General features: G+C 72.4%; 55 protein-coding genes and 1 riboswitch (2 of these 56 only partly in view). Of the genes, 24 read left to right on the top strand and 31 right to left on the bottom strand.

The window, feature by feature from the left end:
- The 3 genes in view from ABZ865_RS04035 to ABZ865_RS04025 are tightly spaced (at most 16 nt apart) and all read left to right on the top strand, a layout consistent with a single transcriptional unit that may run on beyond the window.
- Positions 1 to 950: the 3' portion of a MoxR family ATPase gene (locus tag ABZ865_RS04035; protein ID WP_361223364.1), read on the top strand. 91 nt of this gene lie to the left of the window's left edge; the window shows 950 of its 1,041 coding nt (coding positions 92-1,041); its start codon lies beyond the left edge, outside the window; it ends in the stop codon at positions 948 to 950.
- Positions 950 to 2,311 carry a DUF58 domain-containing protein gene (locus ABZ865_RS04030; protein WP_361223361.1) on the top strand — a complete coding sequence of 454 codons (1,362 nt, stop codon included), beginning with the start codon at positions 950 to 952 and terminating at the stop codon, positions 2,309 to 2,311. The genes ABZ865_RS04035 and ABZ865_RS04030 overlap by 1 nt, the downstream gene beginning before the upstream one ends.
- Positions 2,312 to 2,327: 16 nt before the next feature.
- Positions 2,328 to 4,715 (top strand): DUF3488 and transglutaminase-like domain-containing protein, encoded by a 2,388-nt coding sequence (locus tag ABZ865_RS04025; RefSeq protein WP_361223359.1) that lies wholly within the window; start codon positions 2,328 to 2,330, stop codon positions 4,713 to 4,715.
- Positions 4,716 to 4,787: 72 nt separating this feature from the next.
- Here the strand turns inward: ABZ865_RS04025 and ABZ865_RS04020 are convergent, their stop codons facing one another.
- The 3 genes from ABZ865_RS04020 to ABZ865_RS04010 all read right to left on the bottom strand — a co-directional run bounded on the left by ABZ865_RS04020 (position 4,788) and on the right by ABZ865_RS04010 (position 7,021).
- Positions 4,788 to 5,171, bottom strand: coding sequence for a DUF3040 domain-containing protein (locus ABZ865_RS04020; protein WP_361223356.1), 384 nt, complete (start codon positions 5,169 to 5,171; stop codon positions 4,788 to 4,790).
- Between the two features lie 277 nt (positions 5,172 to 5,448).
- The gene (locus tag ABZ865_RS04015; RefSeq protein ID WP_361223353.1) at positions 5,449 to 6,219 is read right to left on the bottom strand and encodes a methyltransferase; all 771 of its coding nucleotides are present in this window, start codon (positions 6,217 to 6,219) and stop codon (positions 5,449 to 5,451) included.
- 229 nt (positions 6,220 to 6,448) lie between these two features.
- On the bottom strand, positions 6,449 to 7,021 hold the full coding sequence (locus ABZ865_RS04010) for an SAV_6107 family HEPN domain-containing protein (protein WP_361223351.1): 573 nt from the start codon (positions 7,019 to 7,021) through the stop codon (positions 6,449 to 6,451).
- 162 nt (positions 7,022 to 7,183) lie between these two features.
- Here ABZ865_RS04010 and ABZ865_RS04005 point away from each other — a divergent pair, with 162 nt between their 5' ends.
- From ABZ865_RS04005 to ABZ865_RS03985, 5 genes are all read left to right on the top strand, one after another.
- Positions 7,184 to 8,062 carry an ATP-binding cassette domain-containing protein gene (locus tag ABZ865_RS04005; protein ID WP_361223348.1) on the top strand — a complete coding sequence of 293 codons (879 nt, stop codon included), beginning with the start codon at positions 7,184 to 7,186 and terminating at the stop codon, positions 8,060 to 8,062.
- Positions 8,034 to 10,118 (top strand): YhgE/Pip domain-containing protein, encoded by a 2,085-nt coding sequence (locus ABZ865_RS04000; RefSeq protein ID WP_361223345.1) that lies wholly within the window; start codon positions 8,034 to 8,036, stop codon positions 10,116 to 10,118. The genes ABZ865_RS04005 and ABZ865_RS04000 overlap by 29 nt, the downstream gene beginning before the upstream one ends.
- 59 nt (positions 10,119 to 10,177) lie before the next feature.
- Positions 10,178 to 10,807 (top strand): TetR/AcrR family transcriptional regulator, encoded by a 630-nt coding sequence (locus tag ABZ865_RS03995; RefSeq protein WP_361223343.1) that lies wholly within the window; start codon positions 10,178 to 10,180, stop codon positions 10,805 to 10,807.
- A 367-nt stretch (positions 10,808 to 11,174) separates the two neighbouring features.
- A complete protein-coding gene (locus tag ABZ865_RS03990) occupies positions 11,175 to 11,819 on the top strand; it encodes a DUF4126 domain-containing protein (protein WP_361223340.1) in 645 nt (214 codons plus the stop codon).
- Between the two features lie 46 nt (positions 11,820 to 11,865).
- A complete protein-coding gene (locus ABZ865_RS03985; protein WP_361223337.1) occupies positions 11,866 to 13,377 on the top strand; it encodes an NAD(P)/FAD-dependent oxidoreductase in 1,512 nt (503 codons plus the stop codon).
- 19 nt (positions 13,378 to 13,396) lie between these two features.
- Here ABZ865_RS03985 and ABZ865_RS03980 read toward each other — a convergent pair whose 3' ends face one another.
- The 6 genes from ABZ865_RS03980 to ABZ865_RS03955 form a co-directional block, all read right to left on the bottom strand.
- Positions 13,397 to 14,314: a hypothetical protein gene (locus tag ABZ865_RS03980; RefSeq protein WP_361223334.1), complete on the bottom strand. Its 918-nt coding sequence runs from the start codon at positions 14,312 to 14,314 to the stop codon at positions 13,397 to 13,399.
- Positions 14,315 to 14,370: 56 nt separating this feature from the next.
- Positions 14,371 to 15,294: a methylenetetrahydrofolate reductase [NAD(P)H] gene (metF, locus tag ABZ865_RS03975; protein ID WP_361223331.1), complete on the bottom strand. Its 924-nt coding sequence runs from the start codon at positions 15,292 to 15,294 to the stop codon at positions 14,371 to 14,373.
- A 120-nt stretch (positions 15,295 to 15,414) separates the two neighbouring features.
- Positions 15,415 to 16,062 (bottom strand): thiamine phosphate synthase, encoded by a 648-nt coding sequence (gene thiE / locus ABZ865_RS03970; RefSeq protein ID WP_361223328.1) that lies wholly within the window; start codon positions 16,060 to 16,062, stop codon positions 15,415 to 15,417.
- A 98-nt stretch (positions 16,063 to 16,160) separates the two neighbouring features.
- The gene (locus ABZ865_RS03965; RefSeq protein ID WP_073892950.1) at positions 16,161 to 16,526 is read right to left on the bottom strand and encodes an Rv2175c family DNA-binding protein; all 366 of its coding nucleotides are present in this window, start codon (positions 16,524 to 16,526) and stop codon (positions 16,161 to 16,163) included.
- 79 nt (positions 16,527 to 16,605) lie between these two features.
- Complete coding sequence (locus tag ABZ865_RS03960; protein WP_361223324.1) at positions 16,606 to 17,853, bottom strand: FAD-dependent oxidoreductase; 1,248 nt, start codon at positions 17,851 to 17,853, stop codon at positions 16,606 to 16,608.
- Between the two features lie 25 nt (positions 17,854 to 17,878).
- Positions 17,879 to 18,232, bottom strand: coding sequence for a hypothetical protein (locus ABZ865_RS03955; RefSeq protein ID WP_361223321.1), 354 nt, complete (start codon positions 18,230 to 18,232; stop codon positions 17,879 to 17,881).
- Between the two features lie 54 nt (positions 18,233 to 18,286).
- A riboswitch (TPP riboswitch) is annotated at positions 18,287 to 18,399 on the top strand.
- Here ABZ865_RS03955 and thiO point away from each other — a divergent pair.
- The 6 genes from thiO (at position 18,397) to ABZ865_RS03925 (ending at position 24,488) form a co-directional block, all read left to right on the top strand.
- Entirely contained in the window at positions 18,397 to 19,638 is a 1,242-nt protein-coding gene (gene thiO / locus ABZ865_RS03950) for a glycine oxidase ThiO (protein WP_361223318.1), read from the top strand. (Overlaps the previous riboswitch by 3 nt.)
- The gene (thiS, locus tag ABZ865_RS03945) at positions 19,635 to 19,847 is read left to right on the top strand and encodes a sulfur carrier protein ThiS (RefSeq protein WP_361223315.1); all 213 of its coding nucleotides are present in this window, start codon (positions 19,635 to 19,637) and stop codon (positions 19,845 to 19,847) included. The genes thiO and thiS overlap by 4 nt, the downstream gene beginning before the upstream one ends.
- 3 nt (positions 19,848 to 19,850) lie before the next feature.
- Entirely contained in the window at positions 19,851 to 20,645 is a 795-nt protein-coding gene (locus ABZ865_RS03940) for a thiazole synthase (protein WP_361223312.1), read from the top strand.
- A gap of 304 nt (positions 20,646 to 20,949) precedes the next feature.
- Positions 20,950 to 22,884 carry a Stk1 family PASTA domain-containing Ser/Thr kinase gene (pknB, locus tag ABZ865_RS03935; RefSeq protein ID WP_361223309.1) on the top strand — a complete coding sequence of 645 codons (1,935 nt, stop codon included), beginning with the start codon at positions 20,950 to 20,952 and terminating at the stop codon, positions 22,882 to 22,884.
- 113 nt (positions 22,885 to 22,997) lie between these two features.
- Positions 22,998 to 23,864 (top strand): deoxyribonuclease IV, encoded by an 867-nt coding sequence (locus ABZ865_RS03930; protein WP_361224372.1) that lies wholly within the window; start codon positions 22,998 to 23,000, stop codon positions 23,862 to 23,864.
- Between the two features lie 129 nt (positions 23,865 to 23,993).
- Positions 23,994 to 24,488 (top strand): DUF4396 domain-containing protein, encoded by a 495-nt coding sequence (locus ABZ865_RS03925; protein WP_361224369.1) that lies wholly within the window; start codon positions 23,994 to 23,996, stop codon positions 24,486 to 24,488.
- 18 nt (positions 24,489 to 24,506) lie between these two features.
- On the opposite strand, the gene ABZ865_RS03920 is transcribed toward ABZ865_RS03925, so the two are convergent.
- The gene (locus tag ABZ865_RS03920) at positions 24,507 to 25,139 is read right to left on the bottom strand and encodes a sulfite oxidase-like oxidoreductase (RefSeq protein WP_361223307.1); all 633 of its coding nucleotides are present in this window, start codon (positions 25,137 to 25,139) and stop codon (positions 24,507 to 24,509) included.
- Positions 25,140 to 25,316: 177 nt separating this feature from the next.
- Here ABZ865_RS03920 and bfr point away from each other — a divergent pair, with 177 nt between their 5' ends.
- Positions 25,317 to 25,796, top strand: a complete 480-nt coding sequence (gene bfr / locus ABZ865_RS03915; protein WP_361223304.1) for a bacterioferritin — start codon at positions 25,317 to 25,319, stop codon at positions 25,794 to 25,796.
- 48 nt (positions 25,797 to 25,844) lie between these two features.
- Here bfr and ABZ865_RS03910 read toward each other — a convergent pair whose 3' ends face one another.
- Both ABZ865_RS03910 and ABZ865_RS03905 read right to left on the bottom strand, forming a co-directional pair.
- Positions 25,845 to 26,087, bottom strand: coding sequence for a (2Fe-2S)-binding protein (locus tag ABZ865_RS03910; RefSeq protein ID WP_361223299.1), 243 nt, complete (start codon positions 26,085 to 26,087; stop codon positions 25,845 to 25,847).
- 159 nt (positions 26,088 to 26,246) lie between these two features.
- Positions 26,247 to 27,599: a class II 3-deoxy-7-phosphoheptulonate synthase gene (locus ABZ865_RS03905; protein WP_361223296.1), complete on the bottom strand. Its 1,353-nt coding sequence runs from the start codon at positions 27,597 to 27,599 to the stop codon at positions 26,247 to 26,249.
- Positions 27,600 to 27,659: 60 nt separating this feature from the next.
- On the opposite strand from ABZ865_RS03905, the gene ABZ865_RS03900 reads away from it, so the two are divergent.
- Together ABZ865_RS03900 and ABZ865_RS03895 are read left to right on the top strand one after the other, a co-directional pair.
- Positions 27,660 to 27,761 carry a trp operon leader peptide gene (locus tag ABZ865_RS03900; RefSeq protein ID WP_361223294.1) on the top strand — a complete coding sequence of 34 codons (102 nt, stop codon included), beginning with the start codon at positions 27,660 to 27,662 and terminating at the stop codon, positions 27,759 to 27,761.
- A 100-nt stretch (positions 27,762 to 27,861) separates the two neighbouring features.
- A complete protein-coding gene (locus tag ABZ865_RS03895; RefSeq protein ID WP_361223291.1) occupies positions 27,862 to 29,718 on the top strand; it encodes an anthranilate synthase family protein in 1,857 nt (618 codons plus the stop codon).
- Positions 29,719 to 29,768: 50 nt separating this feature from the next.
- On the opposite strand, the gene ABZ865_RS03890 is transcribed toward ABZ865_RS03895, so the two are convergent.
- The 4 genes from ABZ865_RS03890 to ABZ865_RS03875 all read right to left on the bottom strand — a co-directional run bounded on the left by ABZ865_RS03890 (position 29,769) and on the right by ABZ865_RS03875 (position 33,593).
- Positions 29,769 to 30,797 (bottom strand): 6-phosphofructokinase, encoded by a 1,029-nt coding sequence (locus tag ABZ865_RS03890; RefSeq protein ID WP_361223289.1) that lies wholly within the window; start codon positions 30,795 to 30,797, stop codon positions 29,769 to 29,771.
- A 123-nt stretch (positions 30,798 to 30,920) separates the two neighbouring features.
- Positions 30,921 to 31,598: a response regulator transcription factor gene (locus ABZ865_RS03885; protein ID WP_361223286.1), complete on the bottom strand. Its 678-nt coding sequence runs from the start codon at positions 31,596 to 31,598 to the stop codon at positions 30,921 to 30,923.
- Positions 31,595 to 32,827, bottom strand: a complete 1,233-nt coding sequence (locus ABZ865_RS03880; RefSeq protein ID WP_361223283.1) for a DUF5931 domain-containing protein — start codon at positions 32,825 to 32,827, stop codon at positions 31,595 to 31,597. Before ABZ865_RS03880 ends, ABZ865_RS03885 begins: the two co-directional genes overlap by 4 nt.
- Before the next feature lie 28 nt (positions 32,828 to 32,855).
- The gene (locus tag ABZ865_RS03875; RefSeq protein ID WP_361223280.1) at positions 32,856 to 33,593 is read right to left on the bottom strand and encodes a lysophospholipid acyltransferase family protein; all 738 of its coding nucleotides are present in this window, start codon (positions 33,591 to 33,593) and stop codon (positions 32,856 to 32,858) included.
- 149 nt (positions 33,594 to 33,742) lie between these two features.
- On the opposite strand from ABZ865_RS03875, the gene ABZ865_RS03870 reads away from it, so the two are divergent.
- The gene (locus ABZ865_RS03870) at positions 33,743 to 34,522 is read left to right on the top strand and encodes an alpha/beta fold hydrolase (protein WP_361223277.1); all 780 of its coding nucleotides are present in this window, start codon (positions 33,743 to 33,745) and stop codon (positions 34,520 to 34,522) included.
- Positions 34,515 to 35,090, top strand: a complete 576-nt coding sequence (locus ABZ865_RS03865) for a hypothetical protein (protein WP_361223274.1) — start codon at positions 34,515 to 34,517, stop codon at positions 35,088 to 35,090. The genes ABZ865_RS03870 and ABZ865_RS03865 overlap by 8 nt, the downstream gene beginning before the upstream one ends.
- 6 nt (positions 35,091 to 35,096) lie before the next feature.
- Here the strand turns inward: ABZ865_RS03865 and ABZ865_RS03860 are convergent, their stop codons facing one another.
- The 6 genes from ABZ865_RS03860 to ABZ865_RS03835 all read right to left on the bottom strand — a co-directional run bounded on the left by ABZ865_RS03860 (position 35,097) and on the right by ABZ865_RS03835 (position 40,074).
- The gene (locus ABZ865_RS03860) at positions 35,097 to 35,852 is read right to left on the bottom strand and encodes an endonuclease/exonuclease/phosphatase family protein (protein ID WP_361223272.1); all 756 of its coding nucleotides are present in this window, start codon (positions 35,850 to 35,852) and stop codon (positions 35,097 to 35,099) included.
- A 71-nt stretch (positions 35,853 to 35,923) separates the two neighbouring features.
- Positions 35,924 to 36,877 carry an ROK family glucokinase gene (locus tag ABZ865_RS03855; protein ID WP_361223268.1) on the bottom strand — a complete coding sequence of 318 codons (954 nt, stop codon included), beginning with the start codon at positions 36,875 to 36,877 and terminating at the stop codon, positions 35,924 to 35,926.
- A gap of 67 nt (positions 36,878 to 36,944) precedes the next feature.
- Entirely contained in the window at positions 36,945 to 37,439 is a 495-nt protein-coding gene (locus ABZ865_RS03850) for a DUF5304 domain-containing protein (protein WP_361223265.1), read from the bottom strand.
- A 56-nt stretch (positions 37,440 to 37,495) separates the two neighbouring features.
- On the bottom strand, positions 37,496 to 38,668 hold the full coding sequence (locus tag ABZ865_RS03845) for an ArsA-related P-loop ATPase (protein WP_361223263.1): 1,173 nt from the start codon (positions 38,666 to 38,668) through the stop codon (positions 37,496 to 37,498).
- Positions 38,669 to 38,741: 73 nt separating this feature from the next.
- Positions 38,742 to 39,185 carry an SRPBCC family protein gene (locus tag ABZ865_RS03840; protein ID WP_361223261.1) on the bottom strand — a complete coding sequence of 148 codons (444 nt, stop codon included), beginning with the start codon at positions 39,183 to 39,185 and terminating at the stop codon, positions 38,742 to 38,744.
- A gap of 91 nt (positions 39,186 to 39,276) precedes the next feature.
- Positions 39,277 to 40,074, bottom strand: coding sequence for a metallophosphoesterase (locus ABZ865_RS03835; RefSeq protein ID WP_361223258.1), 798 nt, complete (start codon positions 40,072 to 40,074; stop codon positions 39,277 to 39,279).
- 308 nt (positions 40,075 to 40,382) lie between these two features.
- Between ABZ865_RS03835 and ABZ865_RS03830 the strand changes: the two genes are divergently transcribed.
- Positions 40,383 to 42,179: an AMP-dependent synthetase/ligase gene (locus ABZ865_RS03830; protein WP_361223256.1), complete on the top strand. Its 1,797-nt coding sequence runs from the start codon at positions 40,383 to 40,385 to the stop codon at positions 42,177 to 42,179.
- Positions 42,180 to 42,196: 17 nt separating this feature from the next.
- Here ABZ865_RS03830 and ABZ865_RS03825 read toward each other — a convergent pair whose 3' ends face one another.
- Entirely contained in the window at positions 42,197 to 43,783 is a 1,587-nt protein-coding gene (locus tag ABZ865_RS03825; protein ID WP_361224366.1) for a GMC oxidoreductase, read from the bottom strand.
- Positions 43,784 to 43,898: 115 nt separating this feature from the next.
- On the bottom strand, positions 43,899 to 45,041 hold the full coding sequence (locus ABZ865_RS03820) for a glycosyltransferase family 4 protein (protein ID WP_361223253.1): 1,143 nt from the start codon (positions 45,039 to 45,041) through the stop codon (positions 43,899 to 43,901).
- 112 nt (positions 45,042 to 45,153) lie between these two features.
- On the opposite strand from ABZ865_RS03820, the gene ABZ865_RS03815 reads away from it, so the two are divergent.
- A complete protein-coding gene (locus ABZ865_RS03815) occupies positions 45,154 to 46,389 on the top strand; it encodes a glycosyltransferase 87 family protein (RefSeq protein WP_361223250.1) in 1,236 nt (411 codons plus the stop codon).
- Here ABZ865_RS03815 and ABZ865_RS03810 read toward each other — a convergent pair.
- Complete coding sequence (locus ABZ865_RS03810) at positions 46,350 to 47,672, bottom strand: MATE family efflux transporter (RefSeq protein ID WP_361223247.1); 1,323 nt, start codon at positions 47,670 to 47,672, stop codon at positions 46,350 to 46,352. The two genes, ABZ865_RS03815 and ABZ865_RS03810, sit on opposite strands and share 40 nt — an antisense overlap.
- Before the next feature lie 89 nt (positions 47,673 to 47,761).
- Here ABZ865_RS03810 and ABZ865_RS03805 point away from each other — a divergent pair, with 89 nt between their 5' ends.
- Positions 47,762 to 48,292, top strand: a complete 531-nt coding sequence (locus ABZ865_RS03805; protein ID WP_361223244.1) for a PadR family transcriptional regulator — start codon at positions 47,762 to 47,764, stop codon at positions 48,290 to 48,292.
- 33 nt (positions 48,293 to 48,325) lie between these two features.
- Here the strand turns inward: ABZ865_RS03805 and ABZ865_RS03800 are convergent, their stop codons facing one another.
- The 5 genes from ABZ865_RS03800 to ABZ865_RS03780 form a co-directional block, all read right to left on the bottom strand.
- A complete protein-coding gene (locus tag ABZ865_RS03800; RefSeq protein WP_361223242.1) occupies positions 48,326 to 49,528 on the bottom strand; it encodes a hypothetical protein in 1,203 nt (400 codons plus the stop codon).
- A 29-nt stretch (positions 49,529 to 49,557) separates the two neighbouring features.
- Positions 49,558 to 50,568, bottom strand: coding sequence for an NlpC/P60 family protein (locus tag ABZ865_RS03795; protein ID WP_361223239.1), 1,011 nt, complete (start codon positions 50,566 to 50,568; stop codon positions 49,558 to 49,560).
- A 247-nt stretch (positions 50,569 to 50,815) separates the two neighbouring features.
- Positions 50,816 to 51,847 (bottom strand): NlpC/P60 family protein, encoded by a 1,032-nt coding sequence (locus ABZ865_RS03790; protein WP_361223236.1) that lies wholly within the window; start codon positions 51,845 to 51,847, stop codon positions 50,816 to 50,818.
- A gap of 212 nt (positions 51,848 to 52,059) precedes the next feature.
- On the bottom strand, positions 52,060 to 53,403 hold the full coding sequence (locus ABZ865_RS03785) for an NYN domain-containing protein (RefSeq protein ID WP_361223233.1): 1,344 nt from the start codon (positions 53,401 to 53,403) through the stop codon (positions 52,060 to 52,062).
- Positions 53,404 to 53,440: 37 nt separating this feature from the next.
- Entirely contained in the window at positions 53,441 to 53,680 is a 240-nt protein-coding gene (locus tag ABZ865_RS03780) for a hypothetical protein (protein WP_100825765.1), read from the bottom strand.
- A gap of 152 nt (positions 53,681 to 53,832) precedes the next feature.
- Between ABZ865_RS03780 and ABZ865_RS03775 the strand changes: the two genes are divergently transcribed.
- Both ABZ865_RS03775 and ABZ865_RS03770 read left to right on the top strand, forming a co-directional pair.
- Positions 53,833 to 54,576, top strand: coding sequence for a rhomboid family intramembrane serine protease (locus tag ABZ865_RS03775; RefSeq protein WP_361223229.1), 744 nt, complete (start codon positions 53,833 to 53,835; stop codon positions 54,574 to 54,576).
- Positions 54,573 to 54,854 (top strand): Lrp/AsnC ligand binding domain-containing protein, encoded by a 282-nt coding sequence (locus ABZ865_RS03770; RefSeq protein ID WP_361223226.1) that lies wholly within the window; start codon positions 54,573 to 54,575, stop codon positions 54,852 to 54,854. The genes ABZ865_RS03775 and ABZ865_RS03770 overlap by 4 nt, the downstream gene beginning before the upstream one ends.
- Positions 54,855 to 54,914: 60 nt before the next feature.
- Here the strand turns inward: ABZ865_RS03770 and ABZ865_RS03765 are convergent, their stop codons facing one another.
- Positions 54,915 to 55,557: the 3' end of an aminotransferase class V-fold PLP-dependent enzyme gene (locus ABZ865_RS03765; RefSeq protein ID WP_361223223.1), read on the bottom strand. 719 nt of this gene lie beyond the right edge of the window; only the last 643 of its 1,362 coding nucleotides appear in the window; the start codon falls outside the window, past its right edge; it ends in the stop codon at positions 54,915 to 54,917.

Below are 55,557 nucleotides of genomic sequence, written 5' to 3'. Positions count from 1 at the left end.
AGCCCGAGGTCGTACGGCTTTCGCTGACCGTACTGCTCGCCGAGGGACATCTGTTGATCGAGGATGTCCCCGGCGTGGGCAAGACGATGCTCGCGAAGGCGCTGGCGCGGTCCATCGACTGCTCGGTGCGGCGCATCCAGTTCACGCCCGACCTGCTGCCCTCGGACATCACCGGGGTGTCCATCTGGGACCAGCAGCGCCGGGACTTCGAGTTCAAGCCGGGCGCCATCTTCGCGCAGATCGTGATCGGCGACGAGATCAACCGCGCCTCCCCCAAGACCCAGTCCGCGCTGCTGGAGTCCATGGAGGAACGGCAGGTCACCATCGACGGGAAGACCTACGAACTGCCGAGCCCCTTCATGGTGGTGGCCACGCAGAACCCGGTCGAGATGGAGGGCACATACCCACTGCCCGAGGCCCAGCGCGACCGCTTCATGGCCCGCGTCTCCGTCGGCTACCCGAGCATCGAGGCCGAGCTGCAGATGCTGGACGTGCACGGCGGGGTCTCACCGCTGGAGGACCTGCAGCCGGTGGCGCACGCGCACGAGATCGTGAAGCTGATCGAGGCGGTGCGCGGGGTGCACGTCTCCGAGCCGGTGCGCCGCTACGCGGTCGAGCTGGTCGCGGCCACCCGCACCCACCCCGACCTCAGACTCGGCGCCTCCCCGCGCGCGACGCTGCACCTGCTGCGCGCGGCCAAGGCGGCCGCCGCCCTGAGCGGCCGGGAGTACGCGCTGCCGGACGACGTCCAGGCGCTCGCCGTCGCCGTCCTCGCCCACCGGCTGCTGCCCACCGCCCAGGCCCAGCTCAACCGCCGCACCGCCGAGCAGGTCGTGCTGGAGATCCTGCAGCGCACCCCGGTGCCCGCGGCCCCGCAGCAGCAGAACGGCCTCGGCGGGCTCGGCCGGGGCGTGCCGGCCTATCCCCAGCAGCCCCCGCGGAGTCTGTGATGAGCGCCGGGGGGACGGGGCAGCCGGAGGCCGACCGCGGAGAGGCGGGCGGCGTCCGTACCGCCCTGGCGGGGCTCACCACCCGCGGCCGTTCCTTCCTGGCCGCCGGGATCGCCGCCGCCGTCTGCGCCTATGTGCTGGGCCAGAGCGACCTGCTGCGGGTCGGCCTGCTGCTCGCCGTGCTGCCCCTGCTCTGCGCGGCCGTGCTCTACCGCACCCGCTACCAGGTGGCCGGCAGCCGCCGGCTCTCCCCCGCGCGCGTGCCCGCCACCACCGAGGCCCGGGTGCACCTGCGGATGGACAACGTCTCCCGGCTGCCCACCGGTCTGCTGATGCTCCAGGACCGGGTGCCCTACGTCCTCGGCCCCCGGCCCCGCTTCGTGCTGGACCGGGTCGAGCCGGGCGGCCGCCGCGAGGTGTCCTACCGGGTCCGCTCGGACCTGCGCGGCCGCTATCCGCTCGGCCCGCTCCAGCTGCGGCTGAGCGACCCGTTCGGGATGTGCGAACTGACCCGGTCCTTCTCGACGTACGACACCCTCACGGTCATCCCGCGCGTCCAGCCGCTGGCCCCGGTCCGCTTCAGCGGCGAGGCCAGGGGGTACGGCGACGGGCGGCAGCGCTCGCTCGCGCTGGCCGGCGAGGACGACGTGATCCCGCGCGGCTACCGCTACGGCGACGACCTGCGCCGGGTGCACTGGCGGTCCACGGCCCGCTACGGCGAACTGATGGTGCGCCGCGAGGAACAGCCCCGGCGCTCGCGCTGCACCGTGCTGCTGGACACCCGGGGCATCGCCTACGAGGGCGCGGGCCCCGACTCGGCCTTCGAGTGGGCGGTCTCGGGCACCGCCTCGGTCCTGGTGCACATGCTCGAACGCGGCTTCTCGGTACGGCTGCTGACGGACAGTGGCAGCTCGGTGCCCGGCGAGGGCTTCGAGGGGTTCGCGGGCGCCGGCCAGGAGACCGCGGAGGCGGCCGGGCTGATGATGGACACCCTCGCGGTGATCGACCACTCCGACGGCACGGGCCTGTCCCGGGCCTACGACGCGCTGCGCGGCGGGAACGAGGGGCTGCTGATCGCCTTCCTGGGCGATCTCGACGAGGAGCAGGCGACGATGGCGGCCAAGATGTGCCGGCGCGGCGGCGGCGCGGTCGCCTTCGTGCTGGACCCCGACACCTGGGTGCGGGACACCACGGACGTACCGCGGGCGGGCGACCGGCACGAGGAGCGGCTGCGCATGCTGCGCGAGGCCGGCTGGACGGCGCTGAGCGTGCCGCGCGGCGCCTCGCTGGACGAACTGTGGCGGCAGGCGGACCGGGAGCGTTCGGGCCTGGCCGCGCTGAGCGGGGAGACGCCACGATGAACGGGGAGGCCCTGCGATGAGCGGGCGGGCACGACTGGCGCTGTGCGCCGCAGCGGCCACGCTGATGGCCTCGTGCGCCCTGCTGCCCCTGGTCGACCAGCCCACCTGGCTGATCCTGACCATGCTGCTGGTGACCGTCCAGACGGGCGTGGGCGCGGCGGCCCGGCGGGTGCCGCTGGCGCGGCCGCTGACCGTGGCGGCCCAGGTCCTGGTCACGCTGATGCTGCTGACCCTGGTCTTCGCCCGGGAGCAGGCCGTCGTCGGGCTGATCCCCGGCCCGGACGCGGTGCGGCACATCGCCGACCTGCTCCAGCAGGGCTCGGACGACGTCAACCGGTACGCGATACCGGCGCCCCTCACCGACGGCATCAAGCTGATGCTGATCGGCGGTGTCCTGGTCATCCATCTGCTGGTGGACACCCTCGCGGTGACCTTCCGCGGCGCGGCCCCGGCCGGACTGCCGCTGCTGGCGCTGTACTCGGTGGCCGCCGGGCTGTCCGACGGCGCCGCCGACTGGCTGTGGTTCCTGGTGGCGGCGGCCGGCTATCTGATGCTGCTGCTCGCCGAGGGCCGGGACCGGCTGGCGCAGTGGGGCAGGGTCTTCGGCGGCGCGCCCCGCACCCCGGGCGACCGGGAGGGCGGCGCGGTGGCCCCGGTGCGCACCGGACGCCGGATCGGCGCGGTCGCCCTCGGCGTCGCCCTGGTGGTGCCGCTCGCCCTGCCCGCGATGCAGGGCGGCCTGCTGGGCCCGGCCGGAACGGGCGTCGGCACGGGCAACGGCGGCGGAGGGACGATCTCCGCGGTCAACCCCCTGGTGTCGCTGCGCGACAGTCTGAACGTGGACACCGACCGGCAGGTGCTGTCCCTGAGGACCAGCACGACCGACCTGTCGGACATGTACGTGCGGATCGTCTCCCTGGACGACTTCGACGGCACCACCTGGAAGCCGTCCCAGCGGCACATCATCGGCGTGCCGGACGCCTTCCCGACGCCCATGGGCCTCGGCGCGGACGTCCGGCGCACCACGATCCGCACGACGATCACGGCGGCCGACTGGTACGCGCAGGACTGGCTGCCGATGCCCTACCCGCCGAGCGGCGTGAAGGTCGGCGGCAACTGGCGGTACGAGCCCGTCGGCATGACCCTCGTGGGCGACCACGGCCAGAACACGCGCGGCGAGCGCTACGAGGTGACCAGCCTGGACGTGCAGCCGAGCGCGCAGCAGCTGGCTTCCGCTCCGGAGCCGCCGGCCGCCCTGAAGCGCGAGTACACCAAGGTGCCGTCCAGGCTGCCGAAGGTGGTGGCCCGCACCGCCAGGGAGATCACCGAGGGCGCGACGAGCCACTACGACGAGGCGGTCAAGCTCCAGGACTGGTTCGCTGTCAACGGCGGCTTCCAGTACGACACCCAGGTCGAGGTCGGCCGCGGCCCGGACGCCATCGCGAAGTTCCTGGAGAAGAAGCAGGGCTTCTGCGTCCACTTCTCCTTCGCGATGGCCGCGATGGCCCGCACGCTGGGCATCCCGGCCCGGGTCGCGGTGGGCTTCGCGCCCGGCACCCCGCAGGCGGACGGTTCGGTGTCGGTGAGCCTCAGGGACGCCCACGCCTGGCCCGAGCTGTACTTCGAGGGCGTGGGCTGGACCCGCTTCGAGCCGACGCCGACCCGGGGCACCGTGCCGTCGTACACCCAGCCGGACACGCCCAGCAGCTCGCTGCCGGAGCAGGCGCTGCCGTCCCACGGATCGAGCACGGCGCCGTCGGCGGCGGCCTCGCCGAGCGACGACTGCACGGGCCGGATGCGCCGGATCGACGCGTGCGGCGACCCGTCCGCGGCGCCCGCGGCGCACAGCGGTGGCGGCGGCACGCCGGGCGGGCCGTGGGCACCGCTGATCGGGCTCGGGGTGCTGCTCGTGCTCGCGATCCCGCTGTCGCCGATGCTGTGGCGGGCCCGGGTACGGGCCGCGCGGCTGGGCGGGCACGCCCGGACCGAGGAGGGCGCGGCGGCGCACACGCTGGCGGCCTGGCAGGAGCTGACCGACAGCGCCTGGGACGTGGGCATCCTGCCGGACGAGTCGCAGACCCCACGCAAGGCGGCGGCACGGATCGTCCGCCTCGGTCATCTCGACCCGGCGGCCGGTGCCGCGGTGCACCGGGTGGCGGAGGCGCTGGAGCAGGCGCTGTACGCGCCCCGGCCGCGCCCGGTGGCGGGACTGGCGGACGACGTGCGCCGGGTGATCGCCGCGCTGAACGGCACGGTGGGCCGGCGGACCCGGCTGCGGGCGCTGCTCGCCCCGCGCTCCGCGGTACGGGTGCTGTGGGCGGCGTCGGCCCGGTGGGCGAACCTCAAGGCCCGTGCGACGGCGGCCCGGCCGACGCTGCGCAGGCCGTCGGGTCAGCGGGGCTGAGGAGAAGCAGCAAGAGAGAGCTGAGGGGTGACCACCGGCCGGTGGTCACCCCTCAGTACGTCTGCTGCTGTTTCAGCGGCCGTGTTCGTCGCGGCGGCGCTGCCAGCGCTGCTCGATCCGGTCCATCATCGAACGCTTCTGCCGCACCTGACGGCGCGGGACACCCGGGGGCTGCTCGCCCGGCTTGGGGGCCTTTCGCCAGCCCGTGACGGCGAGTACGGCACAGCCGAGCATGACGAGGAAGCCCACCACGCTGATCCAGATCTGCTGTGCGACCATTCCGGCCATGAGGAGCGCGATACCTACGAGGAAGCCCGCAGCCGCCTGGTAGACCCGCCGCCGGGTGTACGTCCGCAGCCCGTTTCCCTCAAGCGCTGACGCGAACTTCGGATCTTCGGCGTACAGCGCTCGCTCCATCTGCTCGAGCATGCGCTGCTCGTGCTCCGAGAGCGGCACGGAGTCCTCCTCATCGTGCAGTCGCCGGGGCGACCCGGGGGGTCCCTTCAGGATAGGCAGGGAATCGCCCCCGTGAAACCCGCCCCTCTACGCCAATTGGCCAACCGGAGTCCGTCATGGCCGGCCCGGCTCGCTGAGGCTTCCATTCCCCGGCGGCCGACCCGTCATGCCGGGCGGTGTACCTCGATCATACGGCGCAAACCGCTCGATCGGGGGGCTTGTGGCGTACTCCATCTGCCGCCAAGCCCCTGATCAGCGGCGGGTCTCGGGAGGCTGCTCAGGCCTCCGTGGCCCCCTGCGTCTCGCCGAGCACGTGGATCTGGGTGGCGACGGAGTGGAACGCCGGCAGCTCTGCCGCGGCGGCCTCCAGCTTCAGCAGGGCGTCGAGGGCACCGGGCTCGGTGTCCACCAGAACGCCGGGCACGAGGTCGGCGAAGACCCGCACGCCGTGGACGGCGCCGGCCTTGAGGCCCGCGCCCTCGACCAGCGCGGTGAGCTGCTCGGCGGTGAAGCGGTGCGGAACCGGGTCGCCGGCACCCCAGCGGCCGTCGGGGTCCTCCAGGGCCTGCTTGGCCTCCTTGAAGTGGCCGGCGAGGGCCCGGGCGAGCACCGCGCCGCCGAGTCCGGCCGCGAGCAGGCTGAGCACACCCTCGGACCGCAGCGCGGCGACCGCGTTGCGCACGCCCTCGGCCGGGTCGTCGACGTACTCCAGGACGCCGTGGCACAGCACCACGTCGTAGCCGCCGCGCTCGACGACGTCGAAGAGGCCGTGGGCGTCGCCCTGGACACCCTTGACCCGGTCGGCGACGTCGGCCTCGGCCGCCCGGCGCTCCAGCGCGAACAGCGCGTTCGGGCTGGGGTCGACGACGGTGACGCGGTGGCCGAGGCGGGCGACGGGCACGGCGAAGTTGCCGCTGCCGCCCCCGGTGTCGAGCACGTCCAGCGACTCCCGCCCCGTCGCCTTGACGCGGCGGTCGAGCGCGTCCTGGAGGACCTCCCAGACCACGGCGGTACGGAGGGAAGAACGGGGGCGCATCGGGTCCGACACGGCAGTTGACTCCTCGGCGCGGCACCGCCTGTTGCCCGGCGGCGCGAACGGGGTGCCTCCCCGGCCCGGAACCGGGAGGTGGGGAGGCTGCAGGCGTCTCCACCCTATTGCCTCCGCCGCCGTACCCGGCACCGCGGCGAGGTGCTGCCGAGTGCGTCTCGTACGGCGGACGGGGAGGCGGGAAGGGGACGGCGGGAGACGGGAAGGGGAGGCCGGGGAGCGGGACGGGTCAGCCCGCGTCCGGGAGTTCGTCGCGGGCTCGCGGACGGTCCGGCCCGACGGGATCGGCGGTGTCCTGGCGGGGCTGGGGCAGGACGGGCTGGAGCACCAGCATCCGCTCGACGATGCGGATGAACATCGCGACGTCGCGTATCAGGTCGTCGGCGTCCCGCTGCCCGGCCGCACCCTGGATGCCCGCCTCGGCACGGGCCCGGCGGGCGGCGCCGGAGGCGAACAGGGCGCTCCATTCGGTCAGCTCGGGCGCGATCTCGGGGAGCACCTCCCAGGCGCTGCGGATGCGGGCCCGGCGGCGGGGCGAGGGCTCGGGGCGGCCCCGCGCGGCGAGCACGGCGGCGGCGGTGCGCAGGGCGGCGAGGTGGGCCGTCGCGTAGCGCTCGTTGGGCGTTTCCAGGCCGGCGGCCTCGTCGAGTCCGGCGCGGGCCTGGGCGAGCAGGTCGAGTACGGCGGGCGGGGCCGTGGCCCGGCGGAGCACGGGGTGCACGTCGCTCGCCGGGCCGGTCAGTGAGGGGGCAGGGCCGGTGGCGCGGCGCCGGCGTGCGGCGGCTGCGGACGGGTTGGCCATGACGAACCTCCTGTCGTCTGGGTGACGGCACGAATGCCGTATGTGCCCATCGTGAGGTATGCCACTGACAATCCGTTCTGACCTGCTCTTTTGCCTCGATCGAAAGTTCGGGCATACTTTTGAACTGACCAGTCAGTTCAAAAAATGGGGGGGGGCGGGCACGTGCACGGCGCGGACCTGACGGCCGAGGGCCTCGGGCTCAAGGGGCCACGGGGGTGGGCCTTCAGCGGGATCGGCTTCGAGGCGAAGCCCGGCTCGTTGGTCGCGATCGAGGGACCGTCCGGCTCCGGCCGCACGTGTCTGCTGCTCGCGCTCACCGGACGGATGAAGCCCACGGCGGGAACGGCCGCCGTGGGCGGGTTCACGCTTCCCCGGCAGATGCCGGCCGTGCGCCGGGTCAGCGCCGTGGCCAACGTGCCCGGCGTCACCGACCTGGAGCCGGCCCTGACCGTCGGGGAGCACCTGCGCGAACGGGCCCTGCTGCAACGCCGGTTCGGCGACTCCCTGCGCGAGGCGCTGCGACCGCACGCGCACCGCGTGCACGAGGCCCGGCTGCGCGCCGACGCGGCCCTGGCCGCCGCCGGACTCGACCTGGAGACGCTCCCCAAGGGATCCCGCACGGCCGTGCGGGACCTGGACCGGCTGGAGGCGCTGCGTCTGTCCGTCGCCCTGGCCCTCGTCGGCCGGCCCCGGCTGCTCGCGGTCGACGACGCCGATCTGAAGCTCTCGGACGGCGAACGCGCCGAGGTCTGGGACCTGCTGCGGTCCCTCACGCGCGCGGGCACGACGGTGCTCGCCGTGTGCCGTACCGCCCCCGAGGACTGCGTCACCGTCCGCACCGGACCCGACGAACGGACCACCGACGAGGGCGACGGGATCGCCGACCGGCCCACCGACCCGACAGACGACCGGACCGCCGACCAGGCCGACCGGCCCACCGGCCAGCACCAAGAGAACGACCAGAGCGAACAGAACGACGACCAGGACCAACCCCAGAAGGAGGCGGAGGACGATGCGCTCGCCCCGGCTGGCCGCGCTTGAGCTGAAGCGGTTCGGGCGGGGCAGGCTGCCGCGCGCCGCCCTGGTCGCGCTGCTGGCGCTGCCCCTGCTCTACGGCGCCCTGTACCTGTGGTCCTTCTGGGACCCGTACGGCCGCCTGGACCGGATCCCGGTGGCCCTCGTGAACGAGGACAAGGGCGCCACGGCGGGCGGGAAGAAGGTCACCGCCGGCGACGACATCGTCGACGGGCTGCGCGACAGCCGCACCTTCGAGTGGCACGAGGTGAGCGACGCCGAGGCCCGCCGGGGCGTCGAGGACGGCACCTACTACCTGTCCCTGACGATGCCGGCCGACTTCAGCGCGCGCATCGCCTCCAGCTCGGGCGGCTCCCCACAGACCGGCGCGCTCCAGGTGCGCACGAACGACGCGAACAACTACATCGTCGGCCAGATCTCCCGGACGGTCTTCAACGAGGTCCGCTCGGCCGCGTCCACCAAGGCGTCCCGGACCTTCCTGGACCGGATCTTCGTCTCCTTCTCCTCCATCCACGACAAGACCGTCACGGCCGCCAAGGGGGCCGACCGCCTCAAGGGCGGCATCGGGAAGGCGGAGAAGGGCTCCAAGGACCTCGCCGAGGGACTGAAGGACGCCAAGAGCGGCAGCGGCAAGCTCTCCAAGGGCCTGACGAAGCTCCACACGGGCGCGGGCGACCTGGAGGACGGCTCACGGCAGGTCGCGGACGGCACGCAGGCGCTCGCCGACAACGTCAACGGCGTCTACGCGAAGGCCGGCCCGTTCCTGAAGGACAACGAGAAGACCATCGGGGACACCGCCCGCCTGGTCGCCGACTCGGCCAAGACGGTCCAGGACAACCTCGACGTCATGGTGAAGCTCGCGCCCGGCGCGGCCAGGACGGCCCACGCCTCCGCCACGGTCCTGACCGAGGTCTACAAGGCGCGCTGCGAGACCGCGGTGATCCCGGACCCGGTCTGCCCGGACCTGAAGCGGGCCAAGCAGGCGGCCGCCGACGTGGCCACGGTCGCCGACGACCTCAACACCCTGATCGCCGACCAGAACGGCGACCTGAAGACCCTGCGGGACAACCTCGGCACGCTCCAGAAGCAGGCCCGCGCCCTCGCCGCCCGCGCACCGCACCTCTACGAGGACGTGGACGACGCGGTCAAGAAGATCAACAAGCTGAACGGCGGCGCGGCCGAGGTGGCCGCGGGTGCCAAGAAGCTGCACGCCGGCATCGGCACCGCCGACTCCGGCGCGACCAGGCTGGACAAGGGCATCGGCACCGCCGAGTCCGGCGCCGGGACCCTGAACGGCGGCCTGTACAAGCTGGTCGGCGGTTCCGGGAAGCTGGCCGGCGGTCTGCACGACGGGGCGAAGAAGATCCCCGACTACGACAAGCAGGACCGCGACCGGCGCACCGGCGTCATGGCCGACCCGGTCCAGCTGGCCTCCCACGACCTGCACAAGGCGCCCAACTACGGCACCGGGTTCGCCCCTTACTTCATCCCGCTGTCCCTGTGGGTGGGCGCGATGGTCGCCTACATGCTGATCCCGCCGCTCAACCGGCGTGCCCTGGCGGCCGGTTCGTCCGCCTGGCGGATCGCGCTGGCCGGCTGGCTCCCGGTGGTCGCGGTGGGCGTGCTGCAGACGGTCGCCCTGATGTCCGTCCTGCACTGGGGCATCGGCCTGAACATGGCCCGCGCGGCGGGCACGATCGGCTTCCTGTTCCTGGTCACGGCGTGCTTCGCGGCGATCGTGCAGTGGCTGAACGCCCGCTTCGGCGCGGCCGGCCGGATCCTCGTCCTGGCGCTGCTGATGCTCCAGCTGACCTCGGCGGGCGGCACCTATCCCGTGCAGACCAGCCCGGGCTTCTTCAACGCGATCCACCCGTTCCTGCCGATGAGCCACATCGTGGACGCCCTGCGCCGGCTGATCACGGGCGGCGGGCTCGGACCCGTGTGGGGGGCCTGCGGCGTCCTGGCCGCGTACACCGCCCTCGCCCTCGCCCTCACCGCGCTCGCGGCCCGGCGCCGCCAGGTGTGGACGCTGGACCGGCTCCATCCCGAGCTGAGCCTGTGATGCCGGTTGTGATCCCCAAGGAGACCCCGCACGCGCGCGTACCTGTGAGAATCGGGTCCATGGAAAGCACCAGCGCCACGTCCGGCGGCAGCACCCGCCGCGAGGCCACCCGGCAGAAGCTCTACGAGGCGGCCGTCACCCTCATCGCCGAACAGGGCTTCTCCGCCACCACGGTGGACGAGATCGCGGAGCGGGCCGGGGTCGCGAAGGGCACGGTCTACTACAACTTCGCGAGCAAGTCGGTCCTCTTCGAGGAGTTGCTGCGGCACGGCGTGGGCCTGCTCACCGCGTCCCTGCGGGAGGCGGCCGAGCGGACCGCGGCCCAGGGCGGCAGCAAGGTGGACGCCCTGGACGCGATGGTCCGCGCGGGCCTGGTCTTCATCGACCGCTACCCCGCCTTCACCCAGCTGTACGTGGCCGAGCTGTGGCGCACCAACCGCGCCTGGCAGTCCACGCTGATGGTGGTCCGGCAGGAGGCCGTCGCCGTCGTGGAGGGGGTGCTGCGCGACGGCGTCGAGGCCGGCGAGTTCAGCGAGGAGATCGACATCCAGCTGACGGCGGCCGCGCTGGTCGGCATGGTGCTGGTGGCCGCCCTGGACTGGAAGTCGTTCCAGCCGGAGCGCTCCCTGGACGACGTCCACGCGGCCCTGTCCCGGCTGCTCCAGGGACGCGTGAGCGGCAAGGGCTGAACAGGGGCGGACAGCAGGGCACGAAGAAGGCGCCGGTCCGCTCGCACCGGCGCCTTCCCGCTCCCCCGTACTTCCTCCCGTACTCCCCGTACGGTTCCCCCGGTGGTCCCCCGTGGTGGTCCGCCCCGGGTCCCCCGCCTCGCTTCCGCCGACGGATCGGCGGAAGGAGCGGCCGGCGGGCGGGCGCCGTTCCGCCGCCCCGTGTCGGCGGTGCCGGGCCGCGCCCCCTTGCCGTGTCTCCACTCTCCCGTTCCCGCAGCTCCGGGCCCATCCGCGCGGGTACTCATCTCGCCGCCTAGGTACGGATACTCAGGCGCCCGCGCGCGTGCCCACGACGCGGGCCCGCCGCCTGGCTACGATCGCCTCCGTGTCCGTACTCCCCCTGGCCGGGGGTCTGGGGGTGTCCCCCAGAAGGCACAGCACCAGCGGCTGGGCCAGCGGCGTCAACGCCTACGCGGTGGTGCTGCTGCTCGGCCTCTTCGGCGCGACGGGGGTGAGTGACGACGTGCCGCAGACGTTGCAGCGCCCCGAGGTGCTGATCGCGGCGGGCGTGCTCTTCCTGTGCGAGGCGGTCGCCGACAAGATCCCGTACGTCGACTCGGTGTGGGACTCCGTGCACACGGTGGTCCGGCCGCTCGCGGGCGCCTGGGTCGGGGCACTGCTCGCCGGGCAGAGCGGGTCTCTGTCGGACGTGGCGGCCGGGCTGATCGGCGGTTCGACGGCACTGGCCAGCCATACCGTCAAGGCCGGTACGCGGATGGCGGTCAACACCTCGCCGGAGCCGTTCAGCAACTTCGTGCTGAGCACCGCCGAGGATCTCGGGGTGGCCGGGATCGTCTCGTTCGCGATGTTCCACCCGGAGGCGGCGGCGGTCATCGCGGCCGTGCTGCTGGTCTCCGGGCTGGTGGTGCTGCTGTTCCTGGTCTCCCGCATCCGGCGCTTTCTGCGGCGGCGGGCACAGCGCCGGGAGGAGCGGCGGCTGGCCTCGCGGCTGTCCGGACCACCGGGCTGACCGCCCGCCGACCGGATTGTCGGTGCCGGTCGATAAAGTCGCAGGCATGGCACGGATTGCGGTGATCGGCGCCGGGATGGGCGCGATGGCGGCCGCTGCCCGGCTGGCCGTCGCGGGCCACCGGGTGGCGGTGTACGAGCGTACGGAGACGTACGGCGGTGCGGTGCGCCGCTTCGAGCGGGACGGGTTCGCCTTCGACACCGGCCCGGGGCTGCTGCCGCTGCCCGCCGTCTACCGCGATCTGTTCATCAAGACCGGCAAGGAGTCCCTGGAGGACACGGTCGAGCTGGTCCAGGTCGACCCGGCCGCCCGGCACGTCTTCGCGGACGGCACCGAGGTGTCGCTGCCGAACGCCTCGCGCGCGGGTGTCGTCGCCGCCCTGGACGAGGCCCTGGGCGCGGGGGCGGGGCAGCGCTGGGGCGACGTCCTGGTGCGGGCCCGCGAGGCCTGGGACCGCACCCGCCGTCCCCTGCTGGAAGAGCCTCTGTGGCCGAACTGGCAGGTGCTGGCGGAGCGGGAGCCGTATCCGGCCGTCCCGCACAAGCGGCTGCTGCGCACGCGCCGGGCGAGCACGCTGTCCGAGGTCGGCCACTGGGAGCTGCATGACGAGCGGCTGACGGCCCTGCTGCAGAGCCACGCGCTCGCCTACGGCCTCGATCCCCGCACCGCCCCGGCGAGCGCGGCCGTGCTGCCGTACATGGAGCACGCCTTCGGCACCTGGTACGTGCGCGGTGGCATGCGGGAGCTGGCGCGGGCGGTGTACGAGCGGTGCCTGAAGCGGAAGGTCGAGTTCGTCTTCGGCGCCGAGGTCACCCGGATCGTGGAGAAGGACGGCCGGGCGGCGGGGGTGGAACTGGCGGACGGCACGGTGGCCGAGGCGGACCATGTCGTGGCGGACGTGGACCCGGCGCGGCTACGCGATCTGACGGAGCATCCGCTGGACGCGGACGGTGACGTCCGGGCCGACCAGCTGTCGCCGGTGGCCGGGCGGTTCACCCTACTGCTCGCCCTGCGCGGCGGACGCGAGGCCGGGGCCGCGCACCGCACGGTCGTCCACGCGCCGGACGCCGAGCGCGAGCTGGACCTCCTGGTCGCCCCGGGCGGCGACCTGCCCGTGTGCCCCACGGTGACCGTGCTGCGCCCCGACGACCCCGCGCTGCGGCCGGACGACGCGCACGAGTCGGTCGTGGTGTCCGCCGCGGTCTCGACAGAGGCCGGCTGGGAGGACGAGGCCACCATCCGCCGCTACACGGACCTCCTCCTCGAAGCCGCCGGGCGCGCCCTGCCCGGCCTGCGCGAGCGCCTGTTGTGGCACGAGGTGCGCACCCCGGGGCACACCGCGGGCGAGACGGGCACCCTTTCCGGGGCCGTGCCCGCTCCCGCGCTCGCCGCGGGCGGGGGCCGCTTCCTGCATCCGGCCAACAGCACGCGGCTGCCCGGGCTGTACCGGGTGGGCGGCTGGTCGCACCCCGGCGGCGGCCTCCCGCACGCCGGCATGTCGGGTGCGCTGGCGGCCGGGCTGATCGTGGAGGGGCCGGACTTCCGGGGCTCGCAGTGAGCGGTACCGGACGCGGACCTCAGTAGCGGTACTGCTCGTCGTACCCGTGGCCCGGCTGTGCCTGGCCCTGGTACGGGTACGGCTGCTCCTGCGGGAGTTCGCCGCCGTAGGTCTCGTCGGTGCGCTGCTGCGGGACCCAGACCCCGCCGGCCGGGGTCTCGCCGTAGCCGCCGGTGCCGTAGGCGTCCTGCCCGTAGCCCTGCTGCGCGTACTGCTGCTGGGCGTAGCCGGTGTCGTACGAGGTGCCGCCGTAGGACTGGGTGCCGATGTACGGGTCGGAGTAGTTGGCGTAGCCCTGCTGGCCGCTGGTGTCGTAGCCGTAGCCCTGCTGGGCGTAGCCCGAGTAGTCGTAGGCGTAGGCCTGGTCGGCGCCCTGGGGCTGTGCGGCGCCCGCGTGGGCCGGCTGGTCGCCGTAGACGCCGTAGGAGCCGGTGTCCTCGGGCAGGGGCTGGGGCTCGTAGACGGAGGTGGTCTCGGCGGCGGACGGCTCGGAGCCCCTCGCCGGGGTGAAGACGTCGTCGCGGTCGTAGTCGTCGTCGCCGTAGGCGAGCCGCGCCTCGCGGTCGTAGTCGGCGTCCCGCTCGTCGCCCTCGGCTTCCTCCAGGTCGGAGACCTCCAAGGTCGGGTCCTGGCGGCCCGCCCTGGCGCGGCGACGCTTGCTGCCGCCGCCGGTCTCGTCGTCGGGGCGCTTGACCGCCCAGCCGGCCGCGAAGCCGCGGCGGAAGGACAGCGTGACGTAGGTCTGACCGATCGCGAAGGCGATCGCGCCCACCCCGATGACGATCACGGAGGGCATCAGCACGCCCAGCACGACGCCCAGGAAGCCGACGAACGCCAGCAGCCGCCAGCGCAGCCGCGCCTTGTACTGCAGCAGCACCTCGCCGAGCAACCACAGTGCGACGACGCCGAACGCGATGTAGAGGACCGTCCAGCCCATGTACGCCCCTCTCCCAGTGACAGCTACGCAGTGTGTCGTATCACGGTGCGGCCGGTCTAGGCCTGCGGAGGGTGGTGCAGGCCAAGGTTCTCGTAGATTTCCAGGGTCGCCGTGGAGTTGTTGAGCGTGATGAAGTGCAGTCCGGGCACTCCCTCGGCCAGCAGCCGTGCGCAGAACTCCGTGGCGAACTCGATGCCAATGGAGCGTACCGCCGCCGGGTCGTCCTTCGCTGTGAGGATCCGCTCTTTCAGGGCGGGCGGGAAAAGCGCATTGCTGAGTTTGGGAAGTCTTTCCAGCATCTTCACGCTGGTGACGGGCAGCACCTCGGGGATGACGGGGGTCTCGCAGCCCGCGGCCACCACCCGGTCGCGCAGCCGCAGATACGACTCCGGCTGGAAGAACATCTGCGTGATGGCGTAGTCGGCGCCCGCGCGGCACTTGTCCACGAAGTGGGAGACGTCGGTGTCCCAGTCGCTGGAGCGCGGGTGCATCTCGGGGAAGGCGGCGACGCCGACGCAGAAGTCGCCCGACTCCTTGATGAGCCGGACCAGTTCGGCCGCGTAGGTCAGGCCCCGGGGGTGCGGCACCCAGTCGCCCATCGGGTCGCCGGGCGGGTCGCCGCGCACGGCGAGCATGTTGCGGATGCCCGCGTCCGCATACTGGCCGATGATGTTCCGCAGTTCGGCGATGGAGTGGTCGACCGCGGTCAGGTGGGCGACGGGGGTGAGCGTGGTGTCGGCGACGATCTGCTCGGTCTCCTTGACCGTGCCCGCGCGGGTGGAGCCGCCGGCGCCGTAGGTCACGGAGACGAAGTCGGGGGCGACCGCCTCGACCCGCCGGAGCGCGCTCCACAGGTTCCGCTCGCCCTTGGGGGTCTTCGGCGCGGAGAACTCGAACGAGTACGTCCTCTTGCCGGTGGCGAGGATGTCCCGCACGGTGCGTGCGCGATCAGTCCTGGTGGATGCGGTTCCGAGGGCCATACCGGCAGGTTAGCCAGGGGTGAGCGGTCCCCCAACCGGACATCGGCAATTTGACCGAATTGTCGGGCTCCTGTCCACCCCTTGGACAAAAACCTGGACACTCGGCCCCGGAAGCAGCTCTCAGGCCTGCCGCAGCCGCTTCGCGAACTCCGCCGCCGCGGCGCCCGGGTCGTCGGCCTCGGTGATCGCGCGGACCACGACGACCCTGCGGGCGCCCGCGTCCAGCACCTGGTCGAGGTTGTCCAGGTCGATGCCGCCGATGGCGAACCAGGGCCGGTCGGTACCCAGGGCGGCGGTGTACCGGACCAGGTCGAGGCCGGGGGCGTGGCGGCCCGGCTTGGTCGGCGTCGGCCAGCAGGGGCCGCTGCAGAAGTAGTCCACGCCCTCCTGGACGGCGGCCGCGGCGGCCTCGGACTCGGCGTGCGTGGAGCGGCCGATCAGGACGTCCTCGCCGAGGATCGCGCGGGCCGCGGGCACCGGGAGGTCGCCCTGGCCGAGGTGCAGCACGTCGGCGCGGGCCGCGTGGGCGACGTCGGCCCGGTCGTTGACCGCGAGCAGCTTGCCGTGCCGGGCGCAGGCGTCCGCGAAGACCTTCAGGTGCTCCAGCTCCTCGGCGGCCTCCATGCCCTTGTCGCGCAGCTGCACGATGTCGACACCGCCGGCCAGGACCGCGTCCAGGAACTCGGCGAGGTCGCCCTGCCGCCGGCGGGCGTCCGTGCAGAGGTAGAGCCGGGCGTCGGCGAGAGCGGAGCGGGCGGTGTCGGACATGCGTGGGTCCCCCCGTGGTCGGTGTCCGTGGGCGTGCGAGCGGGTGGCGTACGGGCCGGGCCGGGCCGCGGCCGGTACGCCCCCCGAGGTGCGTGGGTTCAGACAGCGAGCGCCTGGGCCCGGCGCTTCACCTCCGTACCCCGATTCTCGCTCAGGGCCTGCGCGGGGGTGCCGGGCAGGGTCGGGTCGGGGGTGAAGAGCCACTCGATCATCTCTTCGTCCGTGAAGCCGTCGTCCCGCAGGAGCGTCAGGGTCCCGGTCAGGCCCTTGACCACCTTGTCCCCGTCGATGAAGGCGGCGGGGACGTGCAGCGCCCGGTTCTCACCTCGGCGTACGGCGATGAGCTGGCCCTCCTTGACCAGCTGCCGCACGCGCGTCACCTCGACGCCGAGTTGTTCGGCGATGTCGGGGAGGGTGAGCCAGGCGGGCACGAGAGCATCGATCTTTGCGTCAATCTCGGTCACGCACATAAGCCTGCCATCCACCACCGACAGTCGAAAGTCAGGCCCGTCCACCGAGGACGACGCGTCTGGGACGACGCGCCTAGTCCGCCGTGGCGTCCTTCAGCGGGCGGCCCGGGTCGGACAGGGCTTCGGGGTGCATGCGGCGGCCCGACTCGATCAGCCGGCGGCCCTGGGCCAGGTCACGCGGGCGGCCCACCGCCAGGAGGGCGACCAGCCGGTCCTCGCGCAGCCAGCACACCGTCCAGGCCGGGCCCTCCGGGTCGCCGCGCCACACCATCCGGTCGGCGGTGGCGTGGTGGCCCGCGTACTGGACGAACCGGCCGAACTGCTCGGACCAGAAGTACGGCACCGGGTCGTAGACCACGGTCTGCTGGCCGAGGATGTTCGCGGCGACCGTACGCGGCCCCTGCAGGGCGTTGTCCCAGTGGTGGACCAGCAGCCGGGTGCCGTAGCGGGCCGAGGGGAAGGAGGCGCAGTCGCCGACCGCGTACACGTCCTCGGCGGAGGTGCGCAGGTGGTCGTCGGCCACGACCTCGCCGTACCCGCCCAGCTCGATGCCGGAGCCGGCCAGCCAGCCGGTGGCGGGGCGGGCGCCGATGCCGACCACGACGGCGCCGGCGGGCAGCCGCGAGCCGTCCGCGAGCACCACTTCGCCGGGCTCGACGCGCTCCACGCGCGCGTCCGTGCGCAGTTCGGCGCCGCTGTCGGCGTACCAGGCGGTCATCGGCGCGGCGACCTCGGCGGGCAGTGCGCCGGCCAGCGGCCGGCCGGCGGCCTCGACGACGGTCACCGAGCAGCCGGCCTCCCGGGCGGCCGTGGCGAACTCGGCGCCGATCCAGCCGGCGCCGACGACCACGATGTCGTGCTGCCGGGCGAGCACGGGCCGCAGCCGCTCGGCGTCGTCCAGGGTGCGCAGCAGATGCACGCCGGGCACGCCCTCGGTGCCGGGCAGCCGGATCGGTTCGGCGCCGGTGGCGAGGACGAGGACGTCGTACGGGACGGGCCCGGCCTCGGTGTCCAGTGCGTGGTCGGCGGGGCGCACGCCCAGCGCCTCGCAGCCGAGCCGCAGTTCGATGTCGAGCGACTCGAAGTCGACGTCGAAGGCGGAGCCCTCGGACGTGCCGAGCAGCACGGCCTTGGACAGCGGCGGCCGGTCGTAGGGCTGATGGGGTTCCGCGCCGATGAGGGTCACGGTGCCCTTGAAACCCTGTTCCCGCAGGGCGACCGCGGTCTGCACCCCGGCCATGCCCGCACCCACGACGACCACGCGCCGCTCCCGTCCCGCGCCCTGGTGCGCGGTGCCTTCCTGCGCTGTCTGCTCGCTCACCCGATCACCATAGACAACTGACACGTCAGTCAGCGGGCGTGCTGCGGACCTGCTCCACGACACTCGTCCCGGCGCCCGGCTGCGACTCCCACTCCCAGGCCTCCTCCAGGCGCACCCGCCCGTCCGGAAGCTCGACGACGGTCGACACGCAGTGCCCCGAGGACGTGGTCCCGTCGTGCTTGAGCTGGACGTACCGGAAGTCCAGCCGGTCACCGTCCCGGGTGCCGACCAGATGGCCGCGTACGACGTCGCCGCCCGCGTACTCGGCCCAGATCTCGCCGTCCTTCTCGTGGTACGCGAACCGGGTACGGGTGCCCACCTGACCTGGGGCCTGGTCCGCGACCGGGGCGAGGATCAGTCCGTCGAGCGAGCGGGCCATGGGCAGAGGCTCCCTTTACAAGCGAACGGCTTCGCGGGCTAGGGTGGCCACCGTACAAGCACTCGCGGGAGCCCGGACGCACCGGGCTGAGAGGGAGGCTGGGCGGCCTCCGACCGTACGAACCTGATCCGGGTCATGCCGGCGAAGGGAGGGGCTGGACGCCCATGTCGTCACGTACGTCCGATACATCCGATGTCCTCGTCATCGGGGGCGGGATCATCGGCCTGGTCACGGCCTGGCGGGCCGCGCAGCGCGGGCTCGCCACGACCGTGGTGGACCCCGAGCCCGGCGGCGGGGCCGCGCTGGTCGCGGCGGGGATGCTGGCCGCGGTCACCGAACTGCACTACGGCGAGGAGACGCTGCTCGCCCTGAACCTGGAGTCCGCCCGCCGCTACCCCGACTTCGCGGCGGAGCTGACCGAGCTGACCGGCCATGACCTCGGCTACCGCCGCTGCGGCACCCTCGCGATCGCGCTCGATGCCGATGACCGCGCCCACCTGCGCGAACTGCACGCGCTGCAGCAGCGTTCCGGTCTGGAGGCGGAGTGGCTGTCCGGGCGGGACTGCCGACGCCTGGAGCCGATGCTCGCGCCCGGCGTGCGCGGCGGCCTCAGGGTCGACGGGGACCACCAGATCGACCCGCGGCGGCTGGCCGCGGCCCTGGTGGCCGCGTGCGAGCAGGCCGGGGTGGTCTTCCACCGGTCGTGGGCCGAGCGGCTCGACGTCGTACGGGACCGGGCCGCCGGCGTCACCACGGCGGACGGCACCGCGCTGGCCGCGGGGCAGGTGGTGCTCGCGGGCGGGAGCCTGAGCGGGCGGCTCGCGGGTGTGTCGGACGAGGTGCTGCCTCCGGTGCGGCCGGTGAAGGGCCAGGTGCTGCGGCTGACCGTGCCGCGCCGGTACGCGCCGTTCCTGAGCCGTACCGTGCGGGCCGTGGTGCGGGGCAGCCAGGTGTACCTGGTGCCCCGGGAGAACGGGGAGCTGGTCGTCGGCGCCACCAGCGAGGAGCTGGGCTGGGACACGACGGTGACGGCGGGCGGAGTGTACGAGCTGCTGCGCGACGCCCACGAGCTGGTGCCCGGCATCACGGAGCTGCCCCTCACCGAGACGCGGGCCGGGCTGCGCCCCGGCTCCCCGGACAACGCGCCGCTGCTCGGCCCGTCCGGCCTGGACGGGCTGCTGCTGGCCACCGGGCACTACCGCAACGGGGTGCTGCTCACCCCGGTCACCGGGGACGTCATGGCGGAGCTGCTGGCCGGCGGTGAACTGCCCGAGGAGGCCCGCCCGTTCACGCCGCAGCGCTTCGGCGGCGCGGCCAGGGAACAGTACGCGCCCAGGGAACAGCACACGCGCAGGGAGCAGCACGCACACATGGAACAGCACGCACGCATGGAGCAGCCCGCATGACCCTCTCCGTCACCATCTCCGTGAACGGGGAGCGCCGCGAGGTCGCCCCGGGCACCGCGCTGGACTCCCTCGTGAAGACCCTCACCGCGGCGCCCTCCGGGGTGGCCGCCGCCGTCAACGAGACCGTCGTCCCGCGCACGCAGTGGGCGACCACGGCCCTCACCGAGGGCGACCGTGTCGAAGTCCTCACCGCCGTGCAAGGAGGCTGACCCATGGCCGACGATCCCTTCGTCCTCGGCGGTGTGCCCCTCGGCTCCCGGCTGATCATGGGCACGGGCGGCGCGCCCAGCCTGGACGTGCTGGAGCGCGCGCTGGTCGCCTCCGGCACCGAGCTGACCACGGTGGCCATGCGGCGGGTCGATCCCTCGGTGCACGGCTCGGTGCTGTCGGTGCTGGAGAAGCTGGGCATCCGGGTGCTGCCGAACACCGCGGGCTGTTTCACCGCCGGGGAGGCCGTGCTGACCGCCCGGCTGGCCCGGGAGGCGCTGGGCACCGACCTGGTCAAGCTGGAGGTCATCGCCGACGAGCGGACCCTGCTGCCCGACCCCGTGGAGCTGCTGGACGCGGCGGAGACGCTGGTCGACGACGGGTTCACGGTGCTGCCGTACACCAACGACGACCCCGTGCTCGCGCGGAAGCTGGAGGACGTGGGCTGTGCGGCGGTGATGCCGCTGGGCTCGCCGATCGGCTCCGGGCTCGGCATCCGCAACCCGCACAACTTCCAGCTGATCGTGGAGCACGCGCGCGTGCCGGTGATCCTGGACGCGGGTGCCGGTACGGCGTCCGACGTGGCACTGGCGATGGAGCTGGGGTGCGCGGGCGTCATGCTCGCCTCCGCCGTCACCCGGGCACAGGAGCCCGAGACGATGGCCGCCGCCATGAAGCACGCGGTGGAGGCGGGACGGCTGGCCCGGCTGGCCGGGCGGATCCCGCGCCGGCACTTCGCGGAGGCCTCCTCCCCCACCGAGGGCCGCGCGCATCTGGACCCCGAGCGGCCCGCCTTCTAGGGTCTGTCTTCCGGATCAGGCCGGCTCCGGCTGACCGAGCCTCCTGGCGGACCCGAGCGGGGTCTGGTGCGTGCAGATGCAAGGCGGAGGAGGGAGTCGACGCGGAGCGTCGGCGATCGACGACAACGCCGCAGATGTGCGTGCCAGACCCCGCGACCCCGGCAAGATCCGGAAGGCAGGCCCTAGGGCGGAATGGACGGAACCCGGCCACACGGTCGCACAACAGTCACAGGTCTGCTGCATTCCGTCGCCCGAACAGCGCAGTGGGCCGGGCCTGTCGGTCCCTCCTCGTAGACTCCGTTGCGTGGATACGACCCTTCAGGACCCCCTCGTCGGGCAGGTGCTCGACGGCCGGTATCGCGTCGACGCGCGGATCGCCGTCGGCGGGATGGCCACGGTCTACCGGGCCCTGGACACCCGCTTGGACCGGGTGCTCGCGCTCAAGGTGATGCACCCGACGCTGGCGGCCGACGGGTCGTTCGTGGAGCGGTTCATCCGGGAGGCCAAGTCGGTCGCCCGGCTCGCCCACCCCAACGTGGTGCAGGTCTTCGACCAGGGCACCGACGGGTCGTACGTGTACCTGGCGATGGAGTACATCGCCGGGTGCACCCTGCGGGACGTGCTGCGCGAGCGGGGCGCGCTGCAGCCGCGGGCCGCGCTGGACATCCTGGAGCCCGTGCTGGCCGCGCTCGGCGCCGCGCACCGGGCCGGGTTCGTGCACCGGGACATGAAGCCCGAGAACGTGCTGATAGGGGACGACGGCCGGGTCAAGGTCGCCGACTTCGGGCTGGTGCGGTCCGTGGACACCCAGACCAGCACGACGGGTGCCGTGCTCGGGACCGTGTCGTATCTCGCGCCGGAGCAGATCGAGCAGGGCACCGCCGACCCGCGCGTCGACGTGTACGCGTGCGGTGTGGTGCTCTACGAGATGCTGACCGGCGGCAAGCCGCACTCCGGGGACACACCCGCGCAGGTGCTCTACAAGCACATCCACGAGGACGTGCCGCCGCCCTCGGCGCTGGTGCCCGGGCTGCCGTACGAGCTGGACGAGCTGGTCGCCTCGGCCACCGCGCGCACCCCCGACGTCCGCCCGCAGGACGCGGCGGCACTGCTCGGCCAGGTGCTCCAGGCGCGGGCCGGTCTCAGCGCCGCGCAGCTGGACGCCCTGCCGCCGCAGGCGCTCTCCGCCGGCCACGACATCGCCGAGGACCGTACGAGCGTGATCCCGCGCTCGCTGACCGTGCCCCGGCCGCTGCCCGTCAACGAGGACGAGGAGGAGCCCGCGCCCGGCGGCGTGCGGCACACCACCCGGCTGGGCGCCCCGCCCGAGCCTCCCCGGCGCACCCTTCAGCGGCCCCGGCGCGGACTGCTGACGCTGGTCGCGGCCGTGCTGGTGGTGTTCGGCGTGGGCGCCGGGGTCTGGTACATCAACTCCGGCCAGTTCACGAAGGTCCCGCCGGTGCTGTCCCGGACCGAGGCGCAGGCCAAGGACCGGCTCCACGCGGCCGGTCTCGACGTCAAGCAGGTCAAGCACGCCTACAGCGACACCGTCGACCGCGGCACGGTCATCAGCTCCGACCCCGCGCCCGGCGCCCGGATCCGCGACCACGACTCGGTGACCCTGACCGTCTCGCTCGGCCCGGAGACGGTGAACGTGCCGAACGTGAAGGGACAGTCGCTGGCCAGGGCGCGGGCCCGGCTGAAGGCGGACGGCCTCGAGCCGGGCATGGTCACCCGCGAGTTCAGCGAGGACGTGGCCCGGGGCCAGGTGATCGGTACGAACCCGCAGCCGGGCACCAAGCAGCACGCCGGCGCGGCGATCGCGCTCGTCGTCAGCAAGGGCAGCCCCGTCGACGTGCCGGACGTCACCGGCGACGACCCGGACAGCGCCCGGCAGGAGCTGGAGGACGCCGGGCTGAAGGTGAAGATCGCCACCGAGCGGGTCAACTCCGAGTTCGACAAGGGCAAGGTCGCGCGGCAGACCCCGGGCGACGGCAGCCGGGCCGCCGAGGGCGACACCGTGACGCTGACGCTGTCCAAGGGCCCGGAGATGGTCGAGGTCCCGGACGTGGTCGGGTCGAACGTGGACGACGCGAGGAAGGAGCTGGAGGACGCCGGCTTCAAGGTCGAGGAGGACCGCGGGCTGCTCGGGCTGTTCGGCGACACCGTGGAGAAGCAGTCGGTGGAGGGCGGCGACAGGGCGCCCAAGGGGTCGACGATCACGATCACCATCCGATGACGCGGACCGCGGACCGGCGGGGGAAGAAGGCGTGACACTCTGAACGGGTGACAAGCCAGCAGCCCTCTTCCCCCGCCTCCGCCTCTCCCGGCCCCTCCGCTCCCTCGGGGGCCCTGTCCGGTGCCGCTCGCAATCCCGTCGGCGGTCACGTGCCGGTGGCCGGCGGACTGCACACGGTGGGTCTGTCGTACGCCCATGATCTGAAGGCGGAGACCGTGCAGGTCTTCGTCGCCAATCCGCGCGGCTGGGCCACCCCGGCCGGGAACCCCCGGCAGGACGAGGCGTTCCGTGAGGTGTGCGCAGCGGAGTCGATCCCGGTGTACGTGCACGCGCCGTACCTGATCAACTTCGGCTCGCACACCGAGGCGACCGTGGAGCGGTCGGTGGAGTCGCTGCGGCACTCGCTGCGGCGCGGGCGGGAGATCGGCGCGCTCGGCGTGGTGGTGCACACCGGCAGCGCGACCGGCGGGCGGACGCGGGAGGTGGCGCTGCGGCAGGTGCGGGAGCGCATGCTGCCGCTGCTGGACGAGCTGACCCACGACGACGACCCGTTCCTGCTGCTGGAGTCGACCGCCGGGCAGGGCTTCTCGCTGTGCTCGCGCACCTGGGACTTCGGCCCGTACTTCGAGGCGCTGGACGCCCATCCGAAGCTGGGCGTCTGCCTCGACACCTGCCATGTCTTCGCCGCCGGTCACGACCTGACCGGCCCGAGCGGCATGCACCAGACCCTCGACCTGCTGGTCGACACCGTCGGCGAGGGCCGGCTGAGGCTGATCCACGCCAACGACTCCAAGGACGTGGTGGGCGCGCACAAGGACCGGCACGAGAACATCGGCGCCGGTCACATCGGCGAGGACCCCTTCCGCGCCCTGATGACCCACCCGGCGACGCGGGGCGTCCCGCTGATCATCGAGACCCCCGGTGGCAAGGAGGGGCATGCGGCGGATGTGGAGCGGCTGAAAAAACTCCGCGACGGATAACCACTTGGGGAATACCCCTGGGGGGTATACGGTTCTTGCTCGGTGCAGGAACCGTTACCTGACATGGGGGTAGTCATGCAGCACGAGGCACACGCGGAGCACACAGAGCACGCCGAGCACGCCCAGCACATGGAACACGCGGCGCACGCGCATCACCACGAGGGCCACGCGCATCACCACGCGCCCGCCACCACCTGGTCCATGGCCGCCCAGGCGACCCTGCACTGCCTCACCGGCTGCGCCATCGGCGAAGTGCTCGGCATGGTCATCGGCACCGCGTTCGGCTGGGGGAACCTGCCGACGATGATCCTGGCGATCGTGCTGGCCTTCTTCTTCGGCTACTCGCTCACCCTGCGCGGGGTGCTGAAGGCGGGCGTCGACTTCGGTACGGCCTTCAAGGTGGCGCTGGCAGCGGACACCCTGTCGATCGCCGTGATGGAACTGATCGACAACGGCGTGATCCTGGTCTGGCCCTCGGCGATGGACGCCACGCTGAGCGACGCGCTGTTCTGGATCTCGCTGGTCATCTCGCTCGTGATCGCCTTCGTGGTGACCACCCCGGTCAACAAGTGGACGATCAGCCGGGGCAAGGGCCACGCGGTGGTGCACCAGTACCACCACTGACCGGCACACCAGGAGACGTCAGAGCTCGGGGCCGTCCCCGGGCTCTTCCTGGTAGGAGTAGCGCTGTTCCTTCCAGGGGTCGCCGATGTTGTGGTAGCCGCGCTCCTCCCAGAAGCCGCGGCGGTCGGCGGTCATGTACTCCACGCCGCGCACCCACTTGGGGCCCTTCCACGCGTACAGGTGGGGCACGACCAGGCGGACCGGGAAGCCGTGCTCGGCGGTGAGGAGCTCGCCGTCCTTGTGGGTGGCGAAGATCGCGCGGTCGGAGGCGAAGTCCGACAGCCGCAGGTTCGAGCTGAACCCGTACTCGGCCCACACCATCACATGGGTGACGTCCGGCGCCGGCGGGGCCAGGTCCAGGATCGCCTGGGCCGGGACCCCGCCCCACTCCGCGCCGAGCATGCTGAACTTCGTCACGCAGTGCAGATCGGCCACCACGGTGGTGTACGGCAGGGCCGTGAACTCCTCGTGGTTCCACGCGCGCTTGTCACCGTCGGCGGTGGCGCCGAAGACACTGAATTCCCAGCGCTCGGGCCGGAATTTCGGGACGGGCCCGTAGTGCATGACCGGCCATCCGCGCTGGAGTCGCTGCCCCGGCGGAAGGTCGGGCCCCACTCCTGCTCCAGACACGCGCTCCACCGGATGACCCATGTATCCATCCTGACAGACCTTGGGCAGTGCCCTTGACCACCGGTTCACGAACCGGACAACTGCCACTAAGCAAGCACGTAATTAACTAAGTACGCACTTACTGGACGATCTTCCCTGCCGGTGAAATCATGCGGCGGCATACCTCCCCCGTTTTTCCGTGTGGAAGGAGCCGCTGCGATGCAGGGCGACCCCGAGGTCATCGAGTTCCTGAACGAACAGCTCACCGGCGAGCTGACCGCGATCAACCAGTACTTCCTGCACGCGAAGATGCAGGAGAACCTCGGCTGGTACAAGCTCGCCACGTACACGCGGCGCGAGTCGTTCGACGAGATGAAGCACGCCGAGGTGCTCACCGACCGCATCCTGTTCCTGGAAGGGCTGCCCAACTACCAGCGGCTGTTCCATGTGCGGGTGGGGCAGACCGTCAAGGAGATGTTCGAGGCCGACCGGCAGATCGAGGTGGAGGCGATCGACCGGCTGCGGCGGGGCATCAAGGTGATGCGCGAGAAGGGCGACATCACGTCCGCGAACATCTTCGAGACCATCCTCGCCGACGAGGAGCACCACATCGACTACCTCGACACCCAGCTGGACCTGGTGGACAAGCTCGGCGAGGCGCTCTACATCTCCCAGCTGATCGAGCAGCCGGAGAGCTAGGCGGCGGCAGAGCCCGGCGACGGCCGGAAAGCCGGGCGGGCCGAAGAACTAGGCCGCTTCGTCCAGGCCGGTGGGGCCGGACAGCCCGGCGAGCGCGGGCTTGCCCTGGTCGGCCAGTTCCCGGCGCGGGCACGCGCCACGGCCCAGCAGCGCCTGGATCCGGCGCACACACGAACCGCAGTCCGTGCCGGCCTTGCAGGCGGACGCTATCTGGCGGGGGGTGCAGGCGCCGTCCTCCGCGTGCTTCTTGACCTGCGCCTCGGTGATGCCGAAGCAGCTGCAGACGTACACGCGGATTCACCTCCCGACGGGATCGCTCCCTTGACTGCCATCCCCTTGATCGGTGAGGCAAACCTAACCTTACCGGCCGCGCCGGGACCGTGAAAGGGGGAAGGGGCGCGGATCGCGTGTGATCCGCGCCCCAGATCGGTCACCGATCCCCGTGGCCGGTCACTGGTCCCGGTACATCTCCGCGACGAGGAACGCCAGGTCCAGCGACTGGCTGCGGTTCAGCCGCGGGTCGCAGGCCGTCTCGTAGCGCTGGTGCAGGTCGTCGACGAAGATCTCGTCGCCGCCGCCCACGCACTCGGTGACGTCGTCGCCGGTCAGCTCCACGTGGATGCCGCCCGGGTGGGTGCCGAGCGCCTTGTGGACCTCGAAGAAGCCCTTGACCTCGTCGAGCACGTCATCGAAGCGGCGGGTCTTGTGCCCGGAGGCCGCCTCGAAGGTGTTGCCGTGCATCGGGTCGGTCACCCAGGCCACCGTCGCGCCGGACGCCGTGACCTTCTCGACCAGCTCGGGGAGCTTGTCGCGGATCTTGTCGGCGCCCATGCGGACGATGAAGGTCAGCCGGCCCGGCTCCCGCTCGGGGTCGAGGCGCTCGATGTACTGCAGCGCCTCCTCGGCCGTCGTGGCCGGGCCGAGCTTGATGCCGATCGGGTTGCTGATCTTCGAGGCGAACTCGATGTGCGCGCCGTCCAGCTGCCGGGTGCGCTCACCGATCCACACCATGTGGCCGGAGACGTCGTACAGCTTGCCGGTGCGGGAGTCGACCCGGGTCAGGGCGGACTCGTAGGCGAGCAGCAGCGCCTCGTGGGAGGCGTAGAACTCGACCGTCTTGAACTCCTCCGGCTCGGCGCCGCAGGCCCGCATGAAGTTCAGCGCGTTGTCGATCTCCCGCGCGAGCTGCTCGTAGCGCTGGCCCGAGGGGGACGACTTCACGAAGTCCTGGTTCCAGGCGTGCACCTGGCGCAGGTCGGCGTAGCCACCGGTGGTGAAGGCGCGCACCAGGTTCAGCGTGGAGGCGGACGCGTGGTACATCCGCTTCAGCCGCTCGGGGTCCGGGATCCGGCTGGCCTCGGTGAAGTCGAAGCCGTTGACGGAGTCGCCCCGGTACACCGGGAGCGTCACGCCGTCGCGGGTCTCGGTCGGCTTGGAGCGCGGCTTGGAGTACTGCCCCGCGATACGGCCCACCTTCACCACGGGCACAGAGGCCGCGTAGGTCAGGACGGCACCCATCTGGAGCAGCGTCTTGAGCTTGTTGCGGATGTGGTCGGCGGACACGGCGTCGAAGGCCTCGGCGCAGTCGCCGCCCTGGAGGAGGAACGCCTCTCCCTTGGCGACGGCCGCCAACCGGGCGCGCAGCTGGTCGCACTCGCCCGCGAAGACGAGCGGCGGATACGACTCGAGGTCCGCGATCACTGCGCGCAGAGCCTCGGGGTCGGGGTACTCGGGCTGCTGCGCCGCGGGCAGGTCTCGCCAGGTGTTGCCAGCGCTCGGGCTGGTCTTAGCGTTCACGGTCACCCCCTAAACATTACGGGGTCCTGTCCGATGCTTTTTGTCCCGCTCGAAGAATGAGACGCCATGACTGCCACGTGGACGCCCGACCGGTGCGGTAGGGTCTCCTCCATGTTCGCGCTTTCGATCCAGAACTGGTGGTGGACCGCTCATCCGGCGGCCCACTGATCGCGCGTATCCAAGACTTCGCGAAGGCCGCCCGAGGGGCGGCCTTCGGCGTGTCCGGGGTCGTTCCTCTCCGTCAGACGATCGAGAAGGAGCCCGACCCGTGAACCTCCAGGACCTGCTGTCCGACCCCCGCCCCTTCGCCCTGCTGCGGCGCCGCACCCCGGGCCGCGACGAGCACACGGTGGAGGTGCTGATCGGCCCCGTCACCGCCCGCGAGCGTCTGGCCGAGCTGCCCGACGAGGGGCTCGCGCTCGTCCCGTTCCGGCAGATCCGCGAGCGCGGCTTCGACGTCCGCGACGACGGCACCCCACTGCTGGTGCTGACGCCCGAGGAGTCGTACGAGATCCCGCTCGACGAGGCCCTGCGGACGCTGCCCGGTCACGCGGTGCGGGTCGAGGGCGGGGGCTTCGACGTCGGCGACGAGGAGTACGCCGAGATCGTCGGGCGGGTGCTGCGCGAGGAGATCGGCCGGGGCGAGGGCGCGAACTTCGTGATCCGGCGGACGTACGAGGGCCGGGTCCCGGGGTTCGGCCGTGCCGACGCGCTGGCGCTGTTCCGGCGGCTGCTGGAGGGCGAGCGGGGCGCGTACTGGACGTTCGTCGTGCACACCGGGGACCGGACGCTGGTCGGGGCCAGCCCCGAGGTGCACGTGCGGATGTCCGGCGGGACCGTCGTCATGAACCCGATCAGCGGGACCTACCGCTATCCCGCCGAGGGGCCGACGCCGGAGCACCTGCTGGACTTCCTCGCCGACGGCAAGGAGATCGAGGAGCTGTCCATGGTCGTCGACGAGGAACTGAAGATGATGTGCACCGTCGGCGACATGGGCGGGGTGGTCGTCGGTCCCCGGCTGAAGGAGATGGCGCACCTCGCGCACACCGAGTACGAGCTGCGCGGCAGGTCCTCCCTGGACGTGCGGGAGGTGCTGAGGGAGACCATGTTCGCGGCGACGGTCACGGGGTCGCCGGTGCAGAACGCGTGCCGGGTGATCGAGCGGCACGAGGTCGGCGGGCGTGGCTACTACGCGGGGGCGCTGGCCCTCCTCGGCAGGGACTCCGGGGGCGCTCAGACCCTGGACTCCCCCATCCTGATCCGCACCGCCGACATCTCCGCCGACGGTCGGCTCCGCGTCCCGGTCGGCGCGACGCTCGTGCGCGGCTCGGACCCGGCGGGCGAGGTGGCGGAGACCCACGCGAAGGCGGCGGGCGTGCTGGCGGCGCTCGGGGTACGGCCGTCCCGGCCGCGGGAGGAGCGGGCGCGGCCCCGGCTGGCCGAGGACCCCCGGGTGCGGGCCGCGCTGGACGGGCGCCGCTCGGCGCTGGCGCCGTTCTGGCTGCGGATGCAGGAGCGGTCGGCGGCGCTGGAGGGGCATGCCCTGGTGGTCGACGGGGAGGACACCTTCACGGCGATGCTGGCGCACGTGCTGCGCTCGGCCGGCCTGGAGGTGACCGTACGGCGCTACGACGAGCCGGGGCTGCGGGAGACCGTCCTCGCGCACGAGGGGCCGGTCGTGCTCGGCCCCGGCCCGGGTGACCCCGCGGACCTCGCCGACCCGAAGATGCGGTTCCTGCGGGAGCTGGCCGCCGAGGTGATCCGGGAGCACCGGCACGGCGTGCTCGGGGTGTGCCTCGGGCACGAGCTGATCGCGGCGGAGCTGGGCCTGGAGATCGTACGGAAGGAAGTCCCGTACCAGGGGGCGCAGACGGAGGTCGACCTGTTCGGGCGGCCGGAGACCGTCGGCTTCTACAACAGCTTCGTGGCGCACTGCGACGAGGACACGGCACGCGAGCTGGCCGCGCACCAGGTGGAGGTGTGCCGGGCCGAGAACGGGGAGGTGCACGCCGTACGAGGTCCGGGCTTCGCAGGGCTGCAGTTCCACCCGGAGTCGGTGCTGAGCCTGAACGGGGCCGCGGTCGTGCGGGAACTGATCGGGCAGGTGCGCCGCACGACCGTGTAGCCGTCTCGTACCGGGGGCCGTCTCGTACCGGTGGCCGTCCGGGGCCGCCGTCAGCCGAAGAAGACCCCGACCTCCTCGTACAGCTTGGGGTCGACCGTCTTCAGTTTGGCGGTGGCCTCGGCGATCGGGACGCGGACGATGTCGGTGCCGCGCAGGGCGACCATCTTGCCGAAGTCGCCGTCGCGGACGCAGTCGATGGCGTGCAGGCCGAAGCGGGTGGCGAGCCAGCGGTCGAAGGCGCTCGGGGTGCCGCCGCGCTGAATGTGGCCGAGGACCGTGGTGCGGGCCTCCTTGCCGGTGCGCTTCTCGATCTCCTTGGCCAGCCACTCGCCGACCCCGGAGAGCCGGACGTGCCCGAAGGAGTCGAGCGACTCGTCCTTGAGGACCATCTCGCCGTCCTTCGGCATGGCGCCCTCGGCGACGACCACGATCGGGGCGTACGACGCCTTGAAGCGGGAGGTGATCCAGGCGCACACCTGGTCGAGGTCGAAGCGCTGCTCGGGGATGAGGATGACGTTGGCGCCGCCGGCGAGGCCGGAGTGCAGGGCGATCCAGCCGGCGTGGCGGCCCATCACCTCGCAGACGAGGACCCGCATGTGGGACTCGGCGGTGGTGTGCAGCCGGTCGATGGCCTCGGTGGCGATGCCGACGGCGGTGTCGAAGCCGAAGGTGTAGTCGGTGGCCGACAGGTCGTTGTCGATGGTCTTCGGTACGCCGACGACGGGCACGCCGTACTCGTCGGTGAGGGCCGCGGCCACGCCCAGGGTGTCCTCGCCGCCGATCGCGATGAGCGCCTCGACCTCCTGCTTGGCCAGGTTCTCCTTGATCCGGCGGATGCCGCCCTCCACCTTGAGGGGGTTGGTGCGCGAGGAGCCGAGGATGGTGCCGCCGCGCGGCAGGATGCCGCGCACGGCGGGGATGTCGAGGCGCAGGGTGTCGCCCTCGAGGGGACCGCGCCAGCCGTCCCGGAAGCCGACGAAGTCGTAGCCGTACTCCTGCACGCCCTTGCGGACGATGCCCCGGATGACGGCGTTGAGCCCGGGGCAGTCGCCGCCTCCGGTCAGTACTCCGACCCGCATGGAAATGTCCCTTCACCGCGGTTGCCTGACGCCCAGTCACGGTAATGGTGATGCGCGTCACACAGCGAGAGGCGGGAAGGGTGATTCCGGTGAATTGTCGGGAGGCGGCTTGACCAGGCGGTTTCAGGCGTCGTCGAGGCCGCGCTCGATCGCGTACCGCACCAGCTCGACCCTGTTGTGCAGCTGAAGCTTGCCGAGGGTGTTCTGGACGTGGTTCTGGACCGTGCGGTGGGAGATGACGAGGCGTTCGGCGATCTGCTTGTAGCTCAGGCCCTTGGCGACCAGCCGCAGCACCTCGGTCTCCCGCTCGGTGAGCCGGGGCGCCCCGGGCTCGTCGGTGCCCTGGGCGGGGGCGGGCTCGGAGGCCAGGCGGCGGTACTCGCCGAGGACCAGGCCGGCGAGGCCGGGGGTGAACACCGGGTCGCCGACGGCGGTGCGGCGCACGGCGTCCAGGAGTTCCTCGGTGGAGGCCGACTTCAGCAGGTAGCCGGTCGCGCCGGACTTCACCGCCTCCAGGACGTCGGCGTGCTCGCCGCTCGCGGACAGCACGAGGACGCGCAGGGCGGGGTTGTGGCCGACGAGTTCCTTGCAGACCTGGACGCCGGGCTTGGCGGGCAGGTTGAGGTCCAGGACGAGGACGTCGGGGGCGGCGGCCTTGGCGCGACGGACGGCCTGTTCGCCGTCGCCGGCGGTGGCGACCACCTCGAAGCCGGACTCGGTCAGGTCCCGGGCGACCGCGTCGCGCCACATGGGGTGGTCGTCGACCACCATGACCCTGATCGGGTCCTGCTGCTGGCTCATCGCTTCTCCGCCTTCCCCCGCGCCCGCCGGGCGCCCTTCGGTACTTTCAGTTCGACTTCCGTGCCCTGGCCCGGGACGGAGATCAGCTCGGCGCTGCCGCCGAGGTCGCGCAGCCGTCCCCGGATCGACTGGGCCACGCCGAGCCTGCCCTCGCCCTCGGCCTGGGCGAGCCGGCCCTCGGGGATGCCGGGGCCGTCGTCCCGGACGGTCACGATGATCTCGCCGGGCTCGTCCTCGATCAGGATCCAGGCCCGGGCGTCCGCTCCGGCGTGCTCGCGCACATTGTCCAGGGCGGCGCCCACGGCGGCGGCCAGCTCCCGTGCCGCGGCCCGCGGCAGCGGCACCGGGGCGCCGGGCTCGGCGAGGCTGACCCGGGCCCCGGCGTAGCGGGCGAGCAGGGTACGCAGGTCGACGGGGCCGTCGGCCGGCTCGTCGTCGGGCTCCTCGACCGCGCGGACGACGGCACCGGCGGCCGCGTCCTCCGAGATCCGGGAGACCGGCAGCAGGCCGCCGGAGACCAGGGTGCGCAGCGCCACCTCCTGCTCCCCCGCGAGCCGGCCCAGCTCGGCCGCCTCACCGCCGAGGACGGCGCCGCGCCGCTGCACCATGGCCAGCACCTGGAGCACGCTGTCGTGGATGTCCCGGGCCAGCCGCTCCCGTTCGCGGGTCGCGGCCTCGATCTCCAGGGCGCGGGCGAGGGTGCGCTCGGAGGCGCGGGCGACCTCGACGACGTAGCCGATGGCGATGGCGGCCACCCAGACCAGGATCACGTTGTGCACGGTGTCCCGGGCGGGGTTGCCGCGCTCGACCAGGTTGGCGGCGGCGACCGTCGTGGAGGCGAACGCGGCCCAGCGCCAGCCGCCCTTGAGGGCGAAGGCCAGCACCGAGCCGGCGGTCCATATCGACGGCAGGGTCGGGCCGCCGCCCGCGATCCGCTCGTGGTTGTCGGCGAGCGGGGTGAGCAGGATGCCGGTGAGGGCGACGGCCAGGTCGGCGGCCAGGAAGCGCTTGGTGCAGCTGGCCTCGTTCGCCACCCGGGGCAGGGTGGCCAGCGTCCACACGACGAGCACCGCGTAGTAGGCGACGGCGACCCAGGGGCGGACGAAATGGGAGTACGCGGTGGCGCACAGGCCGATGGCGTACAGCATCGTCAGCACGCGGTACCCGGCCAGCGCGCGCCACAGCGGCAGCTCGACCGACATCCGCATGACCCGCTCGCGCTTGGCCACGACCCCCCCCGATCCCCCGGACTCCCCGCTAGGCCCCTGCCTGCTTCTTCTCCGCCTTCTCGGCTTCCTTGGCCGCCTTCGCCGCCTCCGCGATCTGCCGCTTGGCGGCGGTCGCGTAGATGTCGACGTACTCCTGGCCGGAGAGCTTCATGATCTCGTACATGACCTCGTCGGTCACCGCCCGCAGCACGAACCGGTCGTGCTCCATGCCGTGGTAGCGGCTGAAGTCGAGCGGCTTGCCGATCCGGATGCCGGGCCGCATCAGCTTCGGCATCACCTTGCCGGGCGGCTGGATCTTCTCGGTGTCGATCATCGCGACCGGGATGACCGGAGCGCCGGTGGCGAGGGCCACGCGCGCGAGGCCGCCGGGCTTGCCCCGGTACAGGCGGCCGTCGGGCGAGCGGGTGCCCTCCGGGTAGATGCCGAACAGCTCGCCTCGCTCCAGCACCTCTATGCCGCTCTTGATCGCGGCCTCGCCGGCGCCGCGCGCCCCGGAGCGGTCCACCGGGAGCTGTCCGACGCCCTTGAAGAAGGCCGCGGTGAGGCGGCCCTTCACGCCGGGGGTGGTGAAGTACTCGGCCTTCGCGATGAAGGTGACCTTGCGGTCGAGGACCGCGGGCAGGAAGAACGAGTCCGAGAAGGACAGGTGGTTGCTCGCCAGGATGGCGGGGCCCTCGGCCGGAATGTTCTCCAACCCCTCCACCCAGGGCCTGAAGGCGACCTTCAGCGGCCCTCCGATGGCGACCTTCATCGTGCCGTACAACACCCGTGTGCCTCCCGTTTCCGTCGCTCAGACCTTAACCCGGACCGCCGCCAATGACCCCGACGACCCTGGTCGGTGTCAGTGCGGTCGCGTACGGTGAAGCACATCCGCCAGTTCTGCACGCCTCTCTCTCAGGAACAGGAGCCCGAAAGGTGCCGGTTCTTCCCGGAGCCGAGCCGTACCGCCACGAGGGCGGGGAGGTGGGTGTCCTCCTCTGTCACGGCTTCACCGGCTCGCCCCAGTCGCTGCGCTCCTGGGCGGAGCACCACGCGGCGCACGGCCTGACCGTGTCGCTGCCGCTGCTGCCCGGGCACGGCACCCGCTGGGAGGACCTGCTGGTCACGGGCTGGCAGGACTGGTACGCGGAGGTGGACCGCGCGCTGCTGCTGCTCTCCGACCGCTGTTCCCGGGTGTTCGTGGCGGGCCTGTCGATGGGCGGCGCGCTGGCCCTCAGGCTGGCGGCGCAGCACGGGGAGCGGGTCGGCGGGGTGGTGCTCGTCAATCCGGCGAACCGGGTGCACGGGCTGTCGGCGTACGCCCTTCCGGTGGCGCGGCACCTGGTGCGGACGACGAAGGGCATCGCCAGCGACATCTCCATGGGCGGCGCGGCGGAGCTGGGCTACGACCGGGTGCCGCTGCACGCGGCGCACTCCCTGCGGCGGTTCCTGCGCCGGCTGGACGTCGAGCTGCCCCAGGTGACCCAGCCGTTGCTGCTGTTGCGCAGCGCCCAGGACCATGTGGTCCCGGCGGCCGACTCGGCCCGGGTGCTGAGCCGGGTGTCGTCCACGGACGTGACGGAGGTCGTGCTGGAACAGAGTTACCACGTCGCGACGTTGGACCACGATGCGGACCGGATCTTCGAGGAGAGCCTCGCCTTCATCGGCCGGCTCGCACCCACTCTCGGCAAGGAAGGGACGGCCGCAGTTGGCTGAGCACGACTCCGACCGCGAGGACCGCGAGGACCGCGAGCCGGACGACCAGGGGGTGCCCTTCGACGAGGAGGCCGCCTGGAAGGCGATCGTCGCGGGATACGGCGAGGAGCCGCCGGACCCGCCCGGGTCCCGGCCCTTCAAGCCGATAGAGGACCTCGCGCTGCTCGAGAAGGAGCCCCCGGGCGAGGACGCCGACGGCGCGGAGGAGCCGCGGCCGGCCCGGCCGCTGGGCAGTTCGGTCTCGTTCGCGCCCGGCGTCGGCGGCCCGCGCGACTACACCGCGCCGGAAGCGTCCGAGGACGACTTCGACGAGGACGACGAGGGCCACTTCGTGCCGCCCGAGCCGCCCCCGCTGCCGACCGCCGACACCACGGCCCGGTTCGCCTGGCTCGGGGTGCTCGGCGGGCCGGTCCTGCTCCTGCTGGCGGTGCTGCTCGGCTGGCAGATGACCTGGTGGCTGACGACCCTCGGCATAGGCGGGTTCCTCGGCGGCTTCGTGACACTGGTGACGCGGATGCGGACGGACGACGACGAGGACGACGACCCGGGGCGCGGCGCGGTGGTCTGACGCGCGCTACGACGCCGGGATCTTGAGGGCGGCCAGGACCGGGAGATGGTCCGTGGCCGCCCTCAAATCTGCCCGGCTCACACCCGGCTGGTCCAGCGGCACCCCGCAGCCCAGCACCTCGATGCCCTTCGTGGCGAAGACGGCGTCGATGCGCTGGTGCGGGTCGGTGGGGGTGGAGGTCTGTTCGCCGCCCCAGGGGGCCGTGGCCCGGCAGTCCTGGAGAGCGTCGGCAAGGAGGCGGAACGAGCGGCCGTCGGGGCGTTCGTTGAGGTCGCCGCCCGCGACGGCGTGCTCCACGCCCAGGCCGGCGAGCCGGTCGAGGAGCATGCCGGCCTGCTCGTAGCGCTCGTCCTTCTGCAGCGACAGATGACAGCTGATCACGCCCAGGCGGGCCGAGCCGAACCGGACGACGGCTGTGGCGAAGCCGCGCCGGTGGAGGCCGGGGGTGAGCGGGAGGAGTACGTCCTCCGTTCGTTCGACGGTGGCGCGCAGGCTGCACAGAACGGCCGGTCCCGCCGCCGTCGCTCCGCCGGTGAGGATGACCTGTCCCGAGGCCGCTGCCAGCCGCGCCAGCTTCTTGCGCCAGCGGAAGAAGCGGGGGGCTTCCTGGACGAGGACCAGGTCGGGGGCGCAGGCGGTGATCACCCTGGCGAGGGCGCCGGTGTCGTCGCGCATCGAGCGGATGTTGTAGCTGAGGACGCGGATGACGGCGGAACCGTCGGGTTCCGTACGGGAGTTGGGGAGCAGCATGGTGGTCGCCATGACGATCAACATACGACGATGCCCGCCGTCCCGGGACCGGACGCGGCGGGCACTGTCGTACGTGGGGCTCACTACATGACCGGGTCGGGCTCCCGGGCCAGGTCGGCCGCGCCGACGAGGCCCGCCTTGTTGCCCAGCTGGGCGGCGATCACGTCGGCGACCGGGCGCCAGTTGCCGCCCACCAGCCAGCGCTTGTAGGACTTGCGGATCGGGTCGAGGACCAGTTCGCCCTCGTCGGAGAGGCCGCCGCCGACGATGAAGGCGGAGGGGTCGAAGAGGGAGGCCAGGTCGGCGAGGCCGGCGCCGACCCAACGGGCCAGCTCGCGGTAGGAGTCGACGGCGACCGGGTCGCCCTGGCGGGCGGCGATGGAGATGTGCTTGCCCTCGATGCCGTCGGGGCTGCCGTCGCCGAGGGCGAGCAGGGTCTCGGCCCGGTCGGGGGTGGCGTTGGCGCGCTGCTTGGCGTAGCGGACCAGGGCGCGGCCGGAGGCGTACTGCTCCCAGCAGCCCTGCGAGCCGCAGCCGCACAGCAGACCGTCCGGGACCATGCGGATGTGGCCGAACTCGGCGGCCACGCCGAAGTGGCCGCGGCGCAGCTTGTTGCCGATGATGATGCCGCCGCCGAGGCCGGTGCCGAGCGTGATGCAGATGACGTTGCGGTGGCCCTTGCCGGCGCCGAACTTGTACTCGCCCCAGGCGGCGGCGTTGGCGTCGTTCTCGACCACGACCGGGAGGCCGGTGCGCGCCTCGACCTTCTCCTTGAGCGGCTCGTTGCGCCAGTCGATGTTGGGAGCGAAGTACACCGTGGAGCGCTGCCGGTTGACGTAACCGGCCGCACCGATGCCCACGCCGACGATCTCGTGCCCGGCGCGCGCGCCCTCGACGGCGGAGGCGATGGCGTCCACGATCGCCTCGGGCGTGCCCGGGGTCGGCACCTTGTGGGTCGAGAGGATGTTGCCTTCCTCGTCGACCACGCCGGCCGCGATCTTGGTGCCGCCGATGTCGACGCCGATGGTGAGTCCCATGAATCCCTCAGTTTCGGTCGAGCCCCGCTAAGGCCAACCGTACCCGAGGCCCTGCCCTGGGACGGCTTCAGTCCAGGTCGATGCGCTCCCCCGGTCCGGTGCCCTCGCCGCCGTCGTGGCGGGTGCCCGGCCGGTCGTCGCCGTCGTCCTTCGGGCGGGCGGGGCCGGTGGTCCAGCGGTGCTCGTGGGCCTGGACGGCGGAGCGGTAGGCGGCGAGCAGTTCGTTGCCGGCGGCGGCGAGGTGGTCGAAGACGTCCGGGTTGCGCTCTATGACGGGCTCGACGGCGGCCTTCGCCTGCTGGACGACCTGGCGCACGACCTGCTGGGCCGCGGGACCGGCGACGGCTCCGAGCAGCGGGGACTGGAGGCCGGACAGCTTGTCGGCCACCGTGTCCACGAGCTTCTTCAGTTCCTCGGCGGCCGAGCCGGGGGGCGTGCCGTACGCGGCGCGGCGGCGCGCCTGCTCGGCTTCGAGGTCCTCGGCACAGGCCGTGGCCCAGGCGTCGGCGTCGGTCGCCCGCTCCTCGGGGGAAGGATCGGGTGCGGGGCGCTCTTCGCTCATGACGGACTCCTGACTACGGTTCGCACCTTCGACGTTACCCGAACGGGGGTACCGGATCAGCGTCCGGCGGTGGGCCACAGCGCGGGGTCCGGGGCGAACCGGATACGGAGTTCGCCCTCGCGCAGCCCGGCACCGGCGACGGTGCAGCGGCGCAGGGCGGACGGGAGCGAAACGATCCGGCGGAAGGGGCCGGCCGTGATCACCAGTTCGTCGCCGCGCCGGACCAGGTCGAGATCGTCCCGTACCGCGCCGGGCAGCGGGATGTGCCAGACCAGGTGGCCGTCCTCGGCGAGCCGGTCGGCGACGGGCCACTCGACCGGGGCGGGCGCGGGGTTGACGCCGGGGACGGCGAGGGCGTCCAGGTCGTCGGTGCCGTGGGGGTCGCGGCCGAGGTGCGGTACGGCGTGCACGTCGTACGTCTCCTGCCACTCGGCCAGGGCCTTGCGCTGCTGGGCGAGGAGGCCCGCGAGCCAGGTGTCGGGCACGGTCTCGGGCAGGACGCGGTTGGCGACGAGGGCCTCGGTGCGCAGGCCGCGCAGGGCGAGGCCCAGGGCGGCGGTCCGTACGGCGTCGGCGCCGGCCGGGCCGGGTTCGGCGACCAGGCGTACGGCGGTGCGCCGGTCGGTGAGGACGGCTTCGACGGCGGCCAGCTCGACGTCCCAGCGGGACGCCGTCTCGTACAGCCACTCGGCGGGCATGGGGATGCCGGCCAGCCGGCCGAGGACGGGCCGCAGCGCCCGGGCCGCCTGCCGCTCGGGCGGGAGCAGCCTGCGCAGATAGCGGCGCAGCTCCTCGGGGAGGGCGAGCAGGGCGAGGGCCTCCGGCAGCGGCGGGAGGTCCACGACGAGAAGGTCGTAGCGCTCCGACAGTGCCGCGTCCCTGAGGGCGCGCAGAAAGGACAGCTCCTCGGCGCCGGGCAGCGGGGTGACTTCCTCACCATCCAGCCGGGCGGCCCCGAGCAGGTCCAGGACGTTGGCGGCGCGGCTCTGGAACGCGGTGAGGTCCTGCTGGAACCGCTCGACCGCGTCGGGCCGCCACGCGGTGAGGAGCGGGGCGGCCTCGGTCGGGACCGGTCCTGTCCCGGTGCCCAGTGCCACGCCCAGGGTGTCGGTGCGATCGGCACTGAGCAGGAGCGTGCGGGTGCCTTCGTCCGCGGCGCGCTGTGCGGTGGCGGCAGCGATGGTGGTACGACCGCTGCCGCCCGGGCCCGTGATCAGGATGGTGCGCATGAGGGTGAACGGTAACGGAGGGCGGTGGCCGCAGGGGCAGCGGCGGGCGCTAGTTCTCCCCCGACTCCACCCTCTACTTCTCCCCCGACTCCACGCGCTTCTTCAGGCCCGCCAGGGCGCGGTCGATGATGACCTTCTCCGCCTTGCGCTTGATCATGCCGAGCATGGGGATCTTGACGTCGACGGTGAGCTGGTAGGTGACCTCGGTGGCGCCCGCGCCGGCCGGCTTGAGGATGTAGGAGCCGTCGAGGGAGCGCAGCATCTGGGACTTCACCAGGGTCCAGGAGACCTCGTTCTCCCCGGTCCAGGTGTAGCCCAGGGTCTGGTCGTCCTTGATGGCACCGGCGTCCATGACGAGGCGGACCTGCTCGGCGCGGCCCTGGTCGTCGGTCTTGAGGACCTCCGCCTCCTTGACCTCGCCGGTCCAGTCCGGGTAGCGCGCGAAGTCGGCGATCACCGCCATGACGTCGGCCGGGGCCGCCTCGATCGTGATGCTCGAACTGGTGTGTTCCGCCATCGCCGTGGCTCCTCCAGACGCGGACCTAAGAGTGTGCAGCGTGAAGGCTACCGCGCCGCCGACCTGCTGCCTTCACCCCGTATACGGGTGCTCACCATTCGAGCGCCCAGGGCTTGCCCGTACCGGCGAAATGTCCCACGTTGACGCATTCCGTGGCCCCGATCCGCATCCGGCTCACCAGCGGTTGGTGGACGTGCCCGAACAGTGAGTAACGCGGTCTGGTGCGGCGGATCGCGTCCAGCAGGGCGCGGCTGCCCCGCTCGAAGCGGCGCGCGACGGTGTCGTAGACCAGCTCCGGCACCTCCGGCGGGATGTGGGTGCACAGCACGTCGACCTCACCGACCGCTTCGATCTTCGCCGCGTACTCCTCGTCGTCGATCTCGTACGGGGTGCGCATCGGTGAGCGCAGGCCGCCGCCGACGAAGCCGAAGGTCCAGCCGCCGATCTCGACGCGCTCGCCGTCCAGCACGGTGGTGCCGGGTCCGGCGTACTCGGCCCACAGAGGAGGCATGTCGACATTGCCGTAGGTGGCGTACGTCGGTGTCGGGAACGCGGCGAACAGCTCGGCGTACTGCTTGCGGACCGCTCCCTCGATGGCGGTGCGCCGGTCGGCACCGAGGCCCGTCCACAGCTGCGCGCCGAACGCGCGCGCCTCCTCGAAGCGGCGGGCGGTGCGCAGCTCGACGATGCGGTCGGCGTTCTCCTTGCCGAACAGGTCGGGAAAGATCCCGCGCGAGTGATCGGCGTAGTCGAGGAAGAGGACGAGGTCGCCGAGGCAGAGCAGGGCGTCCGCACCCTCGCCGGCCCGGGCCAGGTCACGGGCGTTGCCGTGCACGTCGCTGACCACGTGGACGCGGGTCCTGCGGTTGCCGGTAGGTGTAGATGCCATGGTGATGAAGGGTAAGGCTGTGGGGTGTGCGTGAACAGTGGCGGACCGGCTTGCGGTTACTGGCCGGTCGGTCAAGGGGTGGACTACTGTGCGCGAAGAACGCCAACCTGTGTGACGCAGCGAACATCTCACCGGAACCCCCTGTCGTAGGGGCCATACCGGCGGGTAACGTCCGGGCAGTCCAGTCGTGCTCTGGTTTTCAACATGTGATTCCCGCATGTGAATCCCGGAGTACTTGCCCGAGCCTTGGACCGCACCGTCGCATCACACAGTGTCGTGGCGCCGGCGCCCTATGAGGAGCAGCAGTCTTGCGCGAGTTCAGCCTTCCGGCTTTGTACGAGGTCCCTGCGGACGGCAATCTGACCGACATCGTCCGCAGAAACGCCGCGCAGCATCCCGACGTCGCCGTCATCGCCCGCAAGACCGGCGGCGCCTGGCAGGACGTGACGGCCCGGCAGTTCCTGACCGAGGTGCACACCGCCGCCAAGGGCCTGATCGCCGCCGGTGTGCAGCCGGGCGACCGGGTCGCCCTGATGTCCCGCACCCGCTACGAGTGGACGCTGCTGGACTTCGCGATCTGGAGCGCCGGCGCGGTCACCGTGCCGGTGTACGAGACCAGCTCGCCGGAGCAGGTGCAGTGGATCCTGTCCGACTCGGGCGCGACCGCCTGCGTCGTGGAGCTGCCGGGCCACGCGGCCGCCGTGGACGCGGTGCGCGACGCGCTGCCCGCCCTCAAGCACGTCTGGCAGATCGAGGCCGGCGGTCTGGAGGAGCTGGCCCGCCTCGGCCAGGACGTATCGGACGCGACCGTGGAGGAGCGCAGCTCGCTCGCCAAGGCGGACGACGCGGCGACCATCGTCTACACGAGCGGTACGACCGGGCGCCCCAAGGGCTGCGTGCTGAGCCACCGCAGCTTCTTCGCCGAGTGCGGCAACATCGTCGAGCGGCTGCGGCCGCTGTTCCGCACCGGTGAGTGTTCCGTGCTCCTCTTCCTGCCGCTCGCGCACGTCTTCGGGCGGCTGGTGCAGATCGCGCCCATGATGGCGCCGATCAAGCTCGGCTGCGTCCCGGACATCAAGAACCTCACCGACGAACTGGCCGCGTTCCGGCCGACGCTGATCCTCGGCGTCCCGCGCGTCTTCGAGAAGGTCTACAACACGGCGCGCGCCAAGGCGCAGGCCGACGGCAAGGGCGGCGTCTTCGACAAGGCCGCGGACACCGCGATCGCCTACAGCAAGGCGCTGGACACCCCGTCGGGCCCGTCCCTGGGTCTGAAGATCAAGCACAAGGTCTTCGACAGGCTGGTCTACAGCAAGCTGCGCGCGGTCCTCGGCGGCCGGGGCGAGTACGCCATCTCCGGCGGCGCCCCGCTGGGCGAGCGGCTCGGCCACTTCTTCCGGGGCATCGGCTTCACGGTGCTGGAGGGCTACGGCCTGACCGAGTCCTGCGCGGCGACCGCGTTCAACCCGTGGGACCGGCAGAAGATCGGCACGGTCGGCCAGCCGCTGCCCGGCTCGGTGATCCGGATAGCGGACGACGGCGAGGTGCTGCTGCACGGCGAGCACCTGTTCAAGGAGTACTGGAACAACCCGGGCGCGACCGCGGAGGCGTTGGCCGACGGCTGGTTCCACACCGGTGACATCGGCACCCTGGACGAGGACGGCTACCTCAGGATCACCGGCCGGAAGAAGGAGATCATCGTCACCGCGGGCGGCAAGAACGTGGCCCCGGCGGTGATCGAGGACCGGATCCGGGCGCACGCGCTGGTCGCGGAGTGCATGGTGGTGGGCGACGGGCGGCCGTTCGTCGGCGCGCTGGTCACCATCGACGAGGAGTTCCTGGGCCGTTGGGCCGCCGAGCACGGCAAGCCGGCGGGCGCCACCGCGGCGTCGCTGCGCGAGGACCCGGATCTCATCGCTGCGATCCAGACGGCCGTCGACGACGGCAACGCCGCGGTGTCGAAGGCGGAATCGGTGCGGAAGTTCCGCATTCTGTCCTCCCAGTTCACGGAGGAGTCGGGCCACCTCACCCCGTCGCTGAAGCTCAAGCGGAACGTGGTGGCGAAGGATTACTCGGACGAGATCGAGGCGATCTACGCGAAGTAGTCACCCCCGGAGCAGGCTCATGGCGCGGTGTCCTCGGCGAGGACCCGCGCCATCGTGCGTTCGGCGAGCGCGGTGATGGTGACGAAGGGGTTCACGCCGATGTTGCCGGGCACGAGCGAGCCGTCGGTGACGTAGAGCCTCGTATACCCCTTCACCCGGCCGTAGTCGTCGGTCGCCCTGCCGAGGACGCAGCCGCCCAGCGGGTGGTAGGTGAAGTCGTCCGCGAAGATCTTGCTCGTGGAGCCGAACAGGTCGTACCGGTAGATCGTGGCGTTGGCCAGGTTGATCCGGTCGAACAACTTCTTCGCCATGCCCACCGACACCGCGCTCTGGGCCGCCGTCCAGCCGAGCTTCACCGCCCGGGACGCGGAGTCGTACGTGAACGACGCCCGCTCGGGGTTCTTGGTGATCGCCAGATAGAGGCTGACCCAGTGCTCGAACCCCATGGGCAGCGGGGCGATCTCGGCGAAGACCGGGTTGTCGGCGTTGGCCCAGTCGTCGATGCCCATGACGGGCATGGTCGCCTGGTCCGCGCCGACGGTGTCCCAGACGTGGTTGGCGCGGCCGAGCATGGTGTTGCCGTTGGTGCCCCAGCCGGCGCCCACGGCCGAGTTCAGGTCGGGCAGGGTGCCGGTGTCCCGGGCGCGGACGAGGAGTTCGGTGGTGCCGAGGCTGCCGGCGCCGAGGAAGAGGTACGTGCAGCCGTACTGCTTGGTCTCCACGACCACGCCGGTGGTGTCGATCCGGTCGACGGTCAGGACGTACGACCCGTCGCCCGCCCGGGTCACCGCCTTGACCTTCTCCAGGGTGTGCACGGTGACGTTGCCGGTGCCGAGCGCGGCGGCCAGGTAGGTCTTGTCCAGGCTGCGCTTGCCGTGGTTGTTGCCGTAGATGACCTCGCCGGCGAGCGCGGACTTCGTCGCCGTACCGGCGGCCTCGCGCTGCATGTAGCCGAAGTCGTAGACGTTCGGCACGAAGGTGGTCTTCAGGCCGGCGTTGGCGGCGGCCTTGCGGGAGGTGCGGGTGAACCGGTACCAGTCCGTGGACTCGAACCAGGCCGGGTCGACGGTGTTCACGCCGAGCATGGAGCGGGCGCGCGGGAAGTAGGTGCCGTACATGTCGTCGGCGTCGACGGTCGGGAACTGCTCGGCGAAGTAGGACTTCAGCGGGGTGACCGCCATCCCGCCGTTGACCAGGGAGCCGCCGCCGACGCCCCGGCCGACGTACACGGACATGTGGTCGTAGTGCACGCGGTCGAGGACGCCGGGGTAGGCGCCGATGTTCTTGTTGACGACGTCCAGCCACAAGAAGGTGGCCAGCGGGGCCTCGGTGCGGGTGCGGAACCACATGGAGCGCTGGTCGGGGGCGCTGGTGGAGCAGAACACCTTGCCGTCGCCGCCGGCGGTGTTCCAGAGGCGGCCCATCTCCAGGACGAGGGTGCGGAGGCCGGCCTGGCCGAGGCGGAGGGCGGCGACGGCCGCGCCGTAGCCGGAGCCGACGACGATGGCCGGGGCGGATTCGCTCGCGGCGGGCTCGGCCGCGTGGGCCGACTGGAGGCCGATGCGGGTGAAGCCGAGGGCCGCGGCGGTCTGCAGGGCGGCCATACCCAGGATGTGACGTCTTGTCAGCTGACGCTGCATCAGGTTTGCTGTCATGTGCGCAGCATGGGCGGATTATGTTGCTCCGCCTAGAGCAGGGGCACGTTTTTGAGGGCGGCTTTCAGAGCAGGTCCTTGAGCCTCTCCGCCAACAGGTCCCAGCGCCACCGCTCCTCCACCCACTGGCGGCCTCGCTCGCCCATCCTGCGGCGCAGTTCGGGGTCACCGAGCAGGGTGATGATGCGGTCCGCGGCCTCTGCGGGCTCGCCGCCTCGCACCACCCAGCCGGTCTCGCCGTCGAGGACCGCGTCCGGGGCGCCGCCCGAGTCGCCGGCGACGACCGGGAGGCCGGTGGCGGAGGCCTCCAGGTAGACGATGCCGAGGCCCTCCACGTCGAGGCCGCCGCGGCGGGTGCGGCAGGGCATGGCGAAGACGTCGCCGGCGCCGTAGTGGGCGGGCAGCTCGGACCAGGGGACGGCGCCGGTGAAGCGGACGGAGGCCTCGACACCGGTCTCCCGGGCCAGGCGGCGCAGGTCCGGTTCGTAGGGGCCCCCGCCGACGACGAGCAGCACGGTGTCCGGCTCGGCTGCCAGTATTCGGGGCATGGCCCGGATCAGGGTGTCCTGCCCCTTGCGCGGCACCAGCCGGGAGACGCAGACGACGACGGGCCGCTCGGTGAGGCCGAGCCGCGCCCGTACCTCGTCGCCGCCGGAGCCGGGGTGGAAGGTCTTCTCGTCGACCCCGGGCGGCAGCTGGACCATCCGCCCGGCCGCCTCGGGCGTCAGGGCGGCCGCGATGCGGGAGCGGGTGTATTCGCCGAGGTAGGTGATCGTGTCCGTGGACTCGCCGATCCGGCGCAGCAGCTGCCGGGAGCCGGGCAGCTGGGCCCAGCCGGCCTCGTGGCCGTGGGTGGTGGCGATCAGCCGCTCGGCGCCGGCCTTCCGCAGCGCGGGCGCCATCAGGCCGAGCGGTGCCGCCGCCCCGAACCACACCGAGGTGCAGCCGTGCTCGCGCAGCAGCCCGGCCGCCCGCCGGGTCGCTCCCGGTGTGGGCAGCAGCATGGTCGTACGGTCGCGTACGACAGTGAAGGGCTGCTCGGCGTCGAAGTCGGCCGTGGCCCGGACGCCCTCCTTGGTGCGCTTCCACGTGGAGGCGTAGACGACCAGCCGGCCGGGGTCCAGGCGCAGCGCCATGTTGTGCAGGAAGGCCTGGATGCCGCCGGGACGGGGCGGGAAGTCGTTGGTCACGATGAGGGTCTTGTGCATCGCCGCCGACCCTACCCAATCGGGCGCCCGGCGCGGCCGGGTCCCTGGCCGTCGCACAGCCGGGCAGGACATCATGGTCGGGCGACACGCGAATCGAACGGCAGGGGATCACGTGGAGACGAAGGGCGCCGGACGGTCCCTGGCGTGGCTGCTCGCGACCTGGTGCGTCACCCGCGTGCTGCTGCTGCTCTTCGTGTTCCGGGTGTTCGCCTTCCCCGGTGCGGACGTCACCTCCGACGTGTCGGTGATCTACCAGGGCTGGTACGAAGTGCTGCGCCAGGGGACGTTCCCGCTGGACGACGTGACCTGGCAGTACCCGCCCGTCGCCGCGCTCGCGATCCTCTCCCCCGCCGTCCTGCCGTTCCTCGGCTACCCGCACGCGTTCTTCGTCCTGGCGTTCCTCGCCGACCTGGCCGTGCTGTCGCTGCTGTTGCGGGCGGGCCGCCGCCCCGGCCGGTCGGTGCGCGGCGCCTGGGTGTGGACGGTGGGCCTGGCGCTGCTCGGGCCGACGGTGTACGCCCGCTACGACGTGATGGTGACCGCGGTGGCCGTGGCCGCGCTGCTCGCGGGGGTGCGGCATCCGCGGGTGCTGGGGGCGCTGGCCGGGTTCGGGGCGCTGCTGAAGGTGTGGCCGGCGCTGTTGCTGGCGGGCTCCGTCCGGGGCCGGGCGTGGTGGGCGGCGGCGACGACCGGGGCGGGGCTGGCGGCGCTGTTCGCGGTGTCGATGCCGGGGTCGTTCGCCTTCCTCACCTTCCAGCGGGAGCGGGGCACCGAGGTGGAGTCGGTGGGCGCGCTGGTCTTCCATGTGGCCCGGCACTTCGGGTGGCGGGGTGAGGTGCTGCTGAACTACGGGTCGATCGAGTTCCTCGGCCCGTACGTCGGGCCGGTCAGCACCGCCGCGCTGGCGCTGACCGGGCTCGCCTTCGCCTGGCTGCTGCTGTGGCGGCTGCGCGCCACCCGGACCGCCCCGCACACCCTCGCGGAGGCGGCCTTCACGGCGGTGCTGCTGTTCACGGTCACCAGCAGGGTGATCAGCCCGCAGTACCTGGTGTGGCTGGTGGGGCTGGCGGCGGTGTGCCTGTGCTTCCGGGCGAGCCGGATGGGGGCGCCCGCGTCGATGGTCGTGGCCGCGTCCTTCGTGACGGTGCTGGAGTTCCCGCTCGGCTTCTCGCACGTGGTGGTGAGCGACTGGTACGGCGTCACGCTGATGGCCGTGCGCAACGGTCTGCTGGTCGCCGCCGCCTTCTCGGCGGCCCGCCGGCTGTGGCGCTCCACCGTGCTCCCGGTCGCGGCGGCCCCCTTCGTGCCTCAGGCGGCCCGCACGAAGGAGACCTCCGTCTCCTCCTGACGCCGGGCCCGGCGCAGCAGTGCCGCCACGGCCGCGCACTGCACGGCCATCGAGAGCGCCAGCGCGAGACAGACGCCCGGCAGGCCGAGGCCGGACAGGGCGTACGCCAGGGGCAGCTGGACGGCGGTGCCGACCACGGTGACCGCGAGCAGCGCGGGCGCGTCGCCGCCGCCCTCGAAGACACCGCCGAGCGCGATGAAGCAGGCCATCAGGAGCAGGTAGGGGCCGACGCAGCGCAGGAACAGCACGCCCTGTCCGGCGACCTCGGGTCCGGCGCCGAAGGCGGCCATGATCCAGGGGGCCGCGGCCGCGAAGAGGACGGCGGCGGTCACGCCCAGTGCCCCGGAGAGGAGCACCGCCTGGCGGCCGATGTCCCGGCGTGCCTCCCGGCCGGCGCCCTGGGTGTGCGCGGTGTGGATCGCGGCGGCCTGGCGTACGGAGTAGAAGGCCATGGTGGCGACGTACATGACCTTGTACGCGATGGCGTACGCGGCCACCGCCGTCACGCCGAGCCGCGCCACGATCGCCACCAGCACCAGGGCCCCGCCCTGCCGGACGGTGAAGTCGGCGGACATGGGCAGGCCGGTGGTGAGGGTCCGGCGCAGGGCGGCGGGCACCGGCTCGGCGGCGCGTGCCCGCGCCGCAGTCCGCAGCAGGGCGTTGCGGCGCAGGGCGAGCAGGCCCGCCGCGAGGGCCACGCAGCGGCACAGCACGGTGGAGGCGGCGGCGCCCCGGACGCCGTAGCGGTGGATCAGGAGGGGGTCGCAGACCAGGATCAGCCCGTTGGCCAGCAGGGCGAGCCGCATCGGGGTGCGGGTGTCGCCGGCGCCCTTGAGGATGCCGTCGACGAGCTGCTGGGCGAAGAAGACGGCCATGCCCGGCAGGGAGAGGGCGAAGTAGCCGGTGGCCAGGTGCAGGGCCGCCGGTTCGCCGGAGCCGAGCACCAGCCGGGCCAGTGGCTCCCGGGCCAGGAACCCGCCCACCACGACCACCGGGGTGACCAGCCCCCACAGCGCCCAGCCGCCGCGCACCGCGGCCCGTACGGCGCCCGGGTCCTCGGCTCCGCGGGCGTGGGCGACCAGCACGGTCGTCCCCGAGGCGAAGACCAGCGCGATGCCGAGCAGCACGTTCTCGGTGTTGGTCGCGACGGCGACGGCGGCCACGGCGGCGCCGCCGAGCCGGGAGACCCAGACGGTGTTGATGAGGCCGGAGGCGACCGAGGCGAGCAGCGAGAAGTAGACGGGGTGGGCGAGCTGGACGAGTTGCCGGCGATGGGCGTTCACGGAGATCCCCCTCTTATCGAGCTACCTCGAAACGAGGTAGCTCGATAAGAGGTAGCATGGGGCACCGGCCCGCGGCAAGGAGGATTCGGGTGCTGGAGCTGTTGATCCTGGGTTTCCTCGCCGAGGAGCCCCTGCACGGTTACGAGCTGAAGGAACGCATCAAGGCGCTGACCGGCCATGTCCGCCCGGTCAGCGACGGCGCGCTGTACCCGGCCATCAACCGGCTGGTCGCCGCCGGACTGCTCGACCAGCGCACCGAGGAGGGCGCGGGCGCCGCCCCGCGCCGGGTGCTGTCGCTCACCGGGAAGGGCCGCGCGGAACTGCTGGAGCGGCTGCGCCGCCCCAAGCAGGCCGAGATCACCGACCACGTCCGCTTCAACACGGTCCTGGCCTTCCTGCGCCACCTGCCCGACCCGGCGGAACAGGCCGCCGTGCTCCGCCGCCGCCTGGACTTCCTGGAGACCCCGACGAGCTTCTTCTACCGGGACGGCGAGCCGGTACGGGCGGAGGAGACCGAGGACCTGTTCCGGCAGGGCATGCTGCGGGTCGCCCGGGCGACCGGGACGGCCGAGCGGGAGTGGCTGCGCGAGGCGATCGGCGTGCTCACCGGGAGCGCCTGAGCGACCGCGGTCCCGCGGCCGGCCGGCGAGCGCTCAGGTCAGCTGCGCCCGCACGTACTCCCGCCACTGCGCGGTGAACGCCTCCGGCGTGGTCCCGAGCACCTTCTTCAGGGCCGCCTCGACCGCACCCGCCCGCTTCTGATGGCCCCCGACGGAGCGGTAGAAGGCGGCGAGCCGGTCCTCGCCCCACTGGTCGGCGATCATCCGGCAGGCCAGCCAGCCGCCCTCGTAGGCCTGGGCGAGGTGGGTCGGGTCGCTGGTGAAGCCGAAGTCCTTGTCGGCGGGGAGCGCCGAGGGCACATGGCCGTCCTCGACCGCCCGGGCGAGTTCCGGCGCGGCCTCGGTGGGCGTGCGGCCGGTGCCGAGGTAGCCGATCCAGTCGGCGTAGCCCTCGGACAGCCACAGCGGGGTGGCGGCGGTGGTGTGGGCGCGGGTGGCCACATGGGTGGTCTCGTGGGTGAGCACCACCTGTTTGCCGGTGCGGCCGAGGGACACGTACGCCTCGGGGTTGACGACCACCCGGTCCGCGGACGCCCTGCCGGACCCGCCCGCCTCACCGGTGGTGACGGCGGCGATGCCCCGGTAGTTGGAGGCGGGCGCGCCCAGCAGTCCCGCCATGCCGTCCAGGGAACGCGGTACGAGGACGACGACCCGCCGGGTCCAGTCCGTGCCCCACGCGCGGGAGACCGTCGGCACCGCGCGGTCGGCGAGCCTGGCGTACGCGCGCAGCTCGCCGGCGCCCTGCCCGACGCCGAGGACCAGGCTGTGCGCGCCCTTGAAGGCGGTCACCGGTCCCTGATCCCACAGCTGCTCCCCCGCATGACCGGCGGGCTTGTCGGCGGTGACGTACCAGGCGCCGTCGGCGGTGCGGCCGAGGCTGAGGGTGCGGCGGACGCTGACCGGGGCGGTGTCGTAGCCGGTGACCCGGTAGGTCAGCTCGGTGTCGGCGGTGGCGCCGGAACCGCGCGGGTGCAGCCCGGTGACCCGGTAGGTCCAGGAGGCCAGCGGGAGCGCGCTCAGCCGGGCGTACTCGGTGCGGCTGCCGGTCGCGTCGTACGCCGTCTCGTCGTGGTCGAGCAGGGCCGCCGCCCGCCGGTCCAGCACCCGCTGCACCTGGGCCTTCGCCGTGTCGCCGGACGGCCGCCCGTCGCACCCCGCCAGGGGCGGTACGAGCAGCAGGCAGAGTCCCGCCACCGCGGCGCGCCACGCCCGCCGCGCCCGTCCACGAACAGCCATTTTCCGATCGTACGGGGTGCGAGGGCAGGTCAGGGACGGGTCACCGCGGAGATCGGCATCATCCCGACCGGGTCGTAGCGCACCGGGGCCCCGGGGTAGGGCGCGTGGATGACCTGGCCGTGGCCGACGTACATCCCCACGTGGCTGGCGTCGGAGCGGTAGACGACCAGATCGCCGGGGCGGGCCTCGGAGAGCGGGACCTGCCGGCCGGCGAACCGCTGCTCCTGCGAGGTGCGCGGCAGATGGATCCCGGCGTGCGCGTACGACCACTGCATCAGGCCCGAGCAGTCGAAGCCGGAGGGGCCGCTCGCGCCCCACACGTAGGGGCGGCCGAGTGCGGAGCGGGCGGCGGCCAGCGCGGCCGCGGTGCGGGCGTCCGGGGCCGTGGCGCCGGACAGGCCGGGCAGGTCGGCGCGGCCGGAGCGGGAGGCCCGGTCGTAGGCGGCGCGTTCGGCGGCGGGCAGGGAGTCGAGCAGCTGCCGGGCCCGGGCGAGCTTCTGCTCCACCGTCCGCTTGTGCGCGCCGACCGCCGTGCGGCTCCGCTCCAGCTCGGCGAGCTTGTCCGCGGCCTCGGCGCGCTCCTGGGCGAGTTCGCGCAGCACGGAGCGCAACTCCCTGAGCTGCCCGGCCTGCTGGGCGTCGATGCGGTCGAGGGTGGCGGCCTTGTCGAGGTAGTCGTCCGGGCCGTCGGAGAAGAGCAGGGCGACGGCCGGGGCGATGCCGCCGGACCGGTACTGGGCGCCGGCCAGCGAACCGAGCTTCTCCCGCAGGGCGTTGACGCGCTGCTGCTGCCGGGCGATGTGGTCCTGGACGTCGCGGATCTCCCGGCGCAGCGTCCCGGCGCGCTCGTCGGCCTTGTCGTAGGCCTGGGTCGCCTTCTCGGCCTCCTCGTAGAGGCGGTCCACCTCGGCGCGGGTGCCGGTGCCCGGCTTCGCGTGCGCGGGTACGGCGCCGAGCGCGGCGGCCGCGGCCGACAGCACGCACAGGGCGGCGGAGCCCCGGTGGAATCCGGACGGGGCGAGACGACGATGGAACCCCACGGCAGTCCTTCTGCTGGCGGACAGGTACCGCTCCCCCGGCGCCGGGGACGGGGAGGCCCGGGCGCCGGGGAAACGCGCCAGACAGTAGCCGTGCGGGAGGGCGCCGACCAAAGGCGCCGAGGGCCGCACAAACGCGACGCCCCGCCGCTGACGCAGGTCATGGGCGGGGCGTGGAGTCAGTTCCGGTTGCCGGGATTCGCCCGATCGGGCGCCTCCGTGAGCGGGCTTCGTGGGGCCTTCGCGAGGGTCAGACCCGGACGCCGAACTGGAACGGCATGTTGCTGATGGCCTCGTAGCGGACCACCGTGCCGGTGCGCGGGGCGTGCAGCACCTGGCCGTTGCCGGCGTAGAGGCCGACGTGGTGGATGTCGCCGTAGAAGAACACCAGGTCGCCGACCTGGAGCTGGCTCAGGGAGAGGCGCTGGCCGATGCCCGCCTGCGCCTGGGAGGTGCGCGGGATGGAGACGCCGGCCTGGGCGTAGGCCCACGAGGTCAGGCCCGAGCAGTCGAAGGAGGAGGGGCCGGAGGCGCCGTAGACGTAGGGCGAGCCGATCTTGCTCTGGGCCGCGGAGAAGGCGGCGGCGGCGCGGCCGGAGGCGGGGGTGCCGTTGCCGAGGTCCGGGCGCTGGGTGGAGGAGCGGTTGGCACGCGCCTCCTTGGCGGCGAGCTCGGCCTTCTCCTTGGCGGTCAGGGTGTTGAGCAGCCGCTGCGCCTCGGCGAGCTTGCTCTTGACCTCGCTCTTCTTCTTGCCCAGCTCGGTGCGGGTGGAGGCGAGGTCCTTGAGCTTCTCGGTGGCCTCTGCCCGCTCCTGGGCGAGTTCGCGCTGTTTGTCCTGAATCTTCTTCAGGGCCTCGACCTGCTGGCTGCTCAACTGGTCGAGCGTGGAGGCCTTGTCGAGGAAGTCGTCCGGGTTGGAGGACAGGAAGAGCTGGACCGACGGGTCGATGCCGCCGGAGCGGTACTGGGCGGTGGCCAGCGAACCCAGGCCGTCGCGCAGCTTGTTCAGCTCCTGCTGACCGCGGGCGACGTTGTCCTGGATCGTGGATATTTCCTTCTGCAGCTTCTGCTGCTTCTCCTTGGCCCCGTCGTACTTCTCGGTGGCCTGCTCGGCCTGCTCGTAGAGCGCGTCGACCTTCGCCTTGACCTGGTCCTTGCTGAGCTTGGCGCTCGGCGCGGCATTGGCGGCGTTCGCGCTGAGCGCGACGGCAGCGGCGGCTGCGGTGGTCAGCACGGTGACACGCGTGCGGCTCGGCTGCTTGGGTCGACGGTGGGACGCCACGGAGGACGAACTCCTTCTTGTGAGTGATCACCCGTTCGGAGGTTCGAGGCATGACCCTAGTGACCCACTTGTGATCAGTTCAAATCCTCACAGCAAAAAATCTCGTCACTCAATGCATTCTTTGCACATAACTCACATGGGGTGACGCCCGCTTGACACTACGTTGCGTGATGATCCACCCAATTCGGGCATTGCATATGCCCGTTGAACCTTCAGGACAGTCGCTTCAGAAGTACCGCAGAGGCCACGGGTCGGGCACCGGCCCGGGCGACCCCGTCGGCCACCTCCCGGTCGGTCGAGGCGACGATGACCGGACGGCCCGGCGGCTCCGCGCGCACGAGCTGGCGGATCAGCTCGTCGGCCGTGACACCGGGCTTCGAGAACAGGACCCGGACCCCGCGCGGCGGCGCGAGCAGCACCGGCGCGGCCAGTTCCGCGCCGTCGAAGACACAGGTCACCTCGGCGCCGGTCTGCGCGGCGAGCGCCGAGAGCTGGCCCAGGAGCCTGAGCCGCTGCTTCTCCAGCGGCATCTGCGGATAGCCGGTCTTGGTGACGTTGTAGCCGTCGACCACCAGATGCGCCTGCGGCAGCGCGAGCAACTGGTCCAGGATCGCCGGGTCGTTCTCGGACAGGGCGCGGGCCGCGATGTCCTTCGGGGTCATACGTCCCGGTTCGACCGCGTCCACGGTCTCGGCCGGGCGCACGGAGACCGGCGGCAGCGCCAGCTCCCGGCGCAGCCCCTGGGTGGCGTCCAGCAGGGTGTCGAGCAGCAGCCGTACCCGCATGTCCTCCACGCTGCGGCCCTCGCGGGACGCGCGCCGAGTGGCCTCCAGCGCGGCCTCCGCCTCGCCCAGGCGGGCCTTGAGCCGCCGGGACTCGCTCTCGGCGGCGGACACCTGCGCCTGACCCTCGGCCCGCACGGCCTCGATCTCGCCCTGGGCCTTGCGCAGCGCGGCCTCCCCGCGCTTGACGTCGCTGAGCGCGGAACGCAGCTTGCGGTGAAGCGACTCCGCTTCCTTCTTGGCCGCGTCCAGCTCCCCGCGCAGCCGCTCGCTCTCGGTCCGGACCTGCTCGCGGGCCCCCGCCAGTTCCTCGCGCAGCCGCTCCAGTTCGGCCCGGCTCTCCTCGTCGGCCCGTTCGGCGTCCGCGCGCAGGGCCTCCTCGCCGGCCGCGGTCACCTGCTTCACCCAGCCCGTGGGGCGCAGTACGTAGGCCGCGGCCGCCACGTCGAGCGGGTCCGCGGCCGGGGGCGGGGAGCCGGAGTCCAGGGCACCGGAGAGTTCCGGGTGCGCCTCTCTGAACTTCTCCCCGACCCGCTGCCGGAACAGCGGATCGGTCTCCAGCGCGGCCGCCATCGCGTTCCCGGCGAACTTGGCCCGCCGGTTCGGGGCGAACCGGGCGTACTGCCTCAGCTGGGCGGGCAGTTCAGTCACTGTCAGCGCGCCGAAGGCGTCCGAGACGATCTGCACGACCCGCCGGCGCACGCCGTCGGGCAGCGGACGGTCAAGCACCTCAGCGGTGCCGTCGCCCGGCCCCCCGCCTGCGGTCTCCACCATCCGTCACACCCCACTACCTCTGCGGGGCCCGCTCCGCTCAGGAGCCGGCGCCCGGCCTGTCCACGAGTTCCACCTGATCCACCGCGTTGCACCAGCGGCAGCGGACCGACTCGATCGTCTCACTGACCACCTCGCGCTCCTCGACGGTCGGCTCACCGGCGAGGTCGAGGTGGACATACTCGACGACCTTGGACGCGCGGGTCACGTCGAACCGGGTGAGGTTGCCGCAGAGGGTGCAGCGCCACCGCGTCGTGGCGGTCGGCAGGGGAACCGTCATCGTGGCCGTTCGCTTCCTTCTCGGGTCTGCCGCGCCGCTCCCCGACGCGTGTGGCTCGTAACCCTACGGCCTGGCGGGTACTCATCGCCCGTCCGTCCACGGCGGCGAGGCGGTCTGTGCCACTGCGTCCGGTTACGTCATGCTCTGTGTTCATGATCAGCGACGCGACCACGACAGCCGGCCGGACCTTCAGGGGGGTCCGGGGCAGCTCGGCACCGATGACGTACACCCTCATCGCCCTGTGCTGTCTGATCTTCGTCCTGGGTCCGGCGTCCGGGCTCACTCCGGCGTACGGCTCCGGGAAGGCGCTGACCCTCGCGCAGCGGGCGTACTTCCGGCACTGGGGCGTGATCCCGGCGGACCTGTTCGGCGCGCCCGTCCGCGAGGCCCTCTCCCCGGTGACGGCCCTGTTCGTGCACGGCAGCTGGGTGCATCTGCTCGGCAACATGCTCTTCCTCTTCGTCTTCGGGGTGATGACCGAGGAACGGATGGGCCGGGTGGAGTTCACCCTCTTCTACGTCGGCTGCGGCTACCTGGCCCTGCTGGGGTACGCGGCCGCCAACACCGGCTCCGGGCAGTCACTGGTCGGCGCGTCCGGGGCGATCTCGGCGGTCCTCGGAGCCTTCCTGTTCCTGTTCCCGCGCGCCCGTGTGACCAGTCTCCTCCCCTTCCTGTTCTTCCTGCCGCTGCGCTTCCCGGCCTGGATCGTGCTGCCGTTCTGGGCCGCCCTCCAGTGGCTCGCCGCGAGCCGCGCGCCGGAGGGGCCCGGAGTGGCCTACCTGGCGCACGTGGTCGGTTTCTGCCTGGGCTTCGGCTACGCCTGGGTGCGGTACGGCAGGAAGGCTAGAGTGAGGGCCGCCCCAGCTCCGGCACTCAAGGGAGAGAAGCAGCCGTGATCACCGCGATCGTTCTGATCAAGACCAGCGTGGACCGGATCCCCGAGATCGCGGAGCAGATCGCTTCGCTGGACTCCGTGAGCGAGGTCTTCTCGGTCACCGGTACGTACGACCTGATCGCGATGGTGCGGGTGCGGCAGCACGAGGATCTGGCGGAGGTCATTCCGGGGCGGATCAGCAAGATTCCGGGGGTGGAGGCGACGGACACGCACGTGGCGTTCCGGACGTACTCGCAGCACGACCTGGAGGCGGCGTTCTCGATCGGTCTGGACAACTGATCGGGAACGCCGCCTGATCGTCCTCACTCAGGCCGGTTTCACCTTCACTCAGGCCGGCTTTCACACCGCCGGGACGCAGCGGCCGTCCTCGGTGCGGTACTGCCACTTGGCGCCGTCGCTGACCAGTTCCTTCACCGCGTTCACGAACCGCTCCACGTGCTCGTCCGGGGTTCCCGCGCCGAAGCTCACGCGGATGGCGTTGAGGGACTTCTCGCCCGGCGCGGCCTCGGGGGCGCCACATTCGCCCTGGGTCTGGGGGTCGCTGCCGAGGAGGGTGCGCACCAGGGGGTGGGCGCAGAACAGGCCGTCGCGGACGCCGATGCCGTACTCGGCGGAGAGGGCGGCGGCGAAGTGGGAGCTGTTCCAGCCCTCGACGACGAAGGAGAGGACGCCGACGCGCGGGGCGTCGTCGCCGAAGAGAGAGAGGACGCGCACCTGCGGGACCTCGGCCAGGCCCGCCCGGACCGTGTCGATCAGGTACCGCTCGCGGGCGACGAGCGCGTCGAAGCCGGCCTCGGTGAGGGCCTTGCAGGCGGAGGCGATGGAGTAGGCGCCGATGACGTTCGGGGAGCCGGCCTCGTGGCGGGCGGCGCTCTCGTGCCACTCCACGTCCACGCCGCCGTCCTGGCGACGGGATACCGCGCGGCTCGCGCCGCCGCCCGCGAGGTACGGCTCGGCGGCCCGGAGCCAGTCCGCTCGGCCG

Origin of the sequence: Streptomyces sp. NPDC047085 (assembly GCF_040643735.1) — a bacterium.
GTDB lineage: Bacteria > Actinomycetota > Actinomycetes > Streptomycetales > Streptomycetaceae > Streptomyces.
This window is presented reverse-complemented; position numbering and strand designations above follow the sequence as displayed.

Excerpts from the sequence above, each read along its gene's own strand:
- thiO (WP_361223318.1), top strand. The coding sequence starts at position 18,397 with ATGTCGTCACGTACGTCCGATACATCCGATGTCCTCGTCATCGGGGGC.
- ABZ865_RS03920 (WP_361223307.1), bottom strand. The coding sequence starts at position 25,139 with ATGGGTCATCCGGTGGAGCGCGTGTCTGGAGCAGGAGTGGGGCCCGAC.
- ABZ865_RS03955 (WP_361223321.1), bottom strand. The coding sequence starts at position 18,232 with ATGGCCCGCTCGCTCGACGGACTGATCCTCGCCCCGGTCGCGGACCAG.
- ABZ865_RS03845 (WP_361223263.1), bottom strand. The coding sequence starts at position 38,668 with ATGCGCACCATCCTGATCACGGGCCCGGGCGGCAGCGGTCGTACCACC.
- ABZ865_RS04030 (WP_361223361.1), top strand. The coding sequence starts at position 950 with ATGAGCGCCGGGGGGACGGGGCAGCCGGAGGCCGACCGCGGAGAGGCG.
- metF (WP_361223331.1), bottom strand. The coding sequence starts at position 15,294 with ATGGCCCTCGGAACCGCATCCACCAGGACTGATCGCGCACGCACCGTG.
- thiE (WP_361223328.1), bottom strand. The coding sequence starts at position 16,062 with ATGTCCGACACCGCCCGCTCCGCTCTCGCCGACGCCCGGCTCTACCTC.
- ABZ865_RS03800 (WP_361223242.1), bottom strand. The coding sequence starts at position 49,528 with ATGGCTGTTCGTGGACGGGCGCGGCGGGCGTGGCGCGCCGCGGTGGCG.
- ABZ865_RS03885 (WP_361223286.1), bottom strand. The coding sequence starts at position 31,598 with ATGAGCCAGCAGCAGGACCCGATCAGGGTCATGGTGGTCGACGACCAC.
- ABZ865_RS03995 (WP_361223343.1), top strand. The coding sequence starts at position 10,178 with ATGGAAAGCACCAGCGCCACGTCCGGCGGCAGCACCCGCCGCGAGGCC.
- ABZ865_RS03980 (WP_361223334.1), bottom strand. The coding sequence starts at position 14,314 with ATGGGCTGGACGGTCCTCTACATCGCGTTCGGCGTCGTCGCACTGTGG.
- ABZ865_RS03855 (WP_361223268.1), bottom strand. The coding sequence starts at position 36,877 with ATGGGACTCACCATCGGCGTCGACATCGGCGGCACCAAGATCGCGGCC.
- ABZ865_RS03940 (WP_361223312.1), top strand. The coding sequence starts at position 19,851 with ATGGCCGACGATCCCTTCGTCCTCGGCGGTGTGCCCCTCGGCTCCCGG.
- ABZ865_RS04010 (WP_361223351.1), bottom strand. The coding sequence starts at position 7,021 with ATGGCCAACCCGTCCGCAGCCGCCGCACGCCGGCGCCGCGCCACCGGC.
- ABZ865_RS03825 (WP_361224366.1), bottom strand. The coding sequence starts at position 43,783 with ATGGCCGCCCTGCAGACCGCCGCGGCCCTCGGCTTCACCCGCATCGGC.
- ABZ865_RS04000 (WP_361223345.1), top strand. The coding sequence starts at position 8,034 with ATGCGCTCGCCCCGGCTGGCCGCGCTTGAGCTGAAGCGGTTCGGGCGG.
- ABZ865_RS03785 (WP_361223233.1), bottom strand. The coding sequence starts at position 53,403 with ATGGTGGAGACCGCAGGCGGGGGGCCGGGCGACGGCACCGCTGAGGTG.
- ABZ865_RS03840 (WP_361223261.1), bottom strand. The coding sequence starts at position 39,185 with ATGGCGGAACACACCAGTTCGAGCATCACGATCGAGGCGGCCCCGGCC.
- ABZ865_RS04025 (WP_361223359.1), top strand. The coding sequence starts at position 2,328 with ATGAGCGGGCGGGCACGACTGGCGCTGTGCGCCGCAGCGGCCACGCTG.
- ABZ865_RS03780 (WP_100825765.1), bottom strand. The coding sequence starts at position 53,680 with ATGACGGTTCCCCTGCCGACCGCCACGACGCGGTGGCGCTGCACCCTC.
- ABZ865_RS03890 (WP_361223289.1), bottom strand. The coding sequence starts at position 30,797 with ATGCGGGTCGGAGTACTGACCGGAGGCGGCGACTGCCCCGGGCTCAAC.
- ABZ865_RS03775 (WP_361223229.1), top strand. The coding sequence starts at position 53,833 with ATGATCAGCGACGCGACCACGACAGCCGGCCGGACCTTCAGGGGGGTC.
- ABZ865_RS03850 (WP_361223265.1), bottom strand. The coding sequence starts at position 37,439 with ATGAGCGAAGAGCGCCCCGCACCCGATCCTTCCCCCGAGGAGCGGGCG.
- ABZ865_RS03820 (WP_361223253.1), bottom strand. The coding sequence starts at position 45,041 with ATGCACAAGACCCTCATCGTGACCAACGACTTCCCGCCCCGTCCCGGC.
- ABZ865_RS03835 (WP_361223258.1), bottom strand. The coding sequence starts at position 40,074 with ATGGCATCTACACCTACCGGCAACCGCAGGACCCGCGTCCACGTGGTC.
- ABZ865_RS03985 (WP_361223337.1), top strand. The coding sequence starts at position 11,866 with ATGGCACGGATTGCGGTGATCGGCGCCGGGATGGGCGCGATGGCGGCC.
- ABZ865_RS03860 (WP_361223272.1), bottom strand. The coding sequence starts at position 35,852 with ATGGCGACCACCATGCTGCTCCCCAACTCCCGTACGGAACCCGACGGT.
- bfr (WP_361223304.1), top strand. The coding sequence starts at position 25,317 with ATGCAGGGCGACCCCGAGGTCATCGAGTTCCTGAACGAACAGCTCACC.
- ABZ865_RS03925 (WP_361224369.1), top strand. The coding sequence starts at position 23,994 with ATGGAACACGCGGCGCACGCGCATCACCACGAGGGCCACGCGCATCAC.
- ABZ865_RS03900 (WP_361223294.1), top strand. The coding sequence starts at position 27,660 with ATGACTGCCACGTGGACGCCCGACCGGTGCGGTAGGGTCTCCTCCATG.
- thiS (WP_361223315.1), top strand. The coding sequence starts at position 19,635 with ATGACCCTCTCCGTCACCATCTCCGTGAACGGGGAGCGCCGCGAGGTC.